At 37.7% G+C, this 48,888-nt stretch carries 50 protein-coding genes, 7 tRNA genes and 1 other RNA gene; 20 read left to right on the forward strand and 38 right to left on the reverse strand.

What is annotated here, in order from left to right; all coding sequences use genetic code 11:
- The 4 genes from J7K05_00020 to J7K05_00035 all read right to left on the reverse strand — a co-directional run.
- Nucleotides 1-313: hypothetical protein (locus tag J7K05_00020; protein MCD6194585.1), on the reverse strand; the 313-nt coding region annotated here is incomplete at its 3' end.
- A 66-nt stretch (nucleotides 314-379) separates the two neighbouring features.
- A complete protein-coding gene (locus J7K05_00025; GenBank protein MCD6194586.1) occupies nucleotides 380-1,555 on the reverse strand; it encodes a MiaB/RimO family radical SAM methylthiotransferase in 1,176 nt (391 codons plus the stop codon).
- A gap of 5 nt (nucleotides 1,556-1,560) precedes the next feature.
- The gene (locus tag J7K05_00030) at nucleotides 1,561-3,300 is read right to left on the reverse strand and encodes a threonine--tRNA ligase (protein ID MCD6194587.1); all 1,740 of its coding nucleotides are present in this window, start codon (nucleotides 3,298-3,300) and stop codon (nucleotides 1,561-1,563) included.
- Nucleotides 3,301-3,399: 99 nt separating this feature from the next.
- Complete coding sequence (locus tag J7K05_00035; protein MCD6194588.1) at nucleotides 3,400-3,861, reverse strand: hypothetical protein; 462 nt, start codon at nucleotides 3,859-3,861, stop codon at nucleotides 3,400-3,402.
- Between the two features lie 67 nt (nucleotides 3,862-3,928).
- Here J7K05_00035 and udk point away from each other — a divergent pair, with 67 nt between their 5' ends.
- From udk to ssrA, 4 genes are all read left to right on the forward strand, one after another.
- Complete coding sequence (udk, locus tag J7K05_00040; protein MCD6194589.1) at nucleotides 3,929-4,564, forward strand: uridine kinase; 636 nt, start codon at nucleotides 3,929-3,931, stop codon at nucleotides 4,562-4,564.
- 27 nt (nucleotides 4,565-4,591) lie between these two features.
- Nucleotides 4,592-4,939 carry a hypothetical protein gene (locus J7K05_00045; protein ID MCD6194590.1) on the forward strand — a complete coding sequence of 116 codons (348 nt, stop codon included), beginning with the start codon at nucleotides 4,592-4,594 and terminating at the stop codon, nucleotides 4,937-4,939.
- A gap of 58 nt (nucleotides 4,940-4,997) precedes the next feature.
- Nucleotides 4,998-5,717 carry a 50S ribosomal protein L25 gene (locus J7K05_00050; GenBank protein ID MCD6194591.1) on the forward strand — a complete coding sequence of 240 codons (720 nt, stop codon included), beginning with the start codon at nucleotides 4,998-5,000 and terminating at the stop codon, nucleotides 5,715-5,717.
- A 43-nt stretch (nucleotides 5,718-5,760) separates the two neighbouring features.
- Nucleotides 5,761-6,104, forward strand: a transfer-messenger RNA (tmRNA) gene (ssrA, locus tag J7K05_00055).
- A gap of 517 nt (nucleotides 6,105-6,621) precedes the next feature.
- On the opposite strand, the gene J7K05_00060 is transcribed toward ssrA, so the two are convergent.
- From J7K05_00060 to J7K05_00075, 4 genes are all read right to left on the reverse strand, one after another.
- Entirely contained in the window at nucleotides 6,622-8,253 is a 1,632-nt protein-coding gene (locus J7K05_00060; GenBank protein ID MCD6194592.1) for a hypothetical protein, read from the reverse strand.
- Between the two features lie 15 nt (nucleotides 8,254-8,268).
- Nucleotides 8,269-8,394, reverse strand: coding sequence for a hypothetical protein (locus J7K05_00065; protein MCD6194593.1), 126 nt, complete (start codon nucleotides 8,392-8,394; stop codon nucleotides 8,269-8,271).
- Between the two features lie 285 nt (nucleotides 8,395-8,679).
- Nucleotides 8,680-8,755 (reverse strand) — tRNA-Pro (locus J7K05_00070).
- Nucleotides 8,756-8,842: 87 nt separating this feature from the next.
- A tRNA-Ala gene (locus tag J7K05_00075) sits at nucleotides 8,843-8,916 on the reverse strand.
- Nucleotides 8,917-9,001: 85 nt separating this feature from the next.
- Between J7K05_00075 and J7K05_00080 the strand changes: the two genes are divergently transcribed.
- Nucleotides 9,002-9,790, forward strand: a complete 789-nt coding sequence (locus tag J7K05_00080) for an SDR family oxidoreductase (protein MCD6194594.1) — start codon at nucleotides 9,002-9,004, stop codon at nucleotides 9,788-9,790.
- A 2-nt stretch (nucleotides 9,791-9,792) separates the two neighbouring features.
- On the opposite strand, the gene J7K05_00085 is transcribed toward J7K05_00080, so the two are convergent.
- From J7K05_00085 to J7K05_00110, 6 genes are all read right to left on the reverse strand, one after another.
- Nucleotides 9,793-9,863, reverse strand: a tRNA-Gln gene (locus J7K05_00085).
- 10 nt (nucleotides 9,864-9,873) lie between these two features.
- A tRNA-Glu gene (locus tag J7K05_00090) sits at nucleotides 9,874-9,946 on the reverse strand.
- Nucleotides 9,947-10,353: 407 nt separating this feature from the next.
- On the reverse strand, nucleotides 10,354-11,016 hold the full coding sequence (locus J7K05_00095; GenBank protein MCD6194595.1) for an rRNA small subunit methyltransferase 1: 663 nt from the start codon (nucleotides 11,014-11,016) through the stop codon (nucleotides 10,354-10,356).
- Between the two features lie 3 nt (nucleotides 11,017-11,019).
- Nucleotides 11,020-12,300, reverse strand: a complete 1,281-nt coding sequence (locus J7K05_00100; protein MCD6194596.1) for a divalent metal cation transporter — start codon at nucleotides 12,298-12,300, stop codon at nucleotides 11,020-11,022.
- Nucleotides 12,284-13,069: a hypothetical protein gene (locus J7K05_00105; GenBank protein ID MCD6194597.1), complete on the reverse strand. Its 786-nt coding sequence runs from the start codon at nucleotides 13,067-13,069 to the stop codon at nucleotides 12,284-12,286. The genes J7K05_00100 and J7K05_00105 overlap by 17 nt, the downstream gene beginning before the upstream one ends.
- Before the next feature lie 41 nt (nucleotides 13,070-13,110).
- Entirely contained in the window at nucleotides 13,111-14,073 is a 963-nt protein-coding gene (locus J7K05_00110) for a G5 domain-containing protein (protein MCD6194598.1), read from the reverse strand.
- Between the two features lie 367 nt (nucleotides 14,074-14,440).
- Between J7K05_00110 and J7K05_00115 the strand changes: the two genes are divergently transcribed.
- From J7K05_00115 to J7K05_00135, 5 genes are all read left to right on the forward strand, one after another.
- A complete protein-coding gene (locus J7K05_00115; protein ID MCD6194599.1) occupies nucleotides 14,441-16,444 on the forward strand; it encodes an ATP-dependent DNA helicase RecG in 2,004 nt (667 codons plus the stop codon).
- Between the two features lie 5 nt (nucleotides 16,445-16,449).
- Nucleotides 16,450-17,046, forward strand: a complete 597-nt coding sequence (locus J7K05_00120; protein ID MCD6194600.1) for a helix-hairpin-helix domain-containing protein — start codon at nucleotides 16,450-16,452, stop codon at nucleotides 17,044-17,046.
- Between the two features lie 129 nt (nucleotides 17,047-17,175).
- Nucleotides 17,176-18,180, forward strand: coding sequence for an AI-2E family transporter (locus J7K05_00125; protein MCD6194601.1), 1,005 nt, complete (start codon nucleotides 17,176-17,178; stop codon nucleotides 18,178-18,180).
- Nucleotides 18,177-18,623, forward strand: a complete 447-nt coding sequence (smpB, locus tag J7K05_00130) for an SsrA-binding protein SmpB (GenBank protein ID MCD6194602.1) — start codon at nucleotides 18,177-18,179, stop codon at nucleotides 18,621-18,623. The genes J7K05_00125 and smpB overlap by 4 nt, the downstream gene beginning before the upstream one ends.
- Nucleotides 18,620-18,922 carry an HU family DNA-binding protein gene (locus J7K05_00135; GenBank protein ID MCD6194603.1) on the forward strand — a complete coding sequence of 101 codons (303 nt, stop codon included), beginning with the start codon at nucleotides 18,620-18,622 and terminating at the stop codon, nucleotides 18,920-18,922. Before smpB ends, J7K05_00135 begins: the two co-directional genes overlap by 4 nt.
- Before the next feature lie 35 nt (nucleotides 18,923-18,957).
- Here J7K05_00135 and J7K05_00140 read toward each other — a convergent pair whose 3' ends face one another.
- The gene (locus J7K05_00140; GenBank protein MCD6194604.1) at nucleotides 18,958-19,746 is read right to left on the reverse strand and encodes a YmdB family metallophosphoesterase; all 789 of its coding nucleotides are present in this window, start codon (nucleotides 19,744-19,746) and stop codon (nucleotides 18,958-18,960) included.
- A 179-nt stretch (nucleotides 19,747-19,925) separates the two neighbouring features.
- On the opposite strand from J7K05_00140, the gene rny reads away from it, so the two are divergent.
- Nucleotides 19,926-21,446 (forward strand): ribonuclease Y, encoded by a 1,521-nt coding sequence (gene rny / locus J7K05_00145; GenBank protein ID MCD6194605.1) that lies wholly within the window; start codon nucleotides 19,926-19,928, stop codon nucleotides 21,444-21,446.
- Nucleotides 21,447-21,451: 5 nt separating this feature from the next.
- On the opposite strand, the gene J7K05_00150 is transcribed toward rny, so the two are convergent.
- Complete coding sequence (locus J7K05_00150; GenBank protein MCD6194606.1) at nucleotides 21,452-21,970, reverse strand: nitroreductase family protein; 519 nt, start codon at nucleotides 21,968-21,970, stop codon at nucleotides 21,452-21,454.
- 84 nt (nucleotides 21,971-22,054) lie between these two features.
- On the opposite strand from J7K05_00150, the gene J7K05_00155 reads away from it, so the two are divergent.
- Genes J7K05_00155 through J7K05_00190 form a run of 8 tightly spaced genes read left to right on the forward strand, consistent with a single transcriptional unit; the run spans nucleotide 22,055 to nucleotide 29,021 of the window.
- A complete protein-coding gene (locus J7K05_00155; protein ID MCD6194607.1) occupies nucleotides 22,055-23,536 on the forward strand; it encodes a methionine--tRNA ligase in 1,482 nt (493 codons plus the stop codon).
- A gap of 5 nt (nucleotides 23,537-23,541) precedes the next feature.
- Nucleotides 23,542-24,396, forward strand: coding sequence for a DMT family transporter (locus J7K05_00160; protein ID MCD6194608.1), 855 nt, complete (start codon nucleotides 23,542-23,544; stop codon nucleotides 24,394-24,396).
- A 6-nt stretch (nucleotides 24,397-24,402) separates the two neighbouring features.
- Nucleotides 24,403-25,263: a TatD family hydrolase gene (locus J7K05_00165; protein ID MCD6194609.1), complete on the forward strand. Its 861-nt coding sequence runs from the start codon at nucleotides 24,403-24,405 to the stop codon at nucleotides 25,261-25,263.
- Nucleotides 25,264-25,311: 48 nt separating this feature from the next.
- On the forward strand, nucleotides 25,312-25,605 hold the full coding sequence (locus tag J7K05_00170) for a hypothetical protein (GenBank protein ID MCD6194610.1): 294 nt from the start codon (nucleotides 25,312-25,314) through the stop codon (nucleotides 25,603-25,605).
- Between the two features lie 13 nt (nucleotides 25,606-25,618).
- Nucleotides 25,619-26,062, forward strand: coding sequence for a NifB/NifX family molybdenum-iron cluster-binding protein (locus J7K05_00175; GenBank protein ID MCD6194611.1), 444 nt, complete (start codon nucleotides 25,619-25,621; stop codon nucleotides 26,060-26,062).
- Between the two features lie 3 nt (nucleotides 26,063-26,065).
- The gene (locus J7K05_00180) at nucleotides 26,066-27,325 is read left to right on the forward strand and encodes a cation diffusion facilitator family transporter (GenBank protein ID MCD6194612.1); all 1,260 of its coding nucleotides are present in this window, start codon (nucleotides 26,066-26,068) and stop codon (nucleotides 27,323-27,325) included.
- 2 nt (nucleotides 27,326-27,327) lie between these two features.
- Entirely contained in the window at nucleotides 27,328-28,155 is an 828-nt protein-coding gene (locus J7K05_00185) for a P-loop NTPase (GenBank protein ID MCD6194613.1), read from the forward strand.
- Nucleotides 28,152-29,021, forward strand: coding sequence for an ATP-binding protein (locus tag J7K05_00190; protein MCD6194614.1), 870 nt, complete (start codon nucleotides 28,152-28,154; stop codon nucleotides 29,019-29,021). Before J7K05_00185 ends, J7K05_00190 begins: the two co-directional genes overlap by 4 nt.
- Before the next feature lie 380 nt (nucleotides 29,022-29,401).
- Here the strand turns inward: J7K05_00190 and J7K05_00195 are convergent, their stop codons facing one another.
- The 12 genes from J7K05_00195 to rplS form a co-directional block, all read right to left on the reverse strand.
- Nucleotides 29,402-30,016, reverse strand: a complete 615-nt coding sequence (locus J7K05_00195; protein ID MCD6194615.1) for a hypothetical protein — start codon at nucleotides 30,014-30,016, stop codon at nucleotides 29,402-29,404.
- 2 nt (nucleotides 30,017-30,018) lie between these two features.
- Entirely contained in the window at nucleotides 30,019-31,395 is a 1,377-nt protein-coding gene (gene dnaB, locus J7K05_00200; protein ID MCD6194616.1) for a replicative DNA helicase, read from the reverse strand.
- Nucleotides 31,396-31,421: 26 nt separating this feature from the next.
- Complete coding sequence (gene dnaX / locus J7K05_00205; GenBank protein MCD6194617.1) at nucleotides 31,422-32,882, reverse strand: DNA polymerase III subunit gamma/tau; 1,461 nt, start codon at nucleotides 32,880-32,882, stop codon at nucleotides 31,422-31,424.
- Nucleotides 32,883-32,955: 73 nt separating this feature from the next.
- Entirely contained in the window at nucleotides 32,956-34,071 is a 1,116-nt protein-coding gene (locus J7K05_00210; GenBank protein MCD6194618.1) for a DUF3048 domain-containing protein, read from the reverse strand.
- Nucleotides 34,072-34,139: 68 nt separating this feature from the next.
- Nucleotides 34,140-34,343: a hypothetical protein gene (locus tag J7K05_00215; GenBank protein MCD6194619.1), complete on the reverse strand. Its 204-nt coding sequence runs from the start codon at nucleotides 34,341-34,343 to the stop codon at nucleotides 34,140-34,142.
- A gap of 165 nt (nucleotides 34,344-34,508) precedes the next feature.
- Nucleotides 34,509-34,976, reverse strand: coding sequence for a hypothetical protein (locus J7K05_00220; protein MCD6194620.1), 468 nt, complete (start codon nucleotides 34,974-34,976; stop codon nucleotides 34,509-34,511).
- A 28-nt stretch (nucleotides 34,977-35,004) separates the two neighbouring features.
- Nucleotides 35,005-35,077 (reverse strand) — tRNA-Glu (locus J7K05_00225).
- A 13-nt stretch (nucleotides 35,078-35,090) separates the two neighbouring features.
- Nucleotides 35,091-35,163, reverse strand: a tRNA-Lys gene (locus tag J7K05_00230).
- 63 nt (nucleotides 35,164-35,226) lie between these two features.
- Nucleotides 35,227-35,739 carry a DJ-1/PfpI family protein gene (locus tag J7K05_00235; GenBank protein ID MCD6194621.1) on the reverse strand — a complete coding sequence of 171 codons (513 nt, stop codon included), beginning with the start codon at nucleotides 35,737-35,739 and terminating at the stop codon, nucleotides 35,227-35,229.
- A gap of 282 nt (nucleotides 35,740-36,021) precedes the next feature.
- Complete coding sequence (locus J7K05_00240; GenBank protein ID MCD6194622.1) at nucleotides 36,022-37,491, reverse strand: glutamate--tRNA ligase; 1,470 nt, start codon at nucleotides 37,489-37,491, stop codon at nucleotides 36,022-36,024.
- Between the two features lie 24 nt (nucleotides 37,492-37,515).
- The gene (locus tag J7K05_00245; GenBank protein ID MCD6194623.1) at nucleotides 37,516-37,944 is read right to left on the reverse strand and encodes a YraN family protein; all 429 of its coding nucleotides are present in this window, start codon (nucleotides 37,942-37,944) and stop codon (nucleotides 37,516-37,518) included.
- Nucleotides 37,922-38,374, reverse strand: a complete 453-nt coding sequence (gene rplS / locus J7K05_00250) for a 50S ribosomal protein L19 (protein MCD6194624.1) — start codon at nucleotides 38,372-38,374, stop codon at nucleotides 37,922-37,924. The genes J7K05_00245 and rplS overlap by 23 nt, the downstream gene beginning before the upstream one ends.
- A 92-nt stretch (nucleotides 38,375-38,466) precedes the next feature.
- Here rplS and trpS point away from each other — a divergent pair, with 92 nt between their 5' ends.
- Nucleotides 38,467-39,444: a tryptophan--tRNA ligase gene (gene trpS / locus J7K05_00255; GenBank protein ID MCD6194625.1), complete on the forward strand. Its 978-nt coding sequence runs from the start codon at nucleotides 38,467-38,469 to the stop codon at nucleotides 39,442-39,444.
- Here trpS and J7K05_00260 read toward each other — a convergent pair.
- The 10 genes from J7K05_00260 to J7K05_00305 all read right to left on the reverse strand — a co-directional run bounded on the left by J7K05_00260 (nucleotide 39,430) and on the right by J7K05_00305 (nucleotide 48,815).
- Nucleotides 39,430-40,779, reverse strand: a complete 1,350-nt coding sequence (locus tag J7K05_00260) for a hypothetical protein (GenBank protein ID MCD6194626.1) — start codon at nucleotides 40,777-40,779, stop codon at nucleotides 39,430-39,432. The two genes, trpS and J7K05_00260, sit on opposite strands and share 15 nt — an antisense overlap.
- Nucleotides 40,780-40,782: 3 nt before the next feature.
- A complete protein-coding gene (locus J7K05_00265) occupies nucleotides 40,783-42,582 on the reverse strand; it encodes a VanW family protein (protein ID MCD6194627.1) in 1,800 nt (599 codons plus the stop codon).
- Nucleotides 42,583-42,614: 32 nt separating this feature from the next.
- Entirely contained in the window at nucleotides 42,615-44,564 is a 1,950-nt protein-coding gene (locus J7K05_00270; protein MCD6194628.1) for a sodium-translocating pyrophosphatase, read from the reverse strand.
- Nucleotides 44,565-44,654: 90 nt separating this feature from the next.
- Nucleotides 44,655-45,770, reverse strand: a complete 1,116-nt coding sequence (locus J7K05_00275; protein MCD6194629.1) for a glycosyltransferase family 4 protein — start codon at nucleotides 45,768-45,770, stop codon at nucleotides 44,655-44,657.
- Nucleotides 45,763-46,692, reverse strand: a complete 930-nt coding sequence (locus tag J7K05_00280; protein MCD6194630.1) for an NAD-dependent epimerase/dehydratase family protein — start codon at nucleotides 46,690-46,692, stop codon at nucleotides 45,763-45,765. The genes J7K05_00275 and J7K05_00280 overlap by 8 nt, the downstream gene beginning before the upstream one ends.
- A gap of 76 nt (nucleotides 46,693-46,768) precedes the next feature.
- Nucleotides 46,769-47,071, reverse strand: coding sequence for a hypothetical protein (locus tag J7K05_00285; protein ID MCD6194631.1), 303 nt, complete (start codon nucleotides 47,069-47,071; stop codon nucleotides 46,769-46,771).
- A 65-nt stretch (nucleotides 47,072-47,136) separates the two neighbouring features.
- Nucleotides 47,137-47,210, reverse strand: a tRNA-Arg gene (locus J7K05_00290).
- A gap of 105 nt (nucleotides 47,211-47,315) precedes the next feature.
- Nucleotides 47,316-47,798: a hypothetical protein gene (locus J7K05_00295; GenBank protein MCD6194632.1), complete on the reverse strand. Its 483-nt coding sequence runs from the start codon at nucleotides 47,796-47,798 to the stop codon at nucleotides 47,316-47,318.
- Nucleotides 47,758-48,138 (reverse strand): DUF2304 domain-containing protein, encoded by a 381-nt coding sequence (locus J7K05_00300; GenBank protein ID MCD6194633.1) that lies wholly within the window; start codon nucleotides 48,136-48,138, stop codon nucleotides 47,758-47,760. Before J7K05_00300 ends, J7K05_00295 begins: the two co-directional genes overlap by 41 nt.
- Complete coding sequence (locus J7K05_00305; protein ID MCD6194634.1) at nucleotides 48,135-48,815, reverse strand: glycosyltransferase family 2 protein; 681 nt, start codon at nucleotides 48,813-48,815, stop codon at nucleotides 48,135-48,137. The genes J7K05_00300 and J7K05_00305 overlap by 4 nt, the downstream gene beginning before the upstream one ends.
- Nucleotides 48,816-48,888: the final 73 nt, after the last annotated feature.

Genomic DNA, 48,888 nt, shown 5'->3' on the forward strand with positions numbered 1-48,888 from the left:
TAATAGTGTCACGGTATTGCCAACTGTAATCATACCAAGAGGTTCCCAAAACCTTGCCTTTTTGAAGAGATAGAGGAATAGAGATATAGGGAAATGTATAGGCAAAGAAAAGAACAAAAGAAAGAATTAATATGCCTAAGTTTAAAAAAGAAACATTGGAGAGAGAGTGATAGAGATTGTACCAAGAAAACCTTTGCTTTAGAGTTTGGTGGAGATTATTAAGAAAGTGAAAGATTTGGGTTTCTTTAAAAGAAGTTTGTTCTTTATTTTGTTCTGACCAATCAAAATCTTTTGGAGTCTTTAGCCGAGGCATAGGAAATAGTTCTTTACTTTAAGCCATTATAACACACCAATATTATGACAAAAAAACTTAATACTCTCAATTATTCTTACTGCCTCCTTCAGCTACTTTCCAAGGGTTATCCAACCCTTGCCCTGTTTTATTGATCAAATTATCCAAAATCTCAAACCGCCTTTTTTTCTCTTTTAAAGACACATTATCATCTAAATCAGCCGCTGGAGTATTGGGACGGGGACTAAATTTGGCAATAAAAGCCTGATTAAACCTGCATTTTTTAACCAGATCAACGGTATTTTGAAATTGCTTCTCTGTTTCTTGAGGAAAACCAACAATAATATCAGTGGTTAAAATCACTTTTGGTATTTTTTGGCGAATCTTTTTTACTAACTCCAAATACCTTTCTCTTGTATAGCCACGATTCATCTTTTTTAAAATCTCATTATCCCCTGACTGCACTGGCAAGTGGATCCATTTAACTACTTTATCTAATTTACCTATAGCCTCAATCAGCTCCTCGCTCATATCTTTAGGATGAGAAGTAAGAAACTCAATTCTAAAATCACCCTCCAAATCATTAAAGTAGTTCAACAAAAGAACAAAATCAGGTTTTTGGCCATAGTGTTTTTGCAAGAAAGTTCGAGCTTTTTTATCCAGACGATAGCTGTTCACATTCTGAGCTATAAAAACAATCCTCTTTGCCCCCTCCTTCAAGACTCTCATCACCTCTTTCTCTATTTCGCCAAAAGGCCGATATTTCTCCCTTCCCCGTGTATAAGGCACTACACAATAAGTACAAAAATTATTACAACCTGTACCTATAGGTATATAAGCTCTATTTGATCTTCTTTGAGCCTTGATATTAAAAAAACCTTTTTTGGCTAGCTGTTTCCCTCTTTCAAAAGCAGGTTTATCAATAATCTGTTGGGAAAAAATAAAACTTAGCAGCTTTTCTGGTTTTAAAATAGGAAAAATCAGGTCAAATTTTGAAGAAAATTTAGCTTTGTCTGAACGAGTAATACAACCAGAAAGCAACAAAAGAGATTTCTTTTTTGACCAAACCCTAAGCTTCCCCCATATTCTGTCCACTGGCGCCTGCCTTACTGAACAAAGCAAAACAATAATCAAATCAGCATCCTTATCACTCTCAACTTCTTCTAAACCTATTTTAGTTAACAAATACCGCAATCTTTCAGCATCATTCTCATTCATCTGACAACCCAAAACAAAAAGAAAAAATTTAGCTTTTTTTGCCATAGCGATTACAAGTTCAAGCTTTTGTTTGCAACCTTTTCTGCCAGATAAGAACCAAAACTTTCTAGAGTCATATTTTTTATCTTTCCGCCTCTAATCCTCACTGGAAGCTTTGTTTTAAGACCTTTTTCTTTGTCGCCCAAAACCAACACATAGGGAACCTTATCTTCTTCAGCTTTTTTAATCCTTTTGCTCACAGTTTCAGAAGAGGAATAAACTTTAACTCTAAAACCAGAAAGATGGTCAGCTACCTTTTTGGCTAAAGCAAGATGCTTTTCTGCCACTGGCACTAAAGCTATTTGTACAGGAGCCAGCCACAATGGAAAAGCTCCGGCATAATGCTCAATCAAGCCACCAATAAATCTCTCCATTGCACCTAAAACAGTGCGGTGGATCATCACCGGCCGTTCTTTTTTCCCTTTTTCGTTTATAAAGTAAAGATCAAACTTTTCCGGAAAATTAAAATCAACCTGAATTGTCGGTCCCTGCCATGCCCTCCCCAAAGAATCTAAAAGCTTTATATCAATTGAAGGGCCATAAAACTTTGCCTCTCCCTCGCCTTCATGAAAATCAACCTTCTCCTTTTTAAGAATCTCTCTCAAGGCCCTTTCTGCTTTTTGCCAAACCTCTTCTGAACCAATATAATCCTTTTTATTCTCTTTATCACGAACTGCTAACTCTATCTCAAGCTTTTTAAAACCAAAAACCTTTAACATCTTTTTGGCTAAATTGAAAACTTTGGCAATTTCCTCTTCAAGCTGATCCTGACGGCAAAAAATATGGGCGTCATCCTGAGTAAAACCCCTAACTCGCAAAAGTCCTAAAAGCACCCCCTTTTTTTCATAACGATAAACTGTGCCTAACTCAGCATATTTAATTGGCAAATCACGATAACTTCTTTGTTCAGACTTATAAATCTGTACATGAAAAGGGCAGTTCATTGGCTTTAAAAGATAAGTTTCGTCTGGCATCTCAATAGGGCTGTACATCATTTCTCGATAGTGCTGAAAATGACCTGATTTCTTCCATAACCCCACACGGCCGATGTGGGGGGTATAAACAAGCTGATAACCCTCTTTTTTGTGTACGTCTTTCCAGAAATTTTCGACCTCTTCTCTGATAACTGCACCTTGAGGGTGCCATAAAACTAAACCAGAACCAATTTCTTTTGGATAGATTCCAAAAAGATCCAATTTTTTACCCAAAACCTTGTGGTCCCGCTTTTTTATCTCCTTAAGTTTTTGCAAATAAGCCTCAAGTTCTTCTTTGGAGTCAAAATAAGTACCATAAACCCTCACCAGCATCGGGTTAGTCTCCTTGCCCCGCCAATAAGCTCCAGCTAAGTTCAGCAGTTTAAAGCCTTGGGCATTCAGTTCTTGAGAAGAGTTAATGTGCGGACCTTCACAAAGATCAACAAAATCACCTGAATAATAAACAGATATCTTCTTATTTCTTTTAGCCAAATCTTTAATTAGCTCCAGCTTAAAAGGCTCGTTTTGAAAAACTTTTTGAGCTTCTTTGGGCGATAACTCTTTACGCCTAAATTCTACCCCGGAGAGAATAATCTTTTTAGCCTCTTTTTCAAGACGCGGCAAATCGTCTTCTTTAATTTCTACATTAGAAAAATCGTAGTAAAAACCATTATCAATAGCTGGACCAATCCCCAACTTTGCTTGGGGAAAAAGCCTCTTTACTGCCATAGCTAAAATATGAGAGGCAGAATGACGTTTTTTCTTTAAACTCTCCATAACCCTTACAGTTTATGCCAAAAAAACCAGATAATCAAATAAACCCCCTGAGCAAAAGGGAATTTTCCCAACTCAGGGGGATGCTATACAGCTTAATTTTTATTTTAAAACCTGCCTTACTTCTTTTATCAAGGAGATGGTATTATCTGCTTGTTGAAGGTCTCCTCTCTTCTCCGTTAAAAAAACTAATTCTTGAGCCAAAATCTCCTGCCATTCAACCCTCTTCTCTGCAAAAACTTTATCTTTTTTAGCCCCAGAAACCACTTTTTTTACTCTTGAAAGCAGGTTTTGAGCTCGCAAAATGGAAACCAAAGCCTTATCCGAATCTTTATTTAAAACTTCGTTTATTTCACTCATCTTTTCTGAAGAGAGCTGAATTAACTTATCTACCTTTTGCACAGAAGAAAAAGTAAAAAACAAAACTATCTCCTCTTTACCGGTCTCTAAAAAATACCAAGGGGACAAAGGGGTTAACCCTGCTGGCTTAAAATCAAAAGCCAACACCAAAGAAGGAAAGAGGAAAAAACCTGCTAAAACCAAAAGGCCTAAAATACGACGCATTAATTTTATGTTGCAGTGAAAAAGGTATTCAATCAAGTGGATAAACCCACTATGATATAATAGACCAATGAAAAACAAAATCTTTACTATTGGTATTACCGGAGGAACAGCCGCAGGCAAAACCCAAACTATAGAACGGCTGAAAGAAATATTTGGACCAAAAATTACTGTTATCTCTCAAGATAACTACTATTTAGACGCCCAACATTTGGGTGAAGAAAGATGGCAAAGAGCCAATTTTGATACACCAAAAGCTATTGATACTCATCTATTCATAAAACACCTCAAAAAACTTAAAAAAGGCGAGGAAGTAGAGATACCAATTTATGACTTTAAAACCCATTCCCGCAAAAAACAAACCCTAAAATTAAACTCCAACCCTGTAATAATTGTAGAGGGAATTTTTGTGCTAACAATAAAATCTGTACGTCAGCTTTTAGACTTAAAGATATTCTTAGATGCTGACAGAGATATAAGGTTAGCCCGCCGGCTTCTCAGGGATATATACCGACGGGGTTTAACTATTAAAGAGTTAGCGCAAAACCTACAGTGGTATCTAGAAGTAGTAAAACCCCAACAGGAAAAATGGGTTCTGCCTTCTAAAAAATACGCCAATCTTGTCCTTGACACTAATGAAGGCACCAGATTAGCAGTAAAAAGAATCTCTGAAATTATTTCCAAAAAACTTAAAGCTTTGACTTGATTTGACAAACTTGTTAAAATATAGGTGATGGATTCAAAACTACTCCAACAATTAATCAAAAGCATTCAGGCTAAAGTCCGCTGTCCTGTTTGCAGTATGCACTACCCAGAAGAAGCTATTAAGTTTCGAGGGAACATCAATAACTTTTTCCTTTTTCAATTAACTTGTCCCCATTGCCAAAGTAATGTTTTTGCCTCGGTAATGGTTAATGAAAGAGGTATACCTCCAAAAGCTGATATCTTTTTAGAAACTACTCCTTCTATAAAACCTCCATTGTTTGAACAGCGTAAAAAGCCAATTAAAGCCGATGAGGTAATAGAGTTTGCCCGTTTTATTGAAAAGCAAAATACCCCTCTTTCAGATTGGTTAAAATAACTCTTGATTACAAACATAAAGTGTGTTAAGTTGGCTGGTGTTGTTTTTAAGATAAATTATGAATAAAACACAAGCTAAAATTTCTCTTTTAGCCCAAAAAAGAGACAAAAAAGAAAAACCAAAAAATATACGCCAAAAAGGGCTAATACCGGCTGTTATTTATGGCCCCCAAACAAAACCTATTTCTCTTTTTGTCAAGGCTAAAGAAGCGGAAAAAGCCGTTGAGGTTGGAACCTCGCACTTAATTGATTTAGAAATAAACGGCACAAAGAAAAAAGTACTTATTTACGATATTCAGTTTGACCCTATAACTGACAAAATTATTCACTTGGATTTTTATGCGGTGCGAATGGACCAGCCTATTAAAACAGAAATACCTTTAGATTTTAAAGGCAAACCTCCTGCAGTTAAAAACAAAGGTGGGGTTTTGCTTACAGAAAAAGATTCTGTAGAAGTAGAATGCTTGCCTAAAGATCTGGTCGATGAAATCAAAGTAGATTTGACTGTTTTAAAAGATCTCCACGATACTATTAAAGTAGGCGACCTAAAAACACCTAAAGGCATTGAGATAACTGAAGACAAAGAGGTAGTAATAGCTACCATTCAGCCTCCTCGATCAGAAGAAGAATTGGCTGAACTGGAAGAAGCTCCTGTTGAAGATGTGGAAGCAGTTGAGGTTGAAAAGGGCAAAGAAGAGGAAGAGGAGGAAGAAAAAGCTGAAGAAACAAAAGAGGAAGAAGAACAAAAAGAACCTCAACCAGAAGAAAAAACCTCCTAAACCTTGTTTTTAGGTTTTTTAGTGCTATAATAGAGCAAGAAAAGGGGCTGAAAGGCATTGATGCTTTTGCAGTTTCCTTCAAAATGCAGGCAAGCAGTTGCTGGACTGCTTTGAACAAAACCAGTAATTCAAGTGCCAAAGAACCGGCACTCGCTCTTGCTTAATACAAGAGCACCCCTCAGCTTGAGCCGAGAAAGCTGAAGCGGGTTCAAAAACTCGGCTTAAAAGCTTGTCTTGCTCCAGATAAGCTTGGATTCTAAAAAGGAGCTTATTTCTGCTTTTTTTGCCTAGTTTAAAGAGCAGAAAGAATTTTCAAACTAGGCTAAGCCTGTAGATTCTTGGGGAAACCAAGAGCAGACGAGGGTTCAAATCCCTCCAGCTCCACCAGAGTTTATTTGCCGCCTGACGGCGGCAGGCAAAGCCCGCAAAAATTGAAACATTTTTGAATGGGCGCGCGCAAAAATCTTTTTCAATTAAGGAAACAATTTTTGCGGGCTTTGCCTCTTTGCTGACGCAAAGACGAGCCGCTTCTCACCCCCAGTCCGCCTTCGGCGGACAGAGCAGGCGGGCTGGGGGCGGGAAAGCGTTTCCGCAATTCCTCTGGCAAGAGGAAGGCAAAACAGAAAAATTTTCTTTTCCTTAATTGAAAAAAATTTTGGGGGCGCGCGATTAAAAAAATGTAGAGAAAATTTTTCCGTTTTGCTTGCCGCCGTAGCGAAGCGGAGGCGGGCGGAAACGCTGGGCGGGATTCAATCCGCAAAATCCTCTGGATTTTGCTCAAAAAAGGTTCGGATTTCGTCCAATAAACACCACCATATTGAATTTGAGGATTGTTCCGCCTCGCCCTCGCTTTCGCCGCCGCCGAATTTCGTGCCAGCGAAGTTGGCGCGCCGTCTAGAAAATTCTAAACGGTGAATGCAACCAACTTAACCACTAACCAAGAAACAATCAAAAACACAACAGAAAAAACTGGAACAAAAACATACTTCATCTTATCTTTCGGTTGGAATGACCAAGATGAATAATTATTCAATTTAAGCTGCTCAAATAAATTTTTATCTTCCGGCTTTATTCTTTTGATGACTAAGGAAAACACCAATACTGCGACTGAAACTAATACCAATATAAGCTGTCCTGTTGCGTTGAAATAACCCGAACCAAACAAATCTGCCAATTCTTCAATTAAACCAGGAATAACAAAAAGAGAAATTACTAAAAATGGCACATCAGCCAGTAATAGAATAGCCGCGAGTTTTCTTTTCCAAAAATAACCCCTTTGTTTTATTTCAGTAAGTACTGGTTCAACGCTTTCATTTTTTTCTTTTGTACTAACAAGCGCAATTGTTATCAATAATCCAAAAATTGATAAACAGTTAGATAGTCCAACAAGCCCAAGCTTAAATATGTTTTTTCTCAACGCTTTAAAGGTGATCCAACCTACTAAAATACCTGTTATCAACGAGCTTATAATCAGCAAAATTATCGCAATAATTACAGGATGTTTAGCAATAAAAGTTGAGTAATAAGTTTTTATAGGCGAAAAACTGCTTATCCATAAATCATCAGTTAAGAACTTTGATGGTGCGTTAATTTTTATTTTAGTGTATTTGATATCTTGGTTTCGTCCGCTATAAAAATTTTTCAGGTCATCAGCAAAACTAACATAACTGTCAATATAATAATCCACTTTTGTATAGCTTTTAATATCTTGAAATACTTTTGGCGAAACATGACCAATTACTCTAATTGTCGCCGGAACTATCTTGCTTCCATAAACACTTGTTGGAAGCATTGGGTAATAAATATCTTTTGTGGGAAATGTTACAAATACACCCCTATTTTGAGTAGATATAATTTTTTCAGGGGAGTTTATCCAAGAGACAACGAAAGAATACTCTTTACCTATGTAGTTATCCAAAACCGGAATAGAGCCGCTTTCAATTTTTAATTCTTTACTTCTCAAATAATTATAAAGACCGGTAGTAGTTTTGGCGGTAATAATTTCCGAAGCAATGCCCTCTTTTTCTAGATGGTCATAGACAATAATATCTTGCTCAATATTTCTACTAAAACCATCCGGCGCGCCGAGGGCATTTTCAATACTTTTAGTTCCAGCTGTGTCTAATGTTCGAGAGAACAACACAAAGGGAATTGTATAAATTTGCGTCATCTGTAAAAATTCTGTCGTATCGTCTAAGTTAAACTTCGCTTTTTTTGAAATTTCTTCACCACTTAACTGGGGTAAACTTTTTACAACATCAATTGTTACTTTGTTCGGGTCAGCAGGAACTGGGAAAAGCCAAACAACACCATTGCTATTTTCGCCTTCAAATCCGACGCTAATAATCATTTTCTGCAAGCCATTATCATAATTAATAAATGCTTGTTGATTACTTTCATCTGAATAATCCCACCTATCCGAATAAGGATCGGGCTTTATCATTATACCGTCTGCAAGAACTGATTTAGGAGTAAAGGAAAATATCGCCAAAAGTGCGATCAGCGATAATGTTGTGAATGGGAACATTTTGCTCATAGTTTTATTTTACGATTATTTAATTAACTCATCAACGTTAACCTCAAGAGCTTTCGAAATTTCCTTGAGAGTATTGAGCGTTGGGTTCTGGTTTTTGCCAGGTTTAATTTTTATAATTGTACTGTTGGCGACATCGGCCAATCTCGCTAATTTTTCTTGATAGTCCTTTGACTTCTCTTAATCTCTTAAATTTTGGTTATGTTTGACATACTAATATCGTGGAATTAAAGTATAAAGTTATATTTTTACTGCAGCAAAAATCAAAAAATGTAAACAACAAATTACTGGCGGCGGAAAAGCGAGGGCGGGGCGGGAACTCCTTTCCTCCAGACCCCCTTTCCTTCCCGCCCCGCCCGAGTGGTTTGGTTTTTTGCTCCGCCTGTGGCGAAGCAATCAAACTCGCCCAAAAAATCAGAAAGTCAATTATGGTCGGGGATGCGGGACTTGAACCCGCAACCTCCGGCACCCGAAGCCGGCGCGCTACCAATTGCGCCAATCCCCGATTTTTGTTTCTAAATTATATATTTTCTTCTATATTTACTGCGAGAGCGAAGGTCGAATCCGCAAACAAGGAGTTTTAGTCTTTTTATGGAGCCGGTGGGATTCGAACCCGCGACCTCCGGTGTGCAAAACCGGTGCTCTAGCCAGCTGAGCTACGGCCCCAAACCCCCCTAAAAATAACTTTTTTTTAAACAAAAGTCAAAGCAATAAGTTGCCATTAAATAATCTTTGTTTTAATATCTAAAAAATGGCTGCCAAAAAACAATTGCTCTCCCTAAAAAACAAAACCTCTCTCATTACCGGCGCTGCTTCAGGGATAGGCAAAGCTACGGCTTTACGTTTTGCCCAAGCTAATAGCAACCTCATTTTAATAGACCGAGACAGCGAAACCTTACAAAAAACTAAAAAAGAAATCCAACAAAACTATAAAGTAGACATAAAAACCCATATTACTGATCTTAGCCAAAAACAGGAAATCGATAAGCTTTGGCAAAAACTTAATCAAATACCAGATATTCTTGTTAACAATGCTGGCATTTATCCAGAAACAAGGTTTTCTGAACTCACTGAAAAAGAACTTAAAAAAATATTTGATATTAACTTTTCCTCTGTGCTTTGGATGTGCCAAAACTTCATCCGTTATAAAAAAAGAGACGGCATAATTATCAACATCTCTTCAATTGAAGCTATTATGCCTTTTAAAGCTGATTTAATACCTTATGCTACTAGTAAAGCCGCGGTTATTGTTCTCACTCGCTCTCTTGCCAGAGAATACGGCAAAAAAGGATTTAGGGCTAATGTGGTTATTCCCGGCGGTATTCACACCCCAGGCACTAAAAAATTAATCCAAACCGCTTTAAGCAAATTAAGGTTTGACTTAATTGAGACCGGCATTATGTTTAAAAAACGCCTTGCTCTAAACAGATGGGGCAAAGCTGATGAAATAGCCAAAGTAATCCTGTTTTTAGCCAGCGATCTCTCCAGTTATATCCAAGGCGCAGTCTTGCCTATAGACGGAGGCTTTTTATCTGCTTAAAACTGCCGGGGAAGGATTCGAACCTTCATTACGAGGGCCAGAACCTCGCGTCCTGCCATTAGACGACCCGGCAATAATTACCTTGACCCCACCGGGATTCGAACCCGGGTTTCCAGCTTGAGAAGCTGGCGTCCTAAACCACTAGACGATGGGGCCTTTTTAAAACATTTTTTGAACCTGCTAGAAAAACTCGATCTTGAGCAGAAAGAACTTTCAGCTTGAAAAGCTGACGCCCCGCCGTAAATTGAAAACAATTTACGGTGAGACAGGTCCTAAACCGCTAGACGATGGGACCAAACGCCAAAAACGTTTGGCTTTTTGCCAATTTAACAAATAAATCCTTTGTTAGCAACTAAAACCTAATCAAATCTCTATCAAAAATCTTGACAAAAACGAAAAGAAGTTAATAGCAGTACTGAAGGGAAGTGCGCCTTAACCACTCCTCTGCCCCCTAATCATTTATGCAAACCTCTACCTCTTTGCTCAAAAAATTTGCCTAAAACCAAAAAACGTGAGCTCTCTTAATCAGAGACCTTTTTTAATAAAACCCCCTACTTTGACTTTTAAACCACTAAAGCCGCCCACTCCCCTTTAACATTTTTTGAAGACAACAAAGACAAAACTTCTGGGATCGTGCCCCTAAAAACCTTTTCATATTTTTTGGTAGCCTCTTTAAGCAAAACAATTTCCTTTGCCCCAGAATTCTGTAAAAACTCTAAATCTTTAAGCAAACGGTATGGCGAAAAGAAAAAAATCAAAGCCCTCTTAAATTTCAAATCAGAAGCTATTTTCTCTTTAATCTTACTGCGTCCTTTTTTAGGTAAATAGCCATAAAATACGGTTTCACTAAACCTTAAACCAGCCAAGCTTAAAACTAAGGTCAAAGCTGAAGCTCCGGGCAAAGCCACTACTTTTAAACCTGCTCTTATAGCCTCAGCTACTACTTTTTGACCCGGATCAGCAATACCCGGCGTACCTGCTTCAGATACAAAAGCCGCTTTTTCCCCTTTTTTTACCTCTCTAATAGTATTTGCCAAATACCTCTCGTTTTTACCGGCAAAATATGGGTAAATTGGTTTTTTAATCTCATAGTAATTCAAAAGCTGCAGAGTTCGACGTGGTTTTTCTGCCAAAATAAAATCTACTTCCTTGAGTATCTCTAAGGCTCTTAAGGTAATATCTTTCAAATTTCCAATTGGCAAAGGCACAATATAAAGTATCCCCATATTTTAAGTAAGAAACATTGCTAAATCAGCAATAATAAAAACAATAAAGGAAAGCCAAGTAAAGAAACGGATCCAAAAAGGTGGCAGATGCTTTTTCATTATTTGAGAGTTTAAGCCGACTTTAAGCAAAAAATAAAGCAAAAAAGGCATTAAAAGCCCGTCTAAAACTTGACTGTAAACCAAAACCCGAATCGGATTAACACCTAAAATAGCGATAATTAAACCCAAAAGAAGAGACAAAAATAATATCCAATAAAATCCTTTGGCTTGATTGATTTTTTTGTCTAAACCCTCTTGCCAGTGCAAAGCATCAGCCAAAACATAAGCTGAAGAGGCAGCCAAAACAGGGATAGATAAAACTCCGGAACCAATCAAGCCCAAAGCAAAAAACCAAAAAGCAAAATCTCCAGCTAAAGGCTTTAAAGCTAAAGCCGCATCTTTTGCTGTCTCTACCGATATGCCTTTAGCGTACAAAGTAGCGGCTCCAGCCACAATAATAAAGTAAAAGATAAGATTGGAATAAAGCATTCCCCATCTTACCCCCGAGGCTTCCTCATTTAAATCAGCCACTTTTTTGCGCTCTTCCACCTCTTCTGTGGCTTGCCAAAAAAGTAGGTAAGGAGAAAGCGTGGTGCCTAAAACAGCCACTGCCAAAACCCAAACTGAGTGGCCAGAGGTTAAAAAGGGATTTAAGCTGTGCTTGGCTACTAAACCCCAATCAGGATGAGCTAAAAAAGCAGAAACAACATAAGCTAAAAACAAAGGGGTCAAAATAAAAAAGAAACGGGACAAAAAAGCATAATTTCCTTTAAAAAGGAGTATTCCAAAAATTAAAAATAAAACCAAAGCAAAAACCCAGACCGGGACCGGACTAACCAAAGATAAAACCTCACACATTCCAGCCAAATCAGCACCAATAGTACTTATGTTGGCAATTAAAACTAAAATAGCGACTACAATTGCTACCTTCTGCCCCATCTTATCCCTTATCACCGCTGCCAAACCTTTTTTAGTCACCACTGCCAAACGAGCAGTCACTTCCTCTACAGCAATCAAAAGTGGAACAGTTAAAAACATCAGCCATAAAAGAGAGTAACCTGCAGAAGCCCCAGCTTGGGTATAGGTTACTATACCGGCTGGATCATTATCTGCTGCCCCAGTGATTACTCCATTTTTTGCCTTTTGGAAAAAATCCAAAAAGTGCCGCCTCCGTTTATGAACAGAAGGAAAGATATTGGCTAAAACACTACCTTTACTTTTTATTTTTTTAATTAAGTTCAGCATCTTTCAGGTTAAAAAATAATCGCAACCACTCTTCTAAACTTAAATCTTCAGCCCTAATGTTTAAATCTATTTTGGCTGATTTAAATTTTTTTTGCAAAGCGCTCTTCTCTTTTCTCAAACCAGCAACCAGATTATTAATCAATTTTTTGCGCGGCCGGCTAAAGCCGTGTTTTATTAAGCGCAAAAAATCTTTTTTTATTTTATCTCGCTTTAAGCCAAAAGGCAGGGGATAGGAAAAATTACTTAACTCAATTACTGCGCCATCTACTTTGGGCTGGGGCCAAAAAGCTTCTTTTGGCACAAAAAACAAAACCTTTGCCTGAGCACAAAACTCTACGCTTAGAGAAAAAATTGATTTTTTTTCAGCGAACTTTTCTGCCACCTCCTTATTAATTAAAAAAACCGCTTTTTGAGGCTTGCTTTTTAAAGCTAAAATCTTTTGGATAATCGGCTTTTCCAAATAAAAAGGCAAATTGCCAAAAACCTGAAACTTCTTCCATTTGTGCTTAACAATCTCTTTATCCAGATCCACATCCCTAATATCAGCAATCAAAACTGAAGTATTAGGGACAACACGCAAAAAATTTTTATAACGCTTATCTTTTTCAATGACCAAAACTTTGTTTTCTTTAGCTAAAAAAGAGGTCAATTCACCCTTGCCTCCTCCAATTTCTATTACAGGAGTCTGCTTTAAAGCTAAACCAACTATTCTTTTTAAAAAAGTTTTATCCTGCAAAAAGTTTTGTCCTAACTTTTTTATAGGTCGCACAGTAGTAAAAATTAATTATAAACTATCTTAACAAAAACTTTTTATTCATTAATTTTCTCTATCTTAATACGCGGCAAAACCCCTTGCCAAAGCTCTCCACCCAAAGCCTCAAAAGCTGAAGTAGAAAGATCAATCACTGTTGGAAAGCCAAAAGCTCCCCAACCTGAAGCTACTACCTCAATTGAACGGCCATTGTCTAAATTAGTTACTAAAAGCTTTGTCCCTTTAGGAACCAAATTACAGGCTCCAATCATACGCGAGGTAAAAATATACCACCTTGCTTCTCCTGTAGCTAAATAAGTAGTTTTAGGCTTAGTGCCATAAGCAATAATTTTAGTCTTTGGCTCCTTAGTAACTTTTTCTTCAATTTTTATCCATTTAACATCCTTTCCATTTTCAGTAACTACTTTGTAAACCACTTTTTTCTCTCCATACTCTCCTGCCTGAATCACTCTGTTTTTGCCTTTAACCATATCTGGGTCAGGCTGGCGCTTAACTGCAAAAGAGAGAGCAACTGTTTTCTCTTCTATTCTTTCTCCTACTCTAACTACTTTAATTGTCATCCCTGTTTTAATTTTGTCTGTTAAAGACGGTTCAACTCTGTCTTTAGAACCCAAAACCACCTTTTTTTCTTTAAGTAAATCAGCTACAGTATCCTGCCAACTGCGCACTATTTCTTTTTTGCCGCCAACATCTAAATAAATAGTTGGCGCTCTTTTAATTTCCACCACTGTGCCCTGACAAAGATTAAAAGGAAGAGTCTCTGAAACCTTGTCTTCTGGATAAACCACAAGACCTATTTGAGAAAAAAATTCTTCTTTACTGAGAACAAAAGCCTCTCTTTCCTGAACTAATCCCTCATCAATTAAAACCACTTTTTGAGAACAAAGATAAGAAACAATACCTTTAACCTGCTTTTGCTTAGTAAAGGCTACTCCTAAGCCTATAAAGAGAAATACAGATATCAGGCCGCTTAAAACAGAAAAAAAACTCTCTTTTTTCACAAATTAAATCTTAAAGAAAAAAAACCTCTCACTCAAGCAGTTGCTTTATTTTAAAAATCAAATTAAAATTAAAATAACGCTCGTACCTTGACGAGGGAGGGAACAACATGGTGGGCCCCGAAGATTTCACTGAAGTATTACTTGGAGCACTTCCTAGAGTAGGGAGTGCTGACCCTGAGGAAATCCTCAGGGCCGCAAAAACGGGGGAATATTTCCCGTCCAGCGCCGTGGCCCAGGCGCTAGCGTTTTATCAAGAGGGAGGGATACCTATCGAATTTTCAGAAAAAAACTGAGAACCCCGCCTCCTCCTGTTGCCCGCGCAGGAGGAGGTATTTTTTTCCTAAGCTTCTAGTTTAATATAAAGTAGATGCTCTCTTTAAACGATCCCTTGTGCCAAATCAAAGGTATTGGCCCCAAAAAAGCCGCACAGCTAAAAAAGCTAGGAATAAGAAATGTTAAAGACCTGCTTTTAATTTTTCCTAAAAAATACCTCAACCTAAAAGCGCTTAAGCCTATTGGACAAATTAAACTCTCAGAAAAAAAACAGCTCATCTCTGGCAAAATTACTAATCTTAATCTTTTCCGCACCCCAAAAAGAAGATTTTTTATTCTTGAAGGCATTATTCAGGACAAAAGCGGCTCTTTGCTTTTTCGTTTTTTTAACCAACCCTACCTTTATTCTGTTTTAAAAAACAAAGAGGTTTTCTTTTTTGGCAAAACAAAACTTGATCGCGGAAAAATAGTGTTTGAAAACCCTCTCTATGAATTCAAAACCCAAACCCAAAGTTTTAAAAAGATGTTCCCTCTTTATCCTGAGGTGGCCGGCTTCTCTTCTAAACAGATACGCCAGCTTATTAAAAATACCTTAGTTAATATAAAAAGATTCCCTGCTGTTCTGCCTCGCAATTTAAACCAAAAGTTTAATCTTTACTCTTTAGAGTATGCTTTAAAAATAATCCACCAACCCTTAAACATAGAGGCCTTAAAAAAAGCCAAAAAAACTTGGGCAGTTTTAGAGATGCTTGCTTTTATTGCCCAAACTAAAACCCTAAAAAAACAAAAGAAAAAATGGCAAAGCTTCTCCTTAAAACCTTATGACCTTAATCCTTTTACCAAAAACCTGCCTTTTAAACTCACCTCTGATCAGACAAAGGCTCTACAAGCAACCCTCAATGACACTTCCCAAAAACACCCCTCTGCCAGTTTATTAAATGGAGACGTGGGTTCAGGAAAAACTATTGTTGCCTTTTTGGCAATGATAAATACCGCTTTAAACAAAAAACAAGCGGTGCTTATGGCTCCAACTGAGATCTTGGCTTACCAACACTTTTTAAACTTTAACAAATTTTTTAAAAGCAGATTTAAAACAGTGCTTTTGACTAATATCTGGCGTCTAAAATCCAAAAAGGCTAAAACAGAAAAACTCAAAAATTTAGCAGAAATCAAAAAAGCAAATTTGATCTTTGGCACCCATGCACTTTTAGAAGAAAAAATTAAAATTCCTAATCTGGCTTTAGCAATAATAGACGAACAACAACGTTTTGGTGTTAAACAAAGAGCAAAACTAAGACAAAAAATAAACAAAAAGAACTTTCTGCCCCACCTTTTAATGCTTACTGCCACTCCTATACCTAGAACTCTAACCTTAATTTTATTTGAGGACTTAAAAGTTAATTTTCTTAAAACCACACCCTTTAGACGTCAAACTTTAACCAAGGTTCTTGGGCCCAATCAAAACAAACAGGCCTATCAAAAAATACACTCTGAATTAAAAAAAGGAAATCAGGCTTTTGTGGTCTGCCCAATTATTGAGAAAAAAGAAACCTTAGATTTTGACAACCGCAAAGCCGCAGAAGAAGAGTTTAAAAAAATCAAAAAAATCTTTCCTAAATTTCAAGTCGACCTCTTGCATGGCCGAATGAAACCCAAAGAAAAAGAAAAAACCATAAGAGAGTTTAAAAAAGGAAAAACACAAATCTTGGTGGCCACCTCTGTAATTGAAGTCGGTGTAGACATTGCCAAAGCCACAGTTCTTTTAGTGGAAACAGCAGAACACTTTGGTTTTTCTCAGCTGCACCAGTTAAGAGGAAGAATTGGGCGCAGTGGGCAAAAAAGCTATTGTTTTTTTATAGCTTCTTCGCAAAGAGGAACTAAAAAAATAAAGTTTTTAGAAAAAACTACTGATGGCTTTAAAATCGCTGAACAAGATTTAAAACATCGCGGCCCAGGTGAAATTCTGGGGGAGCAACAACACGGTTTTTTAAAATTTAGGTTTGCCAATATATTCAGCAAAAAATTAAGTGAAAAAATTAAAAAAATAACTAAAGAGCTTAAACCAGCTGACTGGCAAAAACTACTTTTGCTAAAATAAAATAGGTGTCGGAGATACTGAGTATTTTGGGGCACTACCGCCGCCAAATTGTCTTTTTCCTTCTTTTAATATCTTTTTTATTTCTCATCATTTACCCTTTTTGGCTAATTAATAAAAAAGGGAAAGTTAAAGGGGCAAAAACAATCGCTGTTGAAGTCAGCGGCGCTGTTAATAAACCCGGCCTCTATACTTTAGATTCTCAAAGCAGAGTAGAGGACGCTTTGCAAAAAGCCGGCGGCATCAATCAAAAAGCAGACAAAAAATTTGTGGCTGAAGTTTTAAATCGAGCCAGATTTTTACAAGACGGAGAAAAGATATTTATACCTTTTGAAAAAGAGCTGGAGACAAAAACAACGGCAAAGAGCAACGAACAAAAAGCAGAAAACAGCCAGCCCAAAACAACCAAATCTGCTTCTATTAATATCAACAAGGCTTCTCAAAAAGAACTGGAATCACTCCCGGGTATAGGACCGGTTTATGCCCAAAGAATTATTGAGTACCGCCAAAGCAGGGGACCCTTTAAAAGCAAAGAAGAGATAAAAGAGGTAAAAGGGATTGGCGAAAAGACATTTTCAAAAATCAAAGACCTAATTTCTATTTGATAAATTTTGTTTTTTGTTCTAATCCAAAAGCCACCAGAACTCCAAAAAGTCGTTTAGTCCGGATAAATAACAAAAAGACAACAAAGCTCCTCTTTTCTTTTTTAGATATCAGTAGTAAAATACAAAGTAATGAAACAAGAGTTAAGCATCTCGCCCAAAAGCATTGTTTGGTTTTTTGCCTCTCTACTTCTTGTCTTTTTAATTTGGTATATCAGAGATGTTATCTTTCTTTTCTTTATTGTTCTTTTATTTTTTGCTGCTTTTAATCCTTTGGTAAGTGCTTTAGAGCGCCGCCGTATCCCCCGATTTCTTTCTGCTGTCAGTATTTATATAACATTTCTATTTATTTTAGCTCTGGTCATATATGCTTTTATCCCTCCAGTGGTAAGGCAGTTGCAACTTTTATCTTTATATTTGCCTACTTACTTCTCTCAATTCAAGGAGATTCTTTTACAAACCCAACACTTTAACTTTTTGAACCAAGGCATACAAAACTCATTAAACTCTTTAGCGCAAACCCTTTCCCAATTCAGCCAGAGCGCGTGGACAGGAGTAATTTCTATATTTGGCGGCATTGTCTCCTTTTTGGTTATTGTAGTAGCCAGTTTTTATCTTTTGCTTTACAAGGGTCATTTTCGCCAAACAATTCTCAAACTCTTCCCTAAAAAACAGAGAAAATTAATCCGCCGCATACTTAAAAGAGTAGTGGAAAAATTAGGCGCCTGGACATTGGGAGAAGTTGTCCTCTGCTTTATTGTAGGTCTGATTACTTTTATTGCTCTCTCAATACTAAAAGTCAAATTCGCTCTACTGCTTGCGCTTTTAGCAGGCATTTTAGAAATCATACCAGCAATAGGACCAGTTTTAGCAGCAATCCCGGCTGTGGCCATTGCTCTTCTTGTTTCTCCTTGGCAAGCCCTGGGCGTCATTATTGCTTATGTTATTATCCAACAGATCGAAAACCAATTCTTGGTTCCTTTAGTAATGCGCCGCGCTATTGATTTAAACCCTGTTTTAACTATTTTTGCCCTTTTAGTCGGAGCAAAACTCGGAGGAATTTTGGGAGCAATTATTGCTATCCCAATGTTGGCTGTAATTTTAGTAATTCTGGAAGAAACCGTCTCCAACCTATGAAAATATTCTCTCTGAACAGAAAAGCCAGATATGAATTCCAGATTCTAAAACGCTATCAAGCCGGCATTGCCCTTTTAGGACAAGAAGTCAAAGCAATCCGCGAAGGGAAAATATCACTTAATGAAGCCTTTTGCCTACTTAAAGAAAAAGGACTATACCTCATCAATGCCCACATTGGACAATACTCCAAATCAGGGGAGAAATTAGACCCTTACCGGGAAAGGCCATTGCTTTTAACCCAAAAAGAAATTGCTGAAATTAGAAAAGAACTGCAACAACGTAAAGGATTAAGTTTAATTCCTCTCAAAATTTTTGACAAAAAAGGGTGGATCAAGATAGAAATCGCCTTAGCCAAAAAGAAAAAAAAGAAAGACAAGAAAGAAGCCTTAAAACAAAAAGCAATCCAAAAAGAAATAGACCAAGAAGTTAAACAACATTTATGAAAAAAAAGGAGCTTATCAAGCAGTTAGCTAAAGAAGAAAAACTCTCTGAAAGAAAAGCGCAAACCTTAACAGAAGCTGTTTTTGATATTATTACTCTTGCTCTCACCAAAGGAGAAAAAGTTAAAATCTCCGGATTTGGCACTTTTTTAGTAAGAAAACGCAAAGGAAGAACAATCCGCAATCCTAAAACCCATAAAAAAATGAAAATCTCTGACTACTGGATACCTCACTTCAAAGCCGGCAAACCACTTAAAGAAAAAGTGAGGGAGGGAATAGAAATTAAAAAAACAAGAAAATAAAACAAAGATATTTTTAAATTAAAATACTGGAAGGGCTATTTATACTCTAAGTTTTCTAAGTCGCCAACAACTCTTATTTGTTTAAACTTTTTCTCCTTGCCAATCTCTAACAAAACAGCATTAAACTCAACTGAACCGCTTTCAGGAATTTTATGCCTAAAAGGCATACCGCTGAGATAACTCTTGATTATTTCTCCCCCTTCTATACCCAACACCGAAGGGTAAGCTCCTACCATACCAACATCAGTTATATAAAAGGTCCCTTTGGGCAAAATTTGAGCATCTGCTGTAGGTATGTGCCGGTGGGTACCAAACACAGCCTCAACCCTGCCATCAGCATAAAGGCCAAAAGCTCTAGCTTCACTACTGGCTTCAGAGTGAAAATCAACCAAAGCAATATCAAATAAACCCTTATTTTCCTTTAAAATGGAATCCAGTTTTTTAAAAGGACAATCCAAAGACTCACGCATAAAGGCTCGGCCCAAAAGATTAATAATTAACACTTTTTTAGTTCCTGATTCAATAACTATATAGCCACGGCCAATGGCATCAGGGTAATTAGCTGGTCTAATTACAGGATATTTATTCAGCACCACCTCTGATTCTCTCTTAGCCCAAATATGGTTGCCGCTAGTTAAAACATCTATCTGGGCTTTTAGCATCTGTTCAGCAGTACTTTCAGTTATACCTTTACCATGGGCCAAATTTTCACCATTAGCGATCACTAAATCAATCTGTTCCTCTCTAATTATTTTAGGAACCAAAAACTCTGTCGCTTTACGCCCGATCCTGCCCACAATATCACCAACAAAAAGAACTTTCATAGTGTTTAAGGTAGCAAAACCTCTTCTTAAAGTCCATTATTACTGGAAAAAAGAAGGCTGTGGATAAAAAATTATCCTTTTATCTAGCTTGTTGTCTAACTTGACTCTTAAGTCTTCTGGTTATAAAATAAAGCCAATGCCTTTGGCAATTTTTAGAAAAATAAAATCAGGGAGCACCTATGAATATCACTATTCTCTCTCTAATTTTTGGTGTTTTAGGCCTAGCTATAGGATATTCTTTAGAAAATTTAATCTCTCGAACCCGCCGACAAAAAGCTGAGAAAAAAGCAGAAAAAATCCTCCAAAAGGCAAAAAAAGAACGCGAAGCTCTCTTAGAAAAAGCGCAAAAAGAAGCTCAAGAAATTAAAAAATCAGCTGAAAAAAAAGCTGATGAGCAGGAAAAATACCTTAAAGAAACAGAGTCCGCCTTGCGACGCAAGGAAGGTTTTTTAGAAGAAAAAGAAAAAGAACTCCGGGAAAAGTTAAAACAACAAGAAGAGATTGAAAAAGAGATAAAACAGCAAAAAGAAGAAATTGAAGCTCTTAAAAAAGAGGAGAGGAAGATTCTACAGCAAGTAGCTGGTCTTAAAAAAGAAAAAGCCAAAGAAATGCTGTTTAAAGCTGTTGAGGAAGAGTATGAAGAAGAGTTGGCGCGTCTCATTAAGAAAAAAGAAGAAGAGGCCAAAGAAGAAGGAAACAAAAAAGCACAAAAGATATTGGCTACCACTATCAATCGTCTGGCTCAGGATTTTACTGCTGAACATACGGTTTCTGCAGTCCAACTTCCCTCAGACGAAATGAAGGGCCGTATTATTGGTCGAGAAGGAAGAAATATTCAAACCTTTGAACGACTCACCGGCGTAGATTTAATTATAGATGACACACCAGAGGTAGTGACTATCTCTTCTTTTGATCCAGTCAGGCGGGAAATCGCCAGAACTGCTTTGGAAAAATTAGTCGCTGACGGCAGGATTCACCCCGCCCGTATAGAAGAAACAGTAAAAAAAGCAGAAGAAGAGATTAACCAGCAGATTAAAGAAGCTGGAGAACAGGCGATTTATGAATTGGGGCTACCGCAACTACACTCTGATTTAACCAAATTGCTAGGAAGATTAAAGTTTAGAACTAGTTATGGACAAAATGTTCTTCAGCATTCAATTGAAGTGGCACGGCTAGCTGGCATGCTGGCCGAAGAGTTAAAAGCAGATGTCAATGTAGCTAAAACAGCTGGATTGCTTCATGATATTGGCAAAGCTGTAGATCATGAAATCCCCGGTTCTCACGCCCAAATAGGCAAAGATATCCTTAAAAAATACGGGGTAGCCAAAACAATAGTAAACGCTGTTGCTGCTCACCACGAAGAGCAAGAACCCAAAACTACTGAAGACTGGATTGTGATGACAGCTGATATGATCTCCGGAGCCAGACCAGGAGCCAGAAGAGAAACAGCTGAAGAATATCTAAAACGTATTCAGGAATTAGAAAATATCGCCACCAGCTTCAAAGGCATACAAAAAGCCTATGCCATTCAAGCCGGCAGAGAGGTTAGAGTCTTTGTAGAACCGGAAAAAATTTCTGATTATGAGGCGAAAAAATTAGCTAAAAATATTGCTGAAAAAATCGAAAAAGAGACTAAATATCCCGGTGAAATTAAAGTTATCACCATCCGCGAAACCCGCGCTGAAGAAATCGCCAGATAGCTCCACTACTTTTCAAAAACAACCACCTCCTGAAGAGACTTGCGTAGCTTTGGCTTTGGTTTTTCTGCTGGATAACCCAAAGGAACTAAAACTAAAGGCCTAAGAGCAGGTAAAAGACCCAAAATTTGGGCTACGTTTTCTTCATCAAAAGCACCCACCCAGCAACCAGCCAAACCCAAACCTGTAGCCGCCAAAAGGAGATTCTCTGTGGCTGTTGCCACATTCTGATAAGCATAAACACATTCTCCTCGCCTCCCATAGTGATTAGAGATTTCTTCAATATCACTACAAACCACAACTACCACCGGAGCTTGACTAATAAAATCCTGTCCCCGCGAAGCTTCAGCCAGTTGTTGTTTTAATTTCTTGTCTCTAATCACACAAAAACGCCAATCCTGAGTGTTGCCTGCTGAAGGAGCAAAAGTAGCTGCCTTAAGAACCAACATCAGCTTCTTCTCCTCCACCGGTTTCAGAAGGAAATGTCGGCAAGAAAACCGCTGCTTAATTGCTGTAAACAACTTCATATATCTTTCATTATCTCTAATAACCATCTTTAATTAAAGATAATATTGAAAGTAGTCCTAAAATAATTTAAGATTACAAAGTCAATGAAGTATTTTTTTATTACCACTCCAATCTATTATCTGAATGATAAACCCCACCTGGGGCATACTTATACAACTTTAGCTGCTGATATTTTGAGCCGCTACTTTAGAACTAAACAAAAGGTTTTCTTTTTGACCGGCACAGACGAACACGGTCTCAAAAACTATAAAACCGCTCTTAAACACAAACTCCGCCCCAAGGAATTCTGCGACCAAATGTCGCAACTCTACCAAAAAACTTGGAAAGATCTGGAGATTAATTATGATTTCTTTATCCGCACCACAGACCCTTTTCACGAAGAGTTTGTTAAAAGAGTTCTCAGTGAACTAAAACAAAGAGGAGTATTTTATGAAGGGGAATACGAAGGTTATTACTGCGAAGGTTGTGAAGAGTTTAAAAACAAAAAAGATTTAGTCAAAGGCAAGTGCCCTATCCACCAAACCAAAGCTATAAAACTCAAAGAAAAGAATTGGTTTTTCCGCTTAAGCCGGTTTCAAGAAGAAATAAAAAAACATATAGGAGAAGATTTAAGAATTCGCCCTTCTAACCGAGAGAAAGAGGTTTTAAGTTTTTTAGAAAAAGAAAAACTTCAGGATATAGCTATATCCAGACCTAAAGAAAGGGTCAAATGGGGAATAGAGCTTCCTTGGGACAAAAACCAGCTAACCTATGTTTGGGTAGATGCACTTCTAAACTACCTTTCCGGACCTTTAGCCTCAAAAGGGTTTAACTTTAAAAATAAAAGCTGGGAAGAGATCCAAGAGGCGGTAGCAGATTTTTGGCCAGCAGATTGGCAGTTAATTGGTAAAGATATTTTGCGTTTCCACGCTGTTATCTGGCCTGCTTTGCTTTTGTCTTTAGAGCTTCCTTTGCCCAGAAACATCTTTGCTCACGGATTCTTCACTATTGAGGGACAAAAAATGTCTAAAACTTTAAAAAATGTTGTCAGTCCTCTAGAGCTTAAAAAACAATACGGCTTAGCTCCAGTACGTTACTACCTTTTTAAAGAATTTGCTTTTGGCAGAGATGGAGATTTTTCCCTAAAAAATCTCAAAGAACGCTATAACAGCGATTTAGCTCATAATATTGGCAACCTTTTTTCCCGCACTTTGGCTTTAATTAAAAAATATCCAAGCTTTAAAGCAGAAATTGAGTTCAATTCTAATCCAAAAATAGAAAACCTCTTAAAAGAGTTAAGATTTAGGAAAACATTAACAGAAATCAATAACCTAGCCCAAGAAAAAAACCAGCTTATCGATAAAACCAAGCCATGGGAACTGATAAAAGAGGCAGCTCAGGGCCAAGAGTTTTCTTTGCGCAATCAAGCCCAAGAAAAGCTGGATGAACTTTTTAAAGAGCTGTTTTTGAGCTTACAACAAATAGCTCACTATCTCAGTTTCTTTTTGCCTGATGAGGGAGAAAAATTAAAAGAAAGTTTAAAAACAAGGGAGAAACAGATAGTTTTTCCAAAAATTGAAGAGTAAAAACTATGTTTTACGCCTTAACTGCAACCTTAATCTCTGCGGCTACATTAGTGGCTCAAAAATTCAGTCTTTCTAAACTCAAAATCAACAACCGTATATTCAATTTAGTAGTTTTTTTCTTTTTAGCGTTGACTGCTTTCTTGTGGTCTCTTCATAACCAAACACTGCCCACAAAAGAGTTTTTCCAAGGAACACCTTTATTTCTATTAATAATCCTTGTCCTTATCGCTTTTTCTTGGAATGCTCTTTTTTCCTATGCTTTACAAAAAGAAGAGATGTCGGAATCAGAACTGATTATCTCTTTTAGTCCTCTTATTACTATTATTCTAGCTTTTCTATTTCTGCCTGAAGAAAGAAGCTATCTTATCTTTATCCCAGCTCTTATTGCTGGCGGCTTTCTTATCTGGGCTAATATTAATCACCATGGTTTAGATTTTTCCAGACAAGAAAAAATATTATTTATCGCTGTTTTGGGAATTGCTACAGAAGCAATTTTAATCAAAGAATTATTATACTTTCTCTCTCCTGAAGCCCTTTATACTTTACGCTGCGCCAGCACTCTGCCTCTTTTTGCTGTTTTAGTAGCAGTTAAACCTAACTTTAAACCCAACCTCAATCCTATTCAGACCGCTTTTGTTGGTTTAATCGGCTTTTTGGCTACTATTCAAATGGTATTCTTTTATCATGCTTACCAAATCTTGGGGGTAGCCCAAACTACTCTAATAAGTCTCTTGGGACCTGTTTTAGTTTTTGTCTTTACACCCTATTTCTTAAAAGAAAAAATAAAGAAAAAACAATGGGTTGCTCTAATAGTTATTACTGCTTGTATTGTTTTATCCCAATATCTTTTAAAAACTTAAAAAACTATGCGCCTTATTGACACCCATGCCCATCTCAATTTCAATGATTTTAATGCTGACTTAGATTTAGTAATCAAACGGGCCAAAGAATCAGGGGTAGAAAAAATAGTTGTGCCTTCTGCTAATGAAAAAACATCTCGCAAAGCTGTTGCCTTAACCCAAAAATACCAGGAAATTTACGCGAGTATAGGCGCCCACCCCCTTTACTTAGCTGGGGGCGGAAGTCTGTTTGTTGAAAACGGAAGCCCTAAAGGATTTTATCTTAAAAACTACGGCCAACGATTAAATGTTTTTCGTCTTCAAGATTTTAAAAAACTACTCCGCCAGAAAAAAGTTGTTGCTATTGGTGAAGTAGGATTAGACTACTTTGCTTCCAAACAGCGCCCCACCCAAATCAATCCAGAACTCCAAATTGAAATTTTAAAACGTATATTCACCCTCGCTTTAGAAGAACAAAAACCACTCATCCTCCACATACGCCCCTCAAAGAACTCAAATGATGCTTTTTTAGATCTTATTAATTTATCACAAGAAATATCTCCCCTGCCTAAAGCAGTAGTTCATTGCTATTCAGGCAACTGGGATATTGCCGAACAGCTAATTGCTTTGGGATACTATCTTTCTTTTACCTACCTTACTTTTTATTCAAAAGAAGCACAAGAGGCTTTTCAAAAAATACCTTTAGAAAGAGTAATGATGGAAACAGATGCTCCTTTTCTCTCGCCCAAACCAGAAGAGAAACGCAATGAACCTTGTTTTCTGCCTCTTATTGTGCAAAAACTCTCTGAACTAAGGGGAGAAGAAGCAGAAAAAATCGCTGAAATTACTACTAATAACGCTATTTCATTCTTTAATCTCAACAGATAAACTTGACAAGTGTGCTATAGTGAAGTTAGGAGAAACTAAAACAAAACTATGCCTTTTGGTGATGGAACCGGTCCAATTTGGCAAAACCAAAACAACAATCAGGGAAGAGGTTTTGGTCAAAGAGGGGGTCGGGGATTAGGTATGGGTAGAGGCAGAGGCGCAGGCCCAACAGGCAACTGCGTCTGCACCCAGTGCGGCTACAAAACTCCCAAGCAACCGGGTGTTCCCTGCCAATCAATGAAGTGCCCCAAGTGCCAAGGGGTAATGGTTAGAGACTGGGGGACAAACCCCACACCTAATTCACAGATCCAGGCAACTGATAACCAAAACACAAACCAGTAAAATTAAAACTAATATGGCGAAAATAGTTATTGCTCTTTCCTCTTCTTCAGCGGATTCAGCTGTAGATCCAAGATTTGGCCGCTGTCCTTATTTTTTAATTCACGACACTGAAAGCAAAAAACAGGAAATAGTACCCAACCAATCAGCTCAAGCTTTTAGAGGAGCAGGTATTGCCGCTGCCCAATTTGTTGCCAGTCAAAAAGCGGAAGCAGTTATTGCTGGCAACTTTGGCCCTAACTCTCTTTTTGCTCTACAACAAGCAGGGATCAAACTTTACTCTTTTAATGGTTCAGCTAAAGAAGCTTTAGCGGCTTGGGAAAACAACAACCTTACCCCTTTTTCAACTACTGCTCAAACTCAAGGAAGTTGGGGCAGAGGTATGGGTAGAGGTGCAGGCAGAGGCGGTGGTTTTGGCCAGGGCAGAAGAGGAAGCAGAAACAACTTTCCCAATCTTTAAACTATGGACAAAAAAAGAAAAAACCTTAAAACAGGAGAAAGAATCGCTTTCTGGGCTTCTGTTTCCACTCTCCTTTTAGCTTTGGTCAAGGGACTAGTGGGCTGGTTAAGTCATAATTTGGCTTTAACCGCTGATGCTTTTCATTCAGGCGCTGATACTGTGGCTATTTTAGCTTCCTATTTTGGCCTTAAACTTTCTCAGAAAAAACCTACTGAAAAATTCCCTTATGGATTTTACAAAACTGAAACACTAGCTGCTTTAATCGCCAGTATTTTTATTCTTTACGCCGCTGTAGAAATCGCTAAGGCTGGAATTCAAAATTTGCTTCACCCCCACTTTCAAACCACCACTCTGACTTTACCTTTAATTGTTACCTTTCTTTCTTCAGCAATAGCTGCTCTTTTAGCTTGGTACGAAATAAAAATAGGCAAAAAAATTAACTCTGCCTCTTTGGTAGCCAACGGACAAGAATCATTAACCGACATCTTCACTTCTCTTTTGGTAGTAGTTGCTATATTTGCCTCCTATTTTAAGTGGCCATACATAGAAGGGGGAGTGGCCTTAGTTTTGGCAGTTTTGGTTTTCAAAATTGCTATTGAAAACGGTTGGGACAGCCTTTTAGTTCTTTTGGATGCTGGTATCCCCAGAGAAACAGAGAAAAAAATAGAAAAAACTATTCTTAAAATCTCTGGCGTCAGAGGCATCAAACTTTTAAGACTAAGACGCTCCGGTCCTTTTATTTTTGGAGAAACTACAATTTTGATTAACCGCGATCTTCCTTTAGACAGATCACATGAGATAACAAAGGAGATTGAAAAAGAAGTGAAGCGCAGAATAAACAATTTAGAATCACTTTCAATCCACACTGAACCATACAAAATAGAGAAAATAAAGGTTGCTTTGCCTATTGAGAGTGACAATGGTTTAGATTCTCAAATCTCTCCCCATTTTGGCAGAGCTAATTTTTTTATTTTAATCAAGATAGATAAAAAGAAAATTATCTCTTATGAAATCATAGAAAATAAAGCCAAAGACCTTTCTATCCATGCTGGCTTAAAAGCAGTAAAACTTTTACTTAAGCAAAAAATAGACAGCTTAATAGTTAAGAATGTGGGGGAAATAAGTTTTCATACTCTGCGAAATAACCTCGTAGAGCTCCATCAAACAAAGAAAAATTTAGCTATAGAAGCAGCCAAAGATTTTGTTAACAAAAAAACAAAAATCCTTAGCTCTCCCACCCACACCTCAGACAAAAAAATCTAACTATGGAGATAATCGGCATTACTGGCGGAAAAGGAGGAACAGGCAAATCTACTTTTGCCCTTCTTTTGGCTAATGAGCTCTTACACCAAGGTAAAAAAGTGATACTTGTAGATGCAGATGTAGAATGCCCTAATATTTATCTCATCAACTCTTGGCCAATAGGACAAGACAAAAAGAAGGTATATGCCTATTTTCCAGAATTAATCAAAGAAAAATGTCAGAAGTGCGGATTATGCGCCCAAAAATGCCCTTTTGGAGCTATTTTTCAGGCACCCAACCAATACCCAGTTTTTCTCCATGAAATGTGCGGTGCTTGCCATCTCTGTAAAGAAATCTGTCCCTTTGGCGCCATTAAAGAAATCAAAAAGATGAGCGGGAAAATCTTTCTCTCTGAACCAAAGAAAAACTTAACTCTTATAACCGGCAAAGCTAAACAGGGGCTAGAGGAAACCGGCCCAGTAGTAAAAGAGCTAATTGAGTTTAGCCAAAAAATAGGCAAAACAAAAAAAGCTGATTACCTGCTTATTGACTCTGCTGCTGGCACCCACTGTCCAGTTATTCACGCTCTTTTGGGGGTAGACAAAGCTATGGCAGTCACTGAACCAACTCCTTTAGGCTCGCACGACTTAAAACTAATTATAAACTTACTGCAAAAACTCAAAAAACCGGTTGAAATCATCATCAACCAAGTTGATTTAGGCAAAACTAAAGAAATAGAGGAAATAGCAGCTAAACACAATATCCCCATAAAACACAAAATACCTTATTCTAAAAAATTGGTTAAACAATACGCCCAAGGTAAATTTAACTTAAAACTCTCTGACTTATGAAAGAAATATTCATTGGCTCAGGAAAAGGCGGGGTAGGAAAATCAATGCTTACTGCTTCTTTAGCCATTTTAGCCTCCCAAGAAAAAAGAGTTTTAGCTTTAGATGCTGATGCTGATGCACCTAATTTAGCCCTTTGGTTAGGAGGAATAAAAAAATGGGATAGAAAAGAAAAAATATCAACCTCCCAAAAACCAGAAATTAGCCCCAAAAAATGTACTAATTGTGGATTATGCGCCCAGAAATGCCCTTTTGGAGCCCTAAAGATGGAAAACAAAAAACTAAAATTTATACCTTTTGTTTGTGAAGGCTGCGGACTCTGTCAGGAAATCTGTCCAAAAGGAGCTATTAAAATGAAACCAGTTAAAAACGGCTATTTGGTTTTTAAAAATAAAGCCCTAAAAAACCTTGATTTTGTCGGCTGTCAACTTTCCCCCGGAGAAACTGGATCTGGTAAAGTTATTGACAAAATGAAGGAAGAGTCTCAAGGTTGGCGACAAAAAAACGATCTTATTTTTGTTGACTCAGCTCCAGGAACCGGCTGCCCGGTTAATGCAGCTTTAAGAGGAGCTGATTTGGCAGTTCTTATTACTGAACCCACCCCTTCGGGCGCAAAAGATTTAGAAAACTTGCTGGTTGTAGTTAAACACTTTAATATTCCTTGGTTTTTAGTAATAAACAAATACGGACTAAATTCAGCGATCGAGAAAAACCTTAAAAAGTTAGCTGGAAATAAGTATTTAGGTCAAATTAGTTATGATCAAAAAATATTCCAAGCCATAGCTGAACTTAAACCTATACCCTTTACCAATCTCAAAGCAAAAGAAGAAATCTCTCTAATTTGGAAAAACCTTAAAAGACACCTTTAATCTTGACAAAAAAGAAAAAATAGTCTAATATACCCTCTATAACAAAAAGCGGGCGCAGACTCTCCGGCTTATGGACTTAATTTTCCCACCGTGGCCTACGCCCGCAGAAAGGTTAACCTTTCTTCCTCAACCTGCCTGACAGAAGCGGCAAGCCGAAGAGGAAAGGGGATTCTTAGGTACGTCCCAATTCTGGGACATTTTTATTTTACCAAATATCGTTTTTCGCTGTCAAGAAAAACGATAAAAAAAGCTTGAAATACCCTTATTTAAGGGAAAAATAAAGAATAGAAAAAGGTTTTGAACAAAAATAAATATTCTTGACTTTACGCGTTCACTTAAAAAGTGTGGATAAATTATCCACTTTATCCACAGAATATTGTCTATTTTCCGCGACCAAGAAAAAATATAGTTCCCAAGGCAAGAATTAGCACTGCTCCAATAATAATACCTGCTAAAATAAGCCAGGAAAGAATTGAATAAAAAAACGAAGCTAAAATAGCAATAAAATTCTGTCCAAAATGGGTATTATCCAAAACAAAAAGAATAATTAAAAAAGAAAGAAAGAATAAACCCGAGCGATAAAAACGTTCTTTATCAGAACAGAAGTAATCAAAATTGGTTTTAATTCTCTCCAAAAGAGTAGGGGGCGAAAAATCACTTTCAGCAGTTAAATCCTTTACTGCCTTTTTAAGGTTTTTAACCGCCTCTTTTAAATCTAAAAGAGTAACCGTTTCTCCGTACTCTTTAAATACCTTTTCATAAATACTAAGAGATGCTTTCAGTCCCTTAAGATCAGTAAATCTAACTTTAGCCTTTTTTATTTTTTCCTCTAAGGAGTGTCCAAGATACCCTTGATCTTCAAGTAAATAATTTAAAAGTTTGGCTAATTCAGCTAAAGCCATTGACCAAGAAGCAATAGTATCTTCTTTTTCATAGTTTTCAATAACTGACCAATCAATAATCTCTTCAGCTTGTTCAAATATATCTTTAGTCATAATTAAATCTCAATTTCATCTGCAGGGATTTCTACCTCGTGGCGTTTATCAACTTCCCTAAAAAGCAATTGATCAGCCACAAAGTAAAGCTCTACTTCGCCAGTAGGACCATGACGGTGTTTGCGTATTAAGATATCAGCAATATTTTTTCTATCTGTATCCTTATCATAGTAATCCTCGCGGTAAATAAACATAACCACATCAGCATCCTGCTCTAATGAACCAGACTCTCTTAAATCAGAAAGCTGAGGAATCTGAGGATGTCTCTGTTCTACAGCCCGGGAAAGCTGAGATAAGGCCAAAAGAGGCACATCAAGCTCCCTAGCTAAGGCTTTGAGACCACGAGATATCTCTGATATCTCCTGAACCCGGTTGGCTTCATTGTAAGAACCTCTTTCTCCCTGCATCAACTGAAGATAATCTATTACTAAAAATCCAATTTTGTGCTCTGCCTGAAGCCGCCGCGCTTTGGCCCTTATTTCCGAAACAGTCATATTAGGAGTATCCTCAATAAATATAGGGGCTTCTGATAATCTACCCATTGATTCCCCTAAACGAGAAAAATCCTCATCTGAAAGCTTTCCAGTTCTCATCTTCCAAGAATCAATCTGGGCATCCATACAAAGCAGACGTTCAATCAACTGATCTTTACTCATTTCTAAAGAAAAAATACCTACAGGAATCTCTGCCTTTAAAGCTATATTAAGAGCAATATTAAGAGCAAAAGAAGTTTTGCCCATTGCTGGCCGCGCTGCCAAAATAATTAGGTCAGAGGGCTGAAGACCAGAAAGCATATTGTCTAATTCAGAAAACCCTGTAGGCAAACCTCTGACCCCTCCGCTTTTTTCCTCATGTAATCTCTCTAATCTTTCATAAGTTTCTGCTAAAGCATCGTGAAGGGAGACAAAATCACTGCGCCGATGTTTTTCACTAACAGAAAAAATAGACCTTTCTGCTTTATCCAAAACTCCGGCTGCGTCTTCTTCTGCCTTAAAACTATCTTCAATAATCTGAGAGGCAGCAGAAATCAAACGTCTCAAAGCCGCTTTATCAGCCACAATTTTAGCATGCTCTTCTATATGAGCACTGGAAGGAACAAAAGAAGCCAACTCACTCAAATAAGCAGCCCCTACTTTTTTAGCCTTTTTTTTGCGTCGCAACTCTTCGGTTAGGGTCACTAAATCAATAGGCGTACTTTTTTCAAACATCTTTTCCATTGTTTCATAAATAATACGATGCTTGTCGTCGTAAAAATCGCGCGCTGTTAAAATATCAGCTACCTTAATAAAGGCATCAGCATCAATAAGTATAGACCCCAAAACCGTCTTTTCTGCTTCTATGTTTTGCGGAGGCAAACGATCTGAGTTTTTCTCTGCCATTACTAAAATAATAGAGCAAAAAAATACTAAATACCAAATATCTTTTTTATCTCCTGAGTTGGCCTGTTTTGCATTAAATATAACTCTACTTTAAGCTCAGAGTGGAAAACTTTGTGGATAATTTTGTGTAAATAATCAAGGTTTTTTGGTTTTTTTAAAGTTTCGTAGTATAGCTTAAACGGCACTCGCAAAAATATTTTCCCTTTATTGTACTTAGCTTCAGATTTAGCAAGAAAAGCAGAAAGAGAGTGATTGTATTTTTTCATACCTGTAACCACTTTTTCCCACTTTGCTTCAAAATCCTTAATATCTTCTGATTTTGAATTTGAATCAGAAACTTCCTTCTTTTTTATTTTTTTTAATTGTTTGCTCTTAATTTTTTCTTTTTTTTTAGACACTTTTGGTTGCACTTCAGATAAAGAAGAATCCTCTAAAAATCCCAGCAACGCCATCTCTAAAGGCAAAGTCTCTACCTCAATATCTTTACTTTGAAAACGAGCCTGAAGAAGTAGTTGATAAAGACGTGACAGGGAAAGAAGATCAAAACTCTCCGCTTGTCGAAGTATTTTTGTCTGCATCTCTTTAGTTAAAGGCGATATGGAATTCTTGGTAGTGCGAAGAAAAATTAAATCCTCCAGATAACGCAACATAGCATTAATCAGGTGTGAAGAGGAAAAACCCTGTTTAGCCTCTTTTTGTATCTCAGAAATCACCCTTCTGTCTTTCAAGGAAAGGGCATCAAAAATCCTAACCAAAGCCCCAACATCAATAATGCCTAAAGCTTTTTTTGCCCTTTTCTCAGTAATCTCTCCGCGTAAAGAAGATACTTGATCTAAAAAAGAAAAACCGTCACGCAAACTGCCTTGAGCATAAACAGTAATAATCTTTAAAGCTTCAGGAGAAATTTTAATTTTTTCTTTTGTTGCTACTCGGCGCAGAGTTTTATAGATATCCTGAACACTTAAAGGCTGAAAATCAAACCGCTGGCATCTGGAAATTATAGTTTGAATAACAGCAAAAGGTTCAGTTGTAGCTAAAATAAAAACTACATTTTTTGGAGGCTCCTCAAGCGTTTTTAAAAGAGCATTAAAAGCGCCTTTGGAAAGCATATGTACTTCATCAATAATATAAACCTTGTACTGCCCAGCTGAAGGAGCAAGCAAGATACGGTTTTTAAGATCCCTAATGTTATCTACTCCTGTATGGGAAGCAGCATCAATCTCAACTAAATCCATAAACCGACCCTCTTGAAAAGCTAAACAATTAGCACAGCGACCACAAGGTTCACCCGAAGAACGCGGTTTTAGGCAGTTTAAAGCCTTAGCCAATAATCTCGCCGTAGTGGTTTTGCCTGTACCTCTAGGACCAGAAAAAAGATAAGCATGAGCTACCTTTTTTTGTTTTAAAGCCTCAAGCAAAATCTCTTTTATGTGATCTTGACCAACTAATTCAGAGAAAAACTGCGGGCGATACTTTTGATACAGCACATTAGAATTTTATTTAAAGCTAAAATTGATAATAACAAAAGAAAACCTTAAAGCAAACACACAAAACTAAAAATTAATCTGAACCTTGTTCTAAAACTACAGAAACACTGGGAGCAATAACCTCAATCCAGGTAGAGCCTCGGTTTAATTTGATTTCTGCTCCATTTTCATCAAAAAATCTGGTTCGGTCAGAAAAAACCCAACTACCCTCAATCACCTTACCATCTCGCAAAACCTTAACTTTACCTTGAGTGCGAGTATCAAAATGCCAAAGAGTATGACCTTCTGAAGAATATTGATAACCAGAATAATAAGCCAAAACAACATTTTTTACCTTAATCTCAGAGCCATCTTTGTCTTTATGTAAAACACCAGCCAAATAGCGCTGATAAACATTCTCTTTAGGATCATAAACATAAGCTACCTTATAAGAAGAAGTGGAAAAACTAATACTTGCTTTTTTAAAATCGCCTCTCTCTGCCAAAGAAGCCTCCTCTTTAAAAGACCAAGGAGAGTAATCTGCTTTTTCAGACCATTTTTTGGCTCTTACAACTTTTTCCAACAAATTTTTAGAACTATATAAATTGTGCGGAGTATAACGACTGCGATCACGCCAAAAATAAGAACCAAAATAAAACTGGTTAATATCATAAAAACCAGAAAGAGAAGAAATTTTCTTTAAGGCTTCGGTGCTGCCGCCGCAATGAACAAAAAAAGCTCCCAACTCTTGCGCCCAATCAACAAAATAAGTTCTGGCTGAACGTATTGGCCCAACCTCCTCTGGCAACTCATCAAAAAAAGCTAAAAAACGTGTAATTCCTCCCTCGGTTAAACTCTCAAAAACCAAACCCGCCTTGCTTAACCCTGAAGGAGGGCGGGAAGCAGAATGATTCTCTATCACTACAGCAAAAGGTCTTAACTCTGTTTTTTCTTTATCTTTCAGCTCACCAGTAAGCAAAGAGGGAAACTTGGGTTTGGTCTCTGGAATTTTTACTTTATTATTAAACAATTTTGAAACCTGTTCTTCTGCTGTTGGCGGTAGATGACGTTGAGAGTAAAAATAAAAGCCACCCACAAGCGCCAAAATCACCACACCTAAAAAAACCCACAACCACTTTTTCTTCCTCTTTGTTTTTTTCTTTTTCTCCTCTTTAATACGAATTTCTTTGGAAAACTTTCTTTTTTTCACAATCAATAATTATAGCGCATTTAGGACAAAATAAAAAAGCCGCCCCGAAGGGCGGCTTTTAACCCAAGCTATTTCTTTTTGCGCAAAATAGGCAAGCCAGTTCTCTGACTCTCCACAACTTCATAACCAGCCGGCATTTCATCAACTGCTCTTGAATCATCAACACTTTTAGCAAACCAGTAAATCCGTACAGTTTTGCCTCCTCTCAAGTCTACCTCCCGAGAGTGAAGATAATAGGTTTGGCCTTTAGAGTTGGTGTAAGAATAAGCCATAAACCTCCTTGATTAGTTTTCCACAGGCCCTCAATACTGCTTTCTATTTTACAGGGGGAAGAAAGGGTGGGTCAAGGGGAAAAGTAAATTCTGCTTCCAAGCTAATAATTTATTCAATAAGAAACAAAAGAAAAACAATACTTAACCTAAAAAATAGTTATTTCCCTAAACCGCCAAAATGATTAAAATACAACCCAAAATAACAAAAAGCTGAACAACCATTCCCAGAAAAATATCTTTGCCCCGAGCAGTCCAGTGAAAAGACTTATGAAAACTATACAATCTATCAAACAAAGGGAGACGATGGAAAAAGCCGGACCAAAGAAAAACATTATCCAAAAAGTCAGGAAGAACAGCAAAAAGCGACCCCAAAAGAGAGGCTTCTGACCAGTGGGCACGAAACAAAAACAAAATAACTGCTGCTAAAACGAGATCAGCAAAAACAAAAAGTGCTTCAAATAAATTTTTTGGCTTTAATTCCCTTTCTTCTGGTTTACGAAAAGAAGAAACCTCAAAATGAGGCAAACCATCAAAAAGGTAGTGGCTAGCAAAAGCCAAAGGAGCAGCAACATAGGGATTGCCAGAAACAACCCCAATAGTGAAACCTATAACAGTATGGGCAGTAATAAGCATTAAAAGTATTCGGTCTTAAAATAATTATTGACCCCACCGGGATTCGAACCCGGGTTTTCAGCTTGAAAAGCTGACGTCCTAAACCACTAGACGATGGGGCCAAAAAACCACCAGAGGGTCCGGGGGGACTCGAACCCCCAACCCACTGCTTAAGAGGCAGCTGCTCTACCAGTTGAGCTACGGACCCAGCACTCAACAAAAAATCAAAATCAATAATTCCCTGCAAGAATAAAGAAAAAAAACCGAAAAATCAAGATTCAGACAGAGCTTTGACTACCGTTTCAGCAAACTCTTTGGCTGCCAAAGGGCCATTAGCTGTAATCACTCTGCCTGACCAAACTACTGGTTTTGGGGTCAGATTAGCGCCTCTCTTAACCAAAACATCCCTGACCCCATCCCAGCAAGTAGCGCTTAAACCTTTAAGCAGACCAGCATTGGCTAATACAGCACAAGCAGCACAGATACCTGCCACTACTTTCTGAGCCTGAAAAAACTTCTGCGCAAAAGAAACCAACTCTTTTTCAGCCACCAAATCTACCATACCCGGGCCGCCGACAAAAACAACTGCTTCATACTCAGAAGGGTTAACTTCAGAAACCAAGAAACGCGCCTCTGTTTTCTTCCCTCCTGCTCCTCTAATCAAACCTTTGGATAAAGAAGCTGTGTCTGTTGTAAAACCTTGCTCAGTAAAAACTCTCTGGGGAATAAAATACTCTTCATCTCTAAAATCCTCGGGAGGAATAACAAATAAAATCTTACTCATCTTGTTTTTATATTATCACAAAACAAAAACTTTTCTTCCTTTCAGGAAAAAATAACGAAACAAAAAACAGCGTGAAAAAATCTTTTTGTTATTATTGTGGTGCAGCAGGGGTTTGGGTTTGATCCCCTCCTCCATTTTCCTTTTTGGAAGAGGACCAAAGCCACCAAACCAAAATCAACACCACGGCAATAATCACTACCCACCAATACCAAGCCATAGAATAAGGTTTAGTTTATGCCTCTATTTTAGCTAAAGAAAAAGAAGATTTTTTCCACACCAATTTTAAGAGGACAACTTTTCTAAAGCCTTTTTGAGACGCTTTAGGCTCTCTTTTTTGCCCAAAACCCACATTAACTCTTGAGGTGAGGGGGAGCCAGATTGGCCTGAAAGTGCCACCCGCACCGGCCAAAAAACATCGCCATTATTAAGACCGCTTTTTTCTACCACTCCAACAAGAACTTCCTTAATTTTTTCTATTTGCCAAGCACTTTGATAGTTTTTTATAGCTTTTAAAGAATTCTCCAATCCTTTTTTTGTCTTATCTAAATCTGAACGCTTAAAAATTAGTAGTTCGCGAGGATAATCAGACATTTTAAAAATATACTCAGCCTGAAGAAAATCTTCTAAAACTACACTTCTGGTCTGAAAAATAGAGATAATTTTTAAAAGCTGGCCTCTATCAATTGAAAGAAAAAGAGAATCCTCTCCCAAGTTCTTGCTGCGCCACTCTAACCACTCAAGAAAAAATTCAACAAGCCTTTGTGGTTTAAAATGACGAATCCAAAGCCCAGCTAAATAATCAAGTTTTTCCCTATCAAAAATTGAACCGCCTTTTTTAATACCTTTAAGATCAAATCTTTGCTTAAGTTCTTCTAGAGATAAAAATTCACTGTCATCTTTTGGACTCCAACCCAAAAGAGCCAAAAAATTAACCACTGCCTGAGGCAAATATCCTTTTTGGCGCAAATCAAAAACCTGACTGCCGCCACGCCGCTTACTCATCTTGCTTCTGTCCTTTTCTAAAATCAAAGGAATATGAGCAAACTGAGGAGGACTAATACTTAAAGCTTTGTAAAGCAAAAGTTGGCTAAAAGTATTGGTTATATGATCCTCCCCTCTAATTACGTGGGTGATCTTCATCAAATAATCATCCACCACACCGGCAAAGAAAAATACAGGCATCTGATCGCTTTTGACAACAACAAAATCTCCTATCTCTTTAACATTCTTTTTTATCTCCCCCCTGATCAAATCATTAAAGACCAAAACTTCTGGCAACCCCCCTTTTTCCACCACTTTCTCTACATCTAAACGCCAAGCAGGTTGCCTTTTTTTTCGCATTTTTTTCTTTTCATCTTCACCAAGTCCTTTGCAACGGCCTGAGTAACGGGGCAACAAACCAGCTTTGCGCATCTCTTCTCTTTCCTTTTCCAGCTCTTTGGGAGTACAGAAACACTCATATACTAATCCTTCTTTTTTTAATTGAGCAAAGAACTGCTGATACAAGTCTAACCTTTGTGATTGGCGATAAACCCCACTCTTTGGCTCATCCCACTCAATACCCAACCATTTCAGTCCTTCTAAAATATCTTTTTCAAATTCAGGCCGTGAACGATCCAAATCAGTATCTTCAATGCGTAAAATAAACTTGCCTTTGTTTTTTTGGGCAAAAAGAAAATTAAAAAGAGCAGTTCTGGCAGTACCAATATGAAGTTTGCCTGTAGGCGAAGGGGCTAAGCGAGTTTTTACCATAGTCTTAATTTAACGCTCAAAACTTTAATCTTCAACTGCAGAAACAATGTGTTTAATAATCGTCTTTCCTTCTCTAATCTTCACTATTAAGGCATCAATGCGATAAAAGCAATAATTGAGATGTTTAGTTTGTAAATAAAGCCGGCTTAATTTTTTTAACTTTTCCTGTTTGAACCTATCTATACGCTCCGCAGCCAATCCACCCCCTTTTTCGCTTTTAACCTCAATAAAAACTACTCTGGAATGAGGAAGCACTTTAGGAAAAACAATCTTTTGCCAAAATAAACCCGGCTCTAAAGCTATAATATCTATCTCTCCTAAGGAGGAACGCCAATTTTTTTCTAGAATTAAATAACCCTTCTTTTTTAGAAACCGCTCAGCAATTTTTTCTGCTTGAGAACCCTGAATTTTAAACCCAGAAAAGATTTTTTTACTCCTTTGTTTTTTTGTCATCCTTCTGACCCTTTTTCCTGCTGTTGGAGCTAGTTTTTTCCACTTCTTCTCTTTCTGCTAAAAGCGCTAAAGTTTCTTTGTCTATATCTTTACGTTTTAGTTTTAGTTTTTTACCGCTCAAGTCTCTTAAATAATAAAGCTTGGCGCGGCGCACTTTTTGTCTCCGTAAAATCTCTATTTTTTTTATTGTCGGAGAGAAGAGGGGATAGATTCTTTCCACACCTACTCCATCAACAACTCTTCTGACAGTAAAACTCTTGCTTGGACCAGCGCCAGAAGAGATTTTTAAAACCACTCCCTCAAAAATAGAAGTATGGACTTTTCCTTTTTTATCCTTGTATTCCTGATAAACCCTCACTACATCACCTGGTTTAACAGGCCAAATTTTTTTCTTGATTTGAGATTGAATTATTTCTTGCCAAGAAGTCATACGGAAAGAGAATAACAGGAAATAAAAAGAAAATCAAGACTAATGTCAGAGAATAATTGCTTTTAAAAAACAGGTTCTGTAAAATTAGGTCAATGAAAAACACAATCCTTTCAGGAATGAGACCTACAGGAGCATTGCATCTAGGGCACTATTTTGGCGTTTTAAATAATTGGGTTGCTTTGCAAAACAAATACCACTGCTACTATATGGTGGCTGACTGGCATGCCTTAACCGATAAAGAAGAATTTCCTTCCCTAAAAGAGGTTGTTAAAGATATGGTAATCACCTGGATGGCTGCCGGCATTGACCCTAAAAAAACGGTTATTTTCCGTCAATCAGAAGTCAAAGAACATGCTGAATTAGAAGTTTTGCTTTCAATAGTAGCTAAAATGGGAGATTTGCAACGCATACCCACTTATAAAGACGCTAGCCAAAACTTAAAAAATAAAGTAGGGGTTTTTCTTTACCCTCTTTTACAAGCTGCTGATATCCTACTTTACAGAGCCAATGCTGTCCCTATAGGCGAAGACCAAATCCCTCATATAGAGTATGCCAGAGTTTTAGCGCAAACTTTAAATAAAATAGCCGGAAAAGAAGTAGTGCCCAAACCTAAACCAATAATTACTGAAGCTAAAAGAGTGCCCGGCACTGATGGCAAAGCCAAAATGAGTAAATCTTTAGAAAACACTATTAACCTCAAAGACACTGAATTTAAAAAACTCTGGCCTATTCTCAGTAAAGTCCCCACAGATCCGCAAAGAGTAAAAAAAGATGATCCCGGCAATCCGGCAAAATGTCCAATAATCTACCCCTACGCCCAGTTGGTTTTAAGTCCAAAAGAGTTAACAACAATGGAAAATAACTGCCGCCAAGCCAAATGGGGCTGCCTGGATTGTAAACGTCAAGTGGCTAAAAGCATCTCTGAATTCTTTTTACCTTTCCGACAAAAATATGCCCAGCTAAGTAAAGAGGCGGATCTGGTTGAAAAAGTACTAAAAGCAGGAGCCCAAAAAGCCCAAAAAAAAGCAGAACAAACACTATCTCTGGTGCGTCCGCTATTTGGACTCTAAAACAATTTTTTTCACCCGTTGGAATATATCTTTAAGTAAGGATTTAGAGCGCGCCTCAAGATTTAATCTTGTAACTGGCTCAGTTTGGGAAGGCCTGATATTTAAATACCAATCTTTAGTTCTTAAAGTTAAACCATCTTCAAAAAAAGCATCTGCATCTTGAAACTCTTTTTGCAAAGCAGAGGAAAAAGCCTCAAACCCACTTTGGGGCAAATCAAAGTTCTGTTCTGGCAAAGAGTAAATATCTCTAAACTGCAACAAAGCCTCTTTCAGACTTTCTTTTTTTTCAGAAAGAAGACCAGCTAATTTTAGAATGCTCAGCATTGAGCTTTCAGAATAAAAAGTCTCAGGATAAAAATAGTGGCCAGAAACCTCACCGCCAAAAACCGCTTTTCTTCTCCTCATCTCTTTTTTAATAAACGGATAACCTGCTTTGGCACGGAAAAAAGGAACCTTAAACTCTTTAGCCACTAAATCAAAAGCCATTCGCTTGCGGCAATCAAAAACAACAGGTCCTAACTTTTGTCGCAGAATACTTTGGGCCAAAAGAGCAGCTGTTAAATCAGGCGGAACCATCTCCTTGGTTAAAGGATCAAAAACTATCATCCGATCGCTATCCCCATCTAAACCAATAATTAAATCAAACTTGCCTTTGGCTCTTCGCTTGATAAGATTACGGCTTTCAGAAGAAATAGGGTTGGGAGCATTGTTTTTTAGCTCTTTTTGGCTCAGAGAAACTATTTTAAAATCAACAGCCAAAGCTTTATTAATTAACTCTGCTATTTTAGTGGCACTTCCTCCAAAAGAAAAAAGCAAAACCTTTTTTTTGATTTTTTTATTCTTAATATTATCCAAAACAAACTTGGCATAATCAGAATAAACGTCAAGCTTTTCAAAAAAAGGCTTTTGTCCTTCATAAACAAAACTTGCCTTCTCCACCTCTTTTTTCAATGTTTGTATCTCTCCAACATCAAGAGGGATAACCCCTTTTTTAGAAATCTTCATCCCTACCTCTTCCCAATCACAGTGGGAAGCAGTAATCTGGATACCTAAGTCAAACTTAAAAAACCCCAAAGCAAAATACAGCATTTCTGTGGGCACCTGCTCTAAAAAATAAACTTTTTTCCCTTGTGCAGAAAGACCGCTGATTAAGGGCAAAAATAGTTTGCGAGAATGCTCTCTAAAATCACAACCAAGGACTACTTTCTGACTTTGGGGGAGCATTTTCCCTAAAGCAAAACCTATTTTTGCAACTGTGTCTTCATTGAGATCAATTGGATACCTCCCCCGAATATCAAAGGTGCGAAAAACCTCTCTTTTTGTCTCTTTGTTCATAGTTTACTCCTTTTTAGTTCCTCTTCTGATTATAGCCGGCCAAGCCTTATAGTGACTATAGAACTTCTTTTGGTGAATCAATTTACCCCCCCGATAGACTTTGTAAGTAAAGTAAGCGTCTGCACCCCAATGAGATTTTTCTTCATAGATTAGTTTGCCTTCAGCTAAACTGTCGTCATCAATATAAATCGGCTCTGGAGGAGCAGTAAAATTATAGGCTTGAGGTTTTGAAACCACCGCTTTCCTGCCATCACTCTGGCCATAAAAGTAAAAAGTAATCTTATAGCCTTTAACTGCAGCTTGGATCAAGATGGGTCCAGAAGTGTCATTTTTAAACTTTAAATCAACCTGAGGATAATAAATAGCGGCATCCATCCCGATTGGTGGCTCATAGTAACCAACCCGATAAGCATGGTTATGTCTTTCTACTACCGGCAAACCGCTATAAATAGCTGCTCTGAACACTGTTGTCGCTACCTGACACAACCCTCCTCCATACTCAGGCACAGTTCGCCTATTTTTGATAACCAGTTCTGGTAAATAACCTGTCTTAGCACCAATCTCACCCAAGGCTTCACCTAAAGAAAAGGTCTCTCCTTTATTAATCACCAAACCATGAAGCTTGCTGGCACCATTTTTGATATTATGGATTCTGCTAGCTGAGGAACCATAAAAAGTGCTTTCTCCTTTGCCCAAAAGATCATTAAAATTAAACTCTTGGTAATTAGCAGAATGAACCGTGGGCAACTGTTGGGAAAGATTAATCTCAATAGAATCAGTGGGATTAGTAAAAAAAGATTTTAGCTTAGCATCTAAATCATCCTTATCAAGATACAAGCCATAACGTTCTTTTTCTAAAACAATTAACTGGGAACCCTCAAACTCTAAACGGACATTTCTTCCCGGTTCATCTACCTCCTCTTTAATCTTGGCATAAATATCGTCTTTTGTTTGGGAATTAACCTGAAAAGAAACTATTTTTTGCAACCCCCTTTTTTCTACTGAAAAATCTATTAAAGAAAGAAGATCTTCTTTGCTCAATTTGGCTTTAACCTCCCCTTTATACTCCAATTCAAGCGGAGCAAAAGACAAAATATTCTCCACCTGAGGTTTAAGTCCTTCCAAATCAGAAGTGTTAATATCAGGTTTTAAAACTTGAGGTGTTAACAATAATTCATTTCTAAGCAAAGAAAAAGTATCCTCAAGAGATTTGCTCAATACCTCCTTACTTACACCCAAACCTTCTTCTTCCTTTTTGATTTTTAACTCACCATTTTCTAAAAAATACTCTGCTGGATGAGAAAGATTGGAAAGAGCAACCTGCAATTCTTGAACCTTATCCTGGTTTTTTATCTCTATTAAAAGAGGCATTTGGTAATGAAGAACAAGCAGACGCACAATCTGAGGAAATTGCCAAATCACCTCTTTAAAATTCTTTGGGTGTCCCAAATGAAAAAGGTCTTTTAGGGTTTCTTCAATCTTAAACTCAACCCCAAAATCAGAAATCTTTGCTTTTGTTTTCTTCTCTCCACAAACCACTAATATCTCCTGCTTTTGGTAAGCCTCAACCTTGTCCTTAATTTTGGCAAACGCTTCTTCTGGAGAAAGAGAACTAACCTCAATACCAGCTACCTTAGTTTGGGGATAAAACTTAGTATTAAAAACTAAAGCTAAACCAAAAACCAAAACAACCAAAAACCCCAAGACAATAAACAAAAGTGAAAGAACAAAACTCAATATCTTCAGTCTCTTTTTTTTAAAACTCTGGCTCTTTGATTTCTTTTTGTTCTTTGAGGCAGACATTAACTCATTATAAGGGATAACTATCCCCGAGTTCAACCAACAAAAATTTTAACAAAGACCAAAGCAACAATAGACATTAATTTGATTAGAATATTCATTGAAGGACCTGAGGTATCCTTAAAAGGATCTCCGACAGTATCCCCAATAACCGAAGCTTTGTGTGCCTCTGACCCTTTGCCACCAAAAGCTCCTTTTTCAATAAACTTTTTGGCATTATCCCAAGCACCACCACCATTAGCCATCATTAAAGCCAACATCACCCCTGAAGCTAAAGCACCGGCTAAAACCCCGGCAACAGATAGTTTGCTGACAAACAAACCAAAAACAAGAGGTGTAGCTACAGCCAAAAGACCGGGGACTACCATCTGCTTAAGAGCAACAGAGGTGGCAATAGCCACACAGCGTGCATAATCAGCCTGCGCTCTGCCTTGCAACAAACCTTTTATCTCAGAAAACTGACGTCTCACCTCTTTAACAATAGCAAACCCAGCCTTGCCTACAGCCCGCATAGTTAAAGCTGCAAATAAAAACGGCACTGAGGCTCCAATCAAAACACCCATTACCACCTCTGGGTTAATAAGATCAATAACTTCAAGGCCAGCTGATTGGGCATAAGCAGAAAAAAGAGCCAAAGCTGTTAAAGCCGCAGAACCAATAGCAAAACCCTTTCCTAAAGCCGCAGTAGTATTGCCTAAAGCGTCTAACTCATCAGTGACCTTACGCCTGTCCTCTGCTCCAGTCATCTCAGCTATACCTCCAGCATTGTCAGCAATCGGGCCATAAGCATCAATAGACATTGTCATCCCAATAGTGGAAAGCATGCCCACACCAGCTAAAGCAATACCAAAAAGACCAGCAAAGTAATAAGCAAAATATGTGGTTAAGCCAATAAAAACAGCTGGAAGAAACACACTTTCCATACCTACAGCTAAACCCTCAATAATATTAGTAGCCGGACCTGTTTGCGAAGCTTCAGCTATCTTTCTGATAGGCTTACCAGAAGTATAATACTCAATTATGACTGAAAGCAGAATACCCAAAACTGCACCTAAAAACACTGGCCAAAAGTAAACAAATTCCATATTTTGCCAAACCACAAAACTACCCACACCCAAAAGCAAAAAAGCAACTGAAATAAAGTTAGCTGTGCGCAAAACCAAAGCTGGATTTTTGCTCTTAAATAAACGAATCAACAATAAAGACAAAAGGGAAGACAAAAGACCAATAGCAACCACATAAAGGGGGAGATACTTGGCTGAACTCCCATATACTGCTCCCAAAATAACAGCCGCTACCACTGATCCTAAATAAGATTCAAAAAGATCAGCACCCATACCAGCGGTATCACCAACATTGTCACCCACATTGTCAGCAATTACCGCTGGGTTGCGAGGATCATCCTCAGGGATACCAGCTTCAACCTTGCCCACTAAATCAGCACCAACATCTGCTCCTTTGGTATAAATACCTCCGCCAACACGGGCAAATAAAGCCACTGAAGAAGCACCCATTGAAAAAGCACTTAAAACAAAAAGATCCTTATTGGCCAAATAAAGGACAACAAAAAGCAAGCCCATAAGACCTAAAGAAGCCACTGACAATCCCATTACCGCACCACCGCTCAAAGCTGTTTGCAAAGCTGGATTTAAACCATCTTGTGCTCTTTCCTCTGTTTTTACATTAGCCGAAGTAGCTGCCTTCATACCAAAATATCCAGCCAAAAGAGAAAGCACAGCTCCCAAAATATAAGCTGCTCCGGAAAAAATACCAAACTGCCACCAAAGAACTATAAAAATTAAACCAACAAAAACAGCAATTACTGAGTACTCTTTTTGCAAAAAAGTATCCGCTCCTTTTTGGATATAAGAAGCAATTTTTAAAGCCTTCTGGTCTTTAACTTTGAGGCGGTAAATGTGATAAAAGTTTAAAAGAGCGGCCAAAAGACCTAAAAACCCAACCAAAAAAAGCCAGCTGATTTGCATAAACAGAAATTAGTTTTCTAGAGTCTATATTTTTATAAAACACTAAAACCAAAAAGGCAAGTAAAAAAATTTCTATTTTTTAGGTCAAAATCAGGAAAGTATATTTTGATAAACCAAAAGTGTTCTTTTAGCAGTCTTTTCCCAGTTGTATCTTTTAACCCACTTTCGCCCTCTTAATCTCAAAATATCCCTTAATTTCTGATTTTTTAAAGCGCTGTATATTTTAACCGCCATATCCCTAATATCATAAGGGTCAAAAAAGACAGCGCTCTCGTCTAAAACTTCACGTAAACAAGAAATAAAAGAGGCGGCAACTACACCGCCACAGGCAATTGCCTCCAGAGGAGGAAAGCCAAAACCCTCAGCCAAAGAAGGCATAACCAAAAGAGAAGAAGCTGAATAAACAGCCGGGAGCATCTCTTCTTCAACAAAGCCTAAAAATCTAACCTCTTTTTCCAAACCTAAGTCTTTCACCTTTTTTGGCACTTCTGGATAACGAGGGTCTTTAGCACCAATTAAAACCAGCTTTTCTTCTATACGGTATTCACGTTTGAGTATAGAAAAAGCTTCAAAAAGGCGGAGCAAATTTTTATGCGGGCGCCACTGACCAGCATAAAGAATAAAAGGGTCAAAAAGATTGTATTTCTTTCTAAACTTAGCGATTTGATCTTTGCTTTGCGGCCTGAATTTAGACTCAATACCTTCGTAAACTACTGAAATTTTCCCAGAAGGAGCTTTTAATATCCTTTCCATATCTTTAGCAGTAGCCTGCGAAATGGCAATAATATGATCTGACCTTTTGGCAATCTGGCTAAGCTGAAAGCAATAAGCCCAACGTCTGATTGAACTGTGGTTTTTGTCAACAAATTTAGAAATAGTCAAATCATGAATAGTCACCACAAAAGGTTTGGGAGAAAAAATCGGGGCATTAAAATGAGTAAAATGGATAAGATCAGGATTCTGGGCACGTAAAATATAAGTAAAATCAAGCTGCTCTTTAAAAGAGTAATGAGGAATATCAACCCAAACAGGATTGGCTCTGACTAAATCATAAGGAATATTTTTTTTAAGCTGAGAGTTGAATATAGGCCTGATAACAATTTCTGACTGCAAAGGCAAAAGGGCTAAGAGCAACTGCTCAGCATAACGCCCCAAAGCTGAACCAGAACCGACAAATCTCGCATCAACAAGAACCTTTTTAGCCATAAGAAGATTTCACCCAATTTATAGTTCTTTCCAAGCCGTCTTTGAAATTAACTTTAGGTTTAAAACCAAGCTTCTTTTTGGCTAAAGAGACATCAAGATAGATCCGCCTTACCTCTCCCTCCACTTTGGGACCAAACTTGGCTTTAACAAGAGAGTTAAGTATTTTCTTTAGGGAATTATAGATTTCAAGCACAGAAACCTCCTTGCCTGAACCAATGTTAAAAATACCGCTTTCACGATACAAAAGAGCCAAGTAATTGGCTAAAGCCACATCTTGAACAAAAATAAAATCACGCGTCTGTTTGCCGTCACCAAAAATCACCGGCGCCTCACCCTGTAAAAATTTGTCAATAAAAATTGAAATCACTCCTGCCTCACCTTTTGGATCTTGGCGCGGCCCAAAAACATTGCTATAACGCAAAACCACGTATTTAAATCCAAACAAAGAAGCAAAACATTTTAAATAAAGCTCAGCGCTGCACTTTGAGGCTCCATAAGGGCAAAGAGGCGAAATAGGATGATCTTCCTTAACAGGCAATTTCCGAGGCTCTCCATAAATCGCCCCTCCGGAAGAGGCATAAATAATTTTTTTAACCTTAGCTTTACCAGCGGTTTGAAAAAGGCTAATAGAGCCAGAAACATTAATACGAGCATCCTTTTTGGGGTCAGTGACACTATCGCGCACATTTATCTGCGCTGCTTCATGAATTACAATCTCCGGCTTTTCTTGGGCGAAAATTCTTTTCAGGCGAGGGGAAATTATATCAACCTGGTAAAACTTTGCTTTTTTATTAACGTTTTTCTTTGAACCCCGACTCAAATTATCAACTATAACCACCGGATAACCTTTTTTAATCAGTAAATCAGCAATATGGGAGCCAATAAAACCTGCGCCACCAGTAATTAAAACCTTGGGTTTCATTAAACTAAAAATAACAAAACAAAAACCAAAGCGCAAACAAAAAGCCCTTGCCAAAAACAAGGGCAAAAGATAACTATTAAATAGCAGACAATAAAATACTCAATCTATCTACTAATTCGGGCGGCGGGTAATTGCCCTGATAAAGAAAATCTTCTGCCTTTCGACAAAGATCAATAGCCTCCTTAATCTTTGCCTCAATCTCCCTTTCATCTCCATTGCAAACAACAGTAAAGGTGCCATTAACACAGAGTGTGCGCAAATGACCAGCCAAAGAATAGAATTCAACAATTCCTTGATAGCAGTCAAATGACTCGAGCTGGGCTAAAAACTGCAAAAAATCAGTCACCATTTTTCGGTGTACGGAGATCTGCAGGTCCACAACCATCTTCTCTACCTCCCTCGTTTTTCAAACAGCGTTATATGGTTTGTATACTCTACTATTTTTACCCCCGGCAGGACTCGAACCTGCAACTTCAGGCTCCGCAAGCCTGCGTTCTAGCCAATTGAACTACGGGGGCAAAATTTAGATGCCAAAAGAGCAATAGCCAACATTAAGCGAATTTTAAAATCTTTCCCTTTTACCTCAGAACTAAATATTACAGAAAAAGACCTCATTATCAAGATCAAGAAAGAAACAAACCCAATACAGAAACAATAGGCTTTTTAGGCAGATACCGAGATAAAACCTTGTCTACCTTTTCTGATTTATTTTTTGGCAACAAAATAGTGATCTCAGGTAAAACTCTAGACACCGTCCTGATAACTAAAACTTTGTCTTTTCCCGCCTTTTCTATAGAGTAAAAAAGTATGTCGCCAAAAGAATAAAAGTGCCTGTTGTAAACAATCCCTTTTTTGGTAACCTCCACCTTGTAAATATCAGAAACACGTAAACTAAGCCAAAGATAATACAGAGCCATTAACCCTAAAACAACTGCTGCCAAAATATTGTGCAAACCAAAAACAAAAACCGCTGCTACTGCCAAAACTAAAAAAAACCAAAGGCTGTGATAACTCCAGCCTCTGTCAGGTAAAGCAGCACGCCAAGAAACAAGTGGCGATAAAACCCTAGCCTTCTTTTTTCTGCTTATCTTTCTTTTTTTCGCCATCTCCTCCTTTATTTTCCAAACGATGATTAATTAAAGCAATATGCTTTGCCAACTCAGTTAAATCTGACTCTATAGCAGTAATTTTGACATAAAGGCGAAACACAAGATAAAACATAAGAAGAAAAGCAACAAAAAAGGCAATATCCGTGCCCCTTCCTACCCCAACCCAACGGGCAACCTTGTCAGTGTAGTAGGGGTGGCTGACCACAACTACAACTAACAGCCAAATAAGACTCCAAACCACAAAGTTGAAAGTATCAATTCTTTTCTCGCGGTAGCTGGCAGTTAAGCGAAGTAAAATCCAGATAGCAAAGACAAGAACTAAAATTTTAAGTATCATCGCTGAAACTTAATTGCCAAAAGCCGAGCTAAAGTCTTTAAACCATTTTTTAAACTCTGCCCTTTGGAAAGAGAGTAGGAAGTGTAAACAGTAGAAATTGGTACTTCTTTAAGAGAAAGGTTTAGGCGAGCGATCTCTTTGACGATCTCTGAAGATATCTCCATTCGACTGGAATAAAAACGCATTTTTTCTAGAGCTTCACGGCGAAAAGCTCTAAATCCTGATTGCGAATCACTAACCTTTAAACCAAAAAGTAAGTGGGTCAGCCAATTACTCAGTGCATTTGCCAAGCGACGGAAAAGAGGCATCTTGACTCGATCAATCTTTCTGGTACCTAAAACCACCTCTGCCTCTTTCTTAAGAATTGGCTTAACCAGCCGCTCTATCTCCTCTGGTTTGTGTTGCAGATCAGCATCTATTGTCACCGCTACTTCTGCTCCTTCGTTAAGAGCAGCAGCAAATCCTGTCCGCAGGGCCCCACCTAAACCGCGATTAATAACATGAGAATAGAGTTTTACCGGAAAGTGGGTTGCAATCTCAGCCGTCTTATCTGTAGAGGCGTCATTAACCACAATAATATTTTTGTATCCTAGACTAAACAATTTCTGAAGAAGCCTACCTATTGTCTTCTCTTCATTAAAAGCAGGGATAACAATAAAAACTTTTTCTTTACTCATATAAATTTCTTGAATTAAATTTAACAAATAATTATCCGAAAGACAAATAAATTATATAGACAAATATCAGAAA

The organism is bacterium (assembly GCA_021157605.1).
GTDB lineage: Bacteria > Patescibacteriota > UBA1384 > JAGGWG01 > JAGGWG01 > JAGGWG01.

Excerpts from the sequence above, each read along its gene's own strand:
- J7K05_00025 (MCD6194586.1), bottom strand. The coding sequence starts at position 1,555 with ATGGCAAAAAAAGCTAAATTTTTTCTTTTTGTTTTGGGTTGTCAGATG.
- J7K05_00030 (MCD6194587.1), bottom strand. The coding sequence starts at position 3,300 with ATGGAGAGTTTAAAGAAAAAACGTCATTCTGCCTCTCATATTTTAGCT.
- J7K05_00035 (MCD6194588.1), bottom strand. The coding sequence starts at position 3,861 with ATGCGTCGTATTTTAGGCCTTTTGGTTTTAGCAGGTTTTTTCCTCTTT.
- udk (MCD6194589.1), top strand. The coding sequence starts at position 3,929 with ATGAAAAACAAAATCTTTACTATTGGTATTACCGGAGGAACAGCCGCA.
- J7K05_00045 (MCD6194590.1), top strand. The coding sequence starts at position 4,592 with ATGGATTCAAAACTACTCCAACAATTAATCAAAAGCATTCAGGCTAAA.
- J7K05_00050 (MCD6194591.1), top strand. The coding sequence starts at position 4,998 with ATGAATAAAACACAAGCTAAAATTTCTCTTTTAGCCCAAAAAAGAGAC.
- J7K05_00060 (MCD6194592.1), bottom strand. The coding sequence starts at position 8,253 with ATGAGCAAAATGTTCCCATTCACAACATTATCGCTGATCGCACTTTTG.
- J7K05_00080 (MCD6194594.1), top strand. The coding sequence starts at position 9,002 with ATGGCTGCCAAAAAACAATTGCTCTCCCTAAAAAACAAAACCTCTCTC.
- J7K05_00095 (MCD6194595.1), bottom strand. The coding sequence starts at position 11,016 with ATGGGGATACTTTATATTGTGCCTTTGCCAATTGGAAATTTGAAAGAT.
- J7K05_00100 (MCD6194596.1), bottom strand. The coding sequence starts at position 12,300 with ATGCTGAACTTAATTAAAAAAATAAAAAGTAAAGGTAGTGTTTTAGCC.
- J7K05_00115 (MCD6194599.1), top strand. The coding sequence starts at position 14,441 with ATGCTCTCTTTAAACGATCCCTTGTGCCAAATCAAAGGTATTGGCCCC.
- J7K05_00125 (MCD6194601.1), top strand. The coding sequence starts at position 17,176 with ATGAAACAAGAGTTAAGCATCTCGCCCAAAAGCATTGTTTGGTTTTTT.
- smpB (MCD6194602.1), top strand. The coding sequence starts at position 18,177 with ATGAAAATATTCTCTCTGAACAGAAAAGCCAGATATGAATTCCAGATT.
- J7K05_00135 (MCD6194603.1), top strand. The coding sequence starts at position 18,620 with ATGAAAAAAAAGGAGCTTATCAAGCAGTTAGCTAAAGAAGAAAAACTC.
- J7K05_00140 (MCD6194604.1), bottom strand. The coding sequence starts at position 19,746 with ATGAAAGTTCTTTTTGTTGGTGATATTGTGGGCAGGATCGGGCGTAAA.
- rny (MCD6194605.1), top strand. The coding sequence starts at position 19,926 with ATGAATATCACTATTCTCTCTCTAATTTTTGGTGTTTTAGGCCTAGCT.
- J7K05_00150 (MCD6194606.1), bottom strand. The coding sequence starts at position 21,970 with ATGAAGTTGTTTACAGCAATTAAGCAGCGGTTTTCTTGCCGACATTTC.
- J7K05_00155 (MCD6194607.1), top strand. The coding sequence starts at position 22,055 with ATGAAGTATTTTTTTATTACCACTCCAATCTATTATCTGAATGATAAA.
- J7K05_00160 (MCD6194608.1), top strand. The coding sequence starts at position 23,542 with ATGTTTTACGCCTTAACTGCAACCTTAATCTCTGCGGCTACATTAGTG.
- J7K05_00165 (MCD6194609.1), top strand. The coding sequence starts at position 24,403 with ATGCGCCTTATTGACACCCATGCCCATCTCAATTTCAATGATTTTAAT.
- J7K05_00170 (MCD6194610.1), top strand. The coding sequence starts at position 25,312 with ATGCCTTTTGGTGATGGAACCGGTCCAATTTGGCAAAACCAAAACAAC.
- J7K05_00175 (MCD6194611.1), top strand. The coding sequence starts at position 25,619 with ATGGCGAAAATAGTTATTGCTCTTTCCTCTTCTTCAGCGGATTCAGCT.
- J7K05_00180 (MCD6194612.1), top strand. The coding sequence starts at position 26,066 with ATGGACAAAAAAAGAAAAAACCTTAAAACAGGAGAAAGAATCGCTTTC.
- J7K05_00185 (MCD6194613.1), top strand. The coding sequence starts at position 27,328 with ATGGAGATAATCGGCATTACTGGCGGAAAAGGAGGAACAGGCAAATCT.
- J7K05_00190 (MCD6194614.1), top strand. The coding sequence starts at position 28,152 with ATGAAAGAAATATTCATTGGCTCAGGAAAAGGCGGGGTAGGAAAATCA.
- J7K05_00195 (MCD6194615.1), bottom strand. The coding sequence starts at position 30,016 with ATGACTAAAGATATATTTGAACAAGCTGAAGAGATTATTGATTGGTCA.
- dnaB (MCD6194616.1), bottom strand. The coding sequence starts at position 31,395 with ATGGCAGAGAAAAACTCAGATCGTTTGCCTCCGCAAAACATAGAAGCA.
- J7K05_00215 (MCD6194619.1), bottom strand. The coding sequence starts at position 34,343 with ATGGCTTATTCTTACACCAACTCTAAAGGCCAAACCTATTATCTTCAC.
- J7K05_00220 (MCD6194620.1), bottom strand. The coding sequence starts at position 34,976 with ATGCTTATTACTGCCCATACTGTTATAGGTTTCACTATTGGGGTTGTT.
- J7K05_00235 (MCD6194621.1), bottom strand. The coding sequence starts at position 35,739 with ATGAGTAAGATTTTATTTGTTATTCCTCCCGAGGATTTTAGAGATGAA.
- J7K05_00240 (MCD6194622.1), bottom strand. The coding sequence starts at position 37,491 with ATGGTAAAAACTCGCTTAGCCCCTTCGCCTACAGGCAAACTTCATATT.
- J7K05_00245 (MCD6194623.1), bottom strand. The coding sequence starts at position 37,944 with ATGACAAAAAAACAAAGGAGTAAAAAAATCTTTTCTGGGTTTAAAATT.
- rplS (MCD6194624.1), bottom strand. The coding sequence starts at position 38,374 with ATGACTTCTTGGCAAGAAATAATTCAATCTCAAATCAAGAAAAAAATT.
- trpS (MCD6194625.1), top strand. The coding sequence starts at position 38,467 with ATGAAAAACACAATCCTTTCAGGAATGAGACCTACAGGAGCATTGCAT.
- J7K05_00260 (MCD6194626.1), bottom strand. The coding sequence starts at position 40,779 with ATGAACAAAGAGACAAAAAGAGAGGTTTTTCGCACCTTTGATATTCGG.
- J7K05_00265 (MCD6194627.1), bottom strand. The coding sequence starts at position 42,582 with ATGTCTGCCTCAAAGAACAAAAAGAAATCAAAGAGCCAGAGTTTTAAA.
- J7K05_00270 (MCD6194628.1), bottom strand. The coding sequence starts at position 44,564 with ATGCAAATCAGCTGGCTTTTTTTGGTTGGGTTTTTAGGTCTTTTGGCC.
- J7K05_00275 (MCD6194629.1), bottom strand. The coding sequence starts at position 45,770 with ATGGCTAAAAAGGTTCTTGTTGATGCGAGATTTGTCGGTTCTGGTTCA.
- J7K05_00280 (MCD6194630.1), bottom strand. The coding sequence starts at position 46,692 with ATGAAACCCAAGGTTTTAATTACTGGTGGCGCAGGTTTTATTGGCTCC.
- J7K05_00295 (MCD6194632.1), bottom strand. The coding sequence starts at position 47,798 with ATGGCGAAAAAAAGAAAGATAAGCAGAAAAAAGAAGGCTAGGGTTTTA.
- J7K05_00300 (MCD6194633.1), bottom strand. The coding sequence starts at position 48,138 with ATGATACTTAAAATTTTAGTTCTTGTCTTTGCTATCTGGATTTTACTT.
- J7K05_00305 (MCD6194634.1), bottom strand. The coding sequence starts at position 48,815 with ATGAGTAAAGAAAAAGTTTTTATTGTTATCCCTGCTTTTAATGAAGAG.